The organism is Shewanella electrica (assembly GCF_022321485.1).
Taxonomy (GTDB): domain Bacteria; phylum Pseudomonadota; class Gammaproteobacteria; order Enterobacterales; family Shewanellaceae; genus Shewanella; species Shewanella electrica.
The window spans coordinates 1-57,671 of sequence record NZ_JAKOGG010000012.1 but is presented as its reverse complement, the minus strand read 5'-3'; the positions used below and the strand labels follow the sequence as shown (position 1 = coordinate 57,671).

The following is a 57,671-nucleotide window of genomic DNA, read 5'->3' as shown; positions in this document are numbered from 1 at the left end:
GTTTGTGGTCGATAAAAAAGAAGAACCAAGGGATATGCCGTGGCATATGCAGTGCCGCGTATAACTGAAACTCACCATCAGGCAGCGCCACTGACACCGGGCCAAAGTAGGCCTGATTATCGATATGAAAACTCTGAGGTTCAGTTAATTCAGACGCGTCTTGGTAGACGTGCGCTAGCGCCGATGGCTGGCGGCGAGCGTTCACCACTTTGCCGTGGCTGTCGATGGCGAAAATATAAAACGGCACCTTGGCTAAGTCGGCTCGGCGCGCGTCCATCATATTGGCGGGCGGATCTAAAAAGCTGACGTCATTATTGTTCGGTTGGTCTTTAAATGCTTCGCGCATCTCTTTACGAAAGCGATGCCGCTCCATAAAGGGGTTAAAACGTTGATACACCTTTTGCGGCTGCTGTTCGAGCTGCTTGGCATAATGAAACACCGACTCTTTGATCGGCGCGGGCATATCAAAATCTTCATGCAACTGTTGCAGTAACGGCAGTGCACCGACGCAGACGATGATCACGCTGCTACACAGCCAAAAGCCGAGTAGCAACTTGATAAATAAGCGGTTAGGGAGAAAAAATGCAGCCATTAAGGGATCCAGATATAGCCTTTGCCACGAATGGTTTTCACCCGTGGGCGACCATCGCTACGCTCTGGCAGTTTTTTACGCAAGTTTGACAGGTGCATATCCAAGCTGCGGTCAAACGGCATCAGCTTTTTGCCCAGCACGGTTTCGCTGAGTTCCTCTTTTGATACCAGTTCGCCCGCTTGTTGTGCCAAGGCGTACAACAAGCCAAACTCGGTGCCGGTCAGCACTAACAGCTGATCGCAGCAGAAGGCTTCTTGGCGGGAAGGATCGAGTTTCAGGTCGCCAAATTCCACCGCCACTGTTTGGTGCACATCTTGCGGCGTGAGGTTGGCGCGGCGAATGATGGCGCGAATGCGCGCGAGCAGTTCTCGGTCGTTAAACGGTTTTGGCAGATAATCATCGGCGCCAATTTCAAGCCCAACCACCCGGTCAATTTCATCGCCACGAGCGGTAAGCATCAGCACCGGCGTATGCTTTTTACTGCGTAGCTCTTTAAGCACGGCAAAACCGCTTAGCTTAGGCAGCATCACATCCAACAGAATAATGTCGAACTCTTGGCTTAGCGCGATATCTAGCCCGCTTTGGCCGTCGTGAGCGAGTGTTAACTCAAACCCTTCCAACTCCAATAACTGCGCTAACAGTTCAGAGAGACCCAAATCATCATCAATTAACAGGATTCGACTCATAACGACTTACTCACGGTTGAGATTAGCAATAGGCAACAGCATAGGAGTATACCCTGTTGTGGGTCAATTGCCGTTAGCCAGTGTAAGTGTAAGTAAAGAATCGTGTTTTCCTTTGATGTAGTGACTTTTACAGTGTTTTACCGAGGCGATGATTTCCCTTACGCAAACGAGACTAGACTTGATTACGAACCAACTGCACTGCCTAAGGAGACCAATTATGGCTAAGCAACTAACAGCAGGATTATTCGCACTGATGATGGGTGGTAGCTTGTGGGCCGCAGCCGCCGTAGCTGCTCCAGAAGAAGCACCAACACCACCGGCACCGCCAGCAGGCTGTGCGTGCCCGCAAATGCAAGGTGGTGGTTTCCATCACGGTATGATGGCGAAAAAAGGCTTTGATGGCCCTCGTGCTCACCGCGCTTGGGGTGGTATGGAGCATGACATGATGGGCTTTATGTCGCTACGTGGTGTGCAACTGACTGAGCAACAGCAGGAGCAGATTAAGGCGCTTAAGAAACAGCATTTCCAAGCGATGATGGAGGCTCACAAGCAAAACTTTGACGCGATGAAGAGCTTAATGGCCGCCAAAGATTTTGATGAAGCCAAAGCGAAAAAATTGGTGGCACAACGTGAACAGCAACGTGCGGCGTATCAAGTCGAAAAGCTGAAAATGCAGCATCAAATCTACCAACTGTTGACCGAAGAGCAGCAACAACAAGTGCAGCAAGGTTTTACGCGTAAACGTGGCCCACAACTGCCACAGCAACAGTAATTTTGTTAACATATCGATCATTCTGCCGATTAACGAGTGTTCGACGTGCCACAAAAAGACTATGCGTTTTGGGTAAAGCTAGCTAGCCGAGCCGCCGTAGCCACCGCCTCTGTATTGATTGTGATAAAACTGGCGGCGTGGTTATGGTCGGGTTCGGCCAGTATGTTGGCCTCAGTGACTGACTCGGTGGCGGATGTATTAGCGTCGCTGGTTAACTTCTTTGCCGTGCGTTATGCCTTAGTGCCTGCCGATAATGATCATCGTTATGGTCATGGTAAGGCGGAACATCTCGCCTCATTGGCGCAAGCCGCGTTTATTCTGGGCAGCGCCTTCTTCCTGCTGTTGCATGGCGGCGACCGCTTATTCGCACCAGAACCAGTGCAGCATGCCACTATCGGTATGGCGGTATCTGTAATTGCCATTGCACTGACCTTGGCGTTAGTCACGTTGCAAAAGAAAGCCTTGCAAGCGACCGCTAGCACTGTGGTAGAAGCCGATGCGCTGCACTATAAATCCGACCTGTTTTTAAATGCTGCGGTGCTATTGGCGCTAGTGTTGGCGGGTTATGGGCTATGGTGGGCTGATGGCCTGTTTGCCATTTTGATTGCGTTGTATATCGGCTATCAAGCGGGGGATTTGGGTTATCGCTCAATTCAAGCCTTGCTTGACCGTGAACTGGATGAGGAAACACGGTTACAGATCGTGCAGATTGCCACCGAGTGTGAGCAAGTGTACGGCGTACACGATTTGCGCACACGTCAGTCGGGGCAGACCCTGTTTATTCAACTGCACTTAGAGTTAGACGGCGATCTGCCGCTCAGAGAAGCGCATCGTATCGCGGTGGATGCCGAGTATCGTATTGCTGCGGCGTTCCCCAATGCTGAGGTGATTATTCACCAAGATCCAGAAGATGAAGTGCCTGCCACCGTGCTGCGCGAAGAGATCGCGCCTGAGTCACCATAATCCGTTAATTTATAAAATAAAAAAGGATGCATGCGCATCCTTTTTTGTACCGAACCTATCGCGTTTAGTCCATCGACAACTCTTTCAACTTACGGGTGAGCGTGTTGCGACCCCAGCCGAGGCGTTTCGCCGCTTCTTGCTTATGGCCTTGAGTATGCTCTAACGCGGTTTCCAACAAAATGCGTTCAAATGCCGGTTGGATCTCGGTCAGCAGATCGCTTTCACCTTGCGATAAACGCTGATCGAGCCACAAACGCAATGCGCTTTGCCAATCCAAACTGTTGTTGCCGCTCGCCGATGGGCTGCTGGGTTCTTTAAACAGTTCATGCGGCAGATCTTGCGGCAAAATTTCTTGGCCGGACGCCATCACCGTGAGCCAGCGGCAGGTGTTTTCTAACTGACGCACGTTGCCCGGCCACGGCAATTGCTGCAACTTAATGGCGGTTTCTTTGGTGAGCACTTTGGCTTCGACGCCGATCTCTTTGGCGGCAGCCGATAAAAAGTGCCGCGCCAATTGTGGAATATCTTCGCGGCGTTGTGACAGTGGCGGCAGGTGCACGCGAATCACGTTGAGGCGGTGGAATAAATCCTCACGGAATTGGCCTTTTTGCACCAGCGATTCTAAGTCTTGGTGGGTGGCGGCAATAATGCGCACATCGACGCGCACTGGCAGATGCCCGCCGACGCGATAAAACTGGCCATCGGCCAATACCCGCAGCAAACGGGTTTGCACATCGAGCGGCATATCGCCGATTTCATCGAGAAACAGCGTGCCGCCATTGGCTTGTTCAAAACGGCCTTGGCGCACGTTAGCGGCACCGGTAAATGCGCCTTTTTCGTGCCCAAATAACTCAGATTCAATCAGGTCTTTAGGAATGGCGGCCATGTTCAGTGCGATAAATGGCTGCTCGCTGCGCGGGCTGTGTTTATGCAGCGCGCCGGCGACCAACTCTTTACCGGTACCGGATTGGCCGTTGATCAATACACTGATGGACGAGCGCGACAAACGGCCGATGGCGCGAAACACCTCTTGCATTGCCGGCGCTTCGCCGATGATTTCTGGCGTATTGAGCTGTGAGTCATCCGGCACTGGCGAATGTTCGGTCGCATGGGTGATGGCCCGTTCAACCAAGGCAATCGCTTCATCAATATCAAACGGTTTGGGCAGGTATTCAAACGCACCCGCTTGATAGGCACTCACAGCGCTGTCTAAATCGGAATGCGCGGTCATGATGATCACGGGAATGTGCGGAAAATGGCTATTGATGCGTTCCAGCAGCGTTAAACCATCGGTACCGGGCATGCGAATATCCGACACGATCACCCGCGGCTGCGAAATCTGTAATGCGTCCCAAAGGGACTCGGCTGCCGCAAAGGTGGCGCAGCTAATTTTGGCTCCCCGTAGTGCTCGCTCCAGTACCCAACGGATAGAGCTGTCATCGTCGAGAATCCACACTTGTTCGCTCATATTGCTTCCTCTCTTATTAGCCCTGTGATGCTTCCTGCTCACGGTTGATTGGCAGGGTTAAGGTAAATTCGGTATGTCCTGGGGCGGAGTTACAGTCAATGCGTCCGCCGTGTAACCGAGTAATGTTATGGGCAATTGATAGCCCGAGACCGTTGCCATCTTTACGGCCTGTCACCATAGGATAGAACAAGGTGTCGACCAATTCTGGTGCAATGCCGGGACCGTCGTCGATGATCGACAGCACCAATGCCAGTTTATGGCGCACGGCCCCAATGGTGACTTGATAGGCGGTGCGGGTGCGGATCAGTATTTCGCCAGAACGACGCGGCTCCAGCGCTTGAATGGCGTTTTGCACGATGTTGAGAATTGCCTGCTGCATCTGATCTTCATCAATCGGCAGATCGGGAATCGATGGATCGTAGTCCTGCTTTAGCTGGATATGCGCTGGCAAGGTTAAGTTCACCAGATTCAATACCTTCTGGATCACCATATGGATGTTAAGCACCTTGTGCTGCGATGGCTTTTGCGGCCCCAGTAAACGGTCAACCAAGCCACGTAGACGGTCGGCCTGCTCAATAATCAGCGTGGTAAATTCTTTGAGGTGGGCATCCGTCAGCTCTTTGGATAGCAGCTGCGCCGCACCACGTAAGCCGCCCAACGGGTTTTTGATCTCATGGGCGAGGTTACGCACTAAAAACTGTGCCGCTTGCTGCTGAGCATCGAGTGTCAACTGCTGGTGGATACGCCGTTGTTGATCAACTTGGCGCAGTTCCAAAATGCTCAGCGACAGTTCATCTACGCCGACTTCCAACGGCACTAGCGTCAGATCCACCGTATGATGTTGACCATCTAACGTCAGCAGTTGCGTGGTGTTAACGGTTAAGCCTTGGTGGCTGTCAATGGCGCTGCGTAGCACTTTGGCGTCAATGGCTAAGTTTTGGATTAACTCGGTCAGCGGTAATTCGGTAAGCTTATGGATAGAGATGCCGAGGAGTTGCTCAGCCGCTGCATTGGCGTAGCTCGCTTGCAGGTTACTGTCGATCACTAACACGGCGGTGACCAGATGATTGAGCAGGTTATTTGTGTCCATCTGTCATTCCTGAAACAGTTGCACCACAATGGTGCACTATTCTGGTGCAACCCGCAAGCAACGAAAAGCCATTAACCTCGCAGCGAAAGAAAAATATCTATTTGATTTAGAAAGATATAGTTAGTTTTTCTTCACGCTGGGCGCCGGAAATACCGGTTGTATCAGGCCAGCTTGGTGCATAAAAAAGGTAGTAGCGGAGCTAGATGCAAGGACTTTGCCGTTTTGCAGCACTACTTTAGCTTCAATCTGGTGCTCGCCGCGGTCAATATCATGCAGCTGGAAAATACCTGCGGCTTGTAGCTCGGTTGCTGCCACACCATCAATAAACAGTTGCAGATGATGGCCGGAGGCGAGCTGTGGTTCGACATTAACTGCAACTGTGAGATCACCGGCGTTGCTGCGGATAGTGGCTTGCTGTTGCGGGGAGGTAATGGACAGTTGGTAGCGGCTTTGCTGCTCTGTGGTGGTTGGCGCAGCCACTGGGGTGATATTTAACGGTTTAGGTGCGGGAATGGTGACACTGTTTTGAGTGTTTTCGTTGAGTTGCACCACTTCAGCGTTGGGATGTGGCTCGTCGCTGTAATGGACTTTGCCATCTTTATCGACCCATTTATAGATGGCGCCGTGGGCGCTCATCGCAATCAGTGCCAACATTATCCATAAGTGACGCATGGTGGTTACTCTATCCCGCTGCCTATTCGTTGAATATAGCCCGTTTTTTCAGCAAATGGTATTAACGAGGCGCCACGCTGTTGAGCAAAATTTGGCGGCTCACATCCAAGGTAATGTCTTTATGTTCACCCAGTTGCGTCATGCCGCTACGCTCGAGATTATCGAGTACCGGTTGCAGCTCGTCGGCACTGATGCCGTAGTCTTGCAGATAGGTACCAATGCCCATCTGCTCAAAGAAGGCGCGGGTTTGAGCAATCGCCGCCGTGATTTTTTGTTCATCGTCACCATCGCAGATCTGCCACACTCGCTCGGCGTATTGCAGCAATTTGTCACGCTTCGGCTGGCGGAACATCTCCAGCAACGTTGGCAGAATAATCGCTAAGGTGACCGCGTGGTCGAGCCCAAAAATCGCTGTTAATTCATGACCAATTTTATGGGTAGCCCAATCCTGTGGCACGCCAGAACAGATTAGGCCGTTGTGGCACCAAGCACAGGCTAACATCAGATTGGCACGGATGTCGTAATCTTGTGGTGTGGCGAGGGCTTGCGGGCCGGTTTCTTTCAAGGTTTGCAACAAGCCTTCGGCAAAGCGATCTTGCACCGCGGCGTTAACCGGATACGTCAGATACTGCTCGCACACATGGATAAAAGCATCAACCACACCATTGGCGAGCTGCTTAGCAGGCAAACTGTAGGAGATTTCGGGATCGAGAATGGCAAATTGCGGGAACACATGCGGATTGCGAAACGAGCGCTTGGCTCGCATGCTATAGCGGCTGATGACGCTGCCGTTGTTGTTCTCTGAGCTGGTGGCGGGAAATGTCTGCACTACGCCCACGGGTAACGCGCGATGAATACGTTTGCCGTAGGTTTCTAAAATTTCCCACGGGTCGCCATCATAACAGGCGGCAGCAGCAAGAAACTTGGTGCCATCGATCACTGAACCACCACCAACGGCGAGCAATAAGCCAATATCGTGCTGTTTAATTAACGCCACGGCAGGCATCAGTTGATCGTAATCTGGATTCGCTTGAATGCCGCTAAATTCATGCAGTTGGCAGTGTTTAAGCGCATCACGCACTTGGGCTAAGGTGCCGTTACGTTCGGCACTTTGACCGCCGTAAAGCAGCAACACTTTGGTTGCTGGCGCCACTAACTTGGTTAATTCCGTTAAGCTGCCTTTACCAAAGACCAGCCGCGTCGGGTTATAAAACTGGAAATTAAACATACCGCTATTCCGTTGCGTGGTGGTGGGTGTCCGACTCCTTCAACAAAGCAAAAGGACGTTGCCAATTGAGCCACTGATACAGCTCGCCAATGTCTTGCATTAACCATTCATGAGGTTGATTGCTGGCCGCTAATACTTGCGGCAACAGTGACCAACGCGGGTGCATCCGTTGCTTGAATAGCGGGATCCACGCACTCAGTTGTTGTGCGGCGGCGGTCAGTTCAACATCGCGTTGCTGTCTTGCTAATACCACCAGCGTACAGTGAAGCGTTAGCCCGAGCCAGAGAAAACTCTGCCAATCCGACAGCTCTCGCTGTGACATGTTGGGCTCCAGCCGCATGTAGCCGACTTCTAACCCCAGTTGGCGCAGCGCGCGGTGAGCTTGCCAGCGCAGCATACGATCGCGTTCCCCCGCGGCAATTTTATGCAGCCACTGTTGCTCCAATTCGATGAAGTTCACCACGTAACTGTCGATCCAGCGGCGCGTCCAGCTAGGGATAAACAGGTGCATCGCAAGAAAAGCAATCAGCGCGCCGGTGAGGGTGTCGATGGTGCGATAGAGCGCAATCAAGGGATCGGACGGCAACAGCAGTGTGATGGCAAAGACCATCAACACTGTCACCCAAAACACGTGGATCTCGTAGCGCGCCTTGTAATAGGTGGCAAACGCCAAAAATACCACAATGCAAGTGGTTGGCAGCAACCACACACCGGTGCCGAAATACCACACCATGCCGAGCGATACCACCGAGCCGATCAGCGTGCCGTACAAGCGGCCCCAGATACGGGCTTGCAGTTGTCCCAGCGGTGCCACCATCAACACGATAAAAGCGGTGAGCGTGACCCAAAAGCCTTGTGGCAGTTGCAATAGCTCGACCACTAATTGGCAGATCGCCAAGGTAAACAGAATACGCAAACCGTGGTGCCACTCACGTGAGCCTTTTTTCAAGGCCAAATGCCACTGGCTGACGATACTCTCATGGTCAGACGGCCAGATCAGTGACAACAGCTGCCGCCATTCGTCGTTCAGTGGTTGCGATAAGTCTTGCGCCCGCTGGATCTGCTGGTCGACGGTGTGCAGGATCTGTTGGTGTTGCTCCAGTAATGGCACCGCAGGCAGTTCACCCGTTTTGGCAACATAGTGCGGCCATTGCTCGGCAAAGTCGGCTAAGTATTGTTGCAGTTGTTGGCGTGATTCATGGTTTGCCATCTGTTGTACGCGACTGATCTCTTCCATCGCTTCAATCAGTTGCAGCACCGAACGTAGACGTTTAGCTATCTGCTCCACATCGCTATTGTCTGGCATCTCTAACAGCCAGTGCGACAGAATGGCGATACTGTCGTCAAGTTGTTCACGCAGCGCCAGACGTTGGCCGACGTTGCTAGCCACCGAATGTTGCAGCATCTTGTTCCAATGACCAAAGGCCAGTTGTACTTTACTCAGTAGTTGCTCGCCTTGGCGCACACTGAGCCACGGCCCAGCAATCACGGCACTTAGCATGGCTAACCAGCTACCAAATGCGGCCGATAGCAACACCATTTGCCACGGCGTACCGGTGTCCAATAAATGCAGTGCGCAGATCAGTGAGAAGCCCGCGTTATAGGTCAGTAACTGGATATAGCGCCGTTGGTTGGAGCACAAACCATACAGCAAACCAATGGCGCATAACGCCGCCACGCCGATAAGATGATGATACAAGCTCAACAAAGAAAGCGCCGCAGCGACACAGCACACGACCGCTGATTTACTCAATAATTCCAGCCGCTTAGGGTAGGCCAAGTTACGACCCTGCACCCCAACTAACCACGCCGAGATCATCGAATTGACCCCCGCCGTGGTGTTACCTAAAAAGGCAAACAGCAGCAGCCCTATCATCATCGGCAAACCGATACGAAGTCCTTCGGGTAGATCAGCACGATCGGGAAGCCATTGCGTTAGGCGATGCAATTTTTGAGCAAACATGGAATAGGTTTGAACGGGAAAGGGTTAGTAGGCCGACAATGTTAAGGCTTTGCTGGAAAACGCACATTGTCACTGCGAGAAAGATTTGATGTTTATCACAGATTTTACGCGGCACCGATCATTCACTGTGCCCCAAATAGTAGAGCCCCAGACGAATCTGGGGCTCTTTTCTTTTTATTCACCGGTGGCTTGACTCACCGGAGATTGCAGGGCAATTGCTTACAGGCTGTAGTACAGTTCAAATTCCAGTGGGTGAACTGTGCGGTTGATTTTCTCAGCTTCTGCCGTTTTCAGTGCGATGTATGAATCGATGAAATCATTAGAGAACACACCGCCTTTAGTCAGGAACTCACGGTCAGCATCCAGTGCTGCCAGTGCTACGTCCAGAGACTCAGCCACTTGTGGGATTGCTGCCGCTTCTTCAGCTGGCAGATCGTACAAGTCTTTATCCATAGCATCGCCTGGGTGGATCTTGTTCTGGATACCATCCAGACCCGCCATCATCAGTGCAGAGAACGCCAGATATGGGTTAGCCATTGGATCTGGGAAGCGAGTCTCAATACGACGTGCTTTTGGTGATGGAACGACTGGGATACGGATAGAAGCACTACGGTTACGTGCTGAGTAAGCCAGCATTACTGGTGCTTCGAAGTGAGGAACCAGACGTTTGTAAGAGTTGGTGCTTGGGTTGGTGAATGCGTTCAGCGCGCGAGCGTGCTTGATGATACCACCGATGTAGTACAAACAAGTTTCAGACAGACCGCCGTATTTATCACCAGCAAACAGGTTCACACCGTCTTTTGCCAGAGATTGGTGCACGTGCATACCTGAGCCGTTGTCACCCATGATAGGTTTTGGCATAAAGGTCGCAGTTTTGCCGTAGGCGTGAGCCATGTTGTGCACAACGTATTTCAGGGTCAGGATTTCGTCTGCTTTAGCAGTCAAGGTGTTGAAACGAGTAGCGATTTCGTTTTGACCAGCGGTAGCCACTTCATGGTGGTGCGCTTCAACGACTTGACCCATCTCTTCCAATACCAGACAGGTCGCACTGCGCCAGTCTTGTGAAGAGTCAACTGGTGGCACTGGGAAGTAACCGCCTTTAACGGTAGGACGGTGGCCAGTGTTGCCATCTTCGTATTCGTTAGCTGAGCTCCAAGCGGCTTCTTTAGCGCCAACTTTGTAGAAGTTGCCTGACATGTCAGAGCCGAAGCGGACATCGTCAAACAGGAAGAATTCTGGTTCTGGGCCAATCAATACTGTGTCTGCAATACCGGTAGACTTCAGATACTCTTCTGCTTTTTTAGCGATAGAGCGTGGGTCACGTTCGTAACCTTGCATGGTAGCTGGTTCAAGAATGTCACAACGGATGATAGCTGTGGTTTCTTCGAAGAATGGATCCAGTACGAAAGTGTTGACGTCTGGCATCAGCACCATGTCTGATTCGTTAATGCCTTTCCAACCTGCAATTGAAGAGCCGTCAAACATTTTGCCATCTTCAAAGAAGTCGGCATTTACCTGGTGCGCAGGCACAGATACGTGCTGCTCTTTACCTTTGGTATCGCAAAAACGCAGATCAACAAATTTTACTTCCAACTCTTCGAGTTGTTTCAGTACCGATTCAACTGACATTCTAAAGCCTCCGGATAGGGTAGATTCGGCCCTTAGTTTACTTGGTATAAGTTTAACGCTGGCGCTATCTTCAATTTGAGGCCTATTACGAGCCAGAATCGTGCCAGAACTTTAACATCCTGAAATCAAAGGGCATGTTCAAATATGGGGCAGGCTGATTTTTGAAAATCGCACAATTTTGGTGCATTAACGCACCTATACTGTGCAAAATAATACGGATTGCGCTGTTATTTCGGCGGGTGGAAGTTCCATCAAATTGCCGATTTTCCTGCTATTCCCCCAGCGCTAGAGTAGAATGGCGTTAACAGTAAATCAACAACGATTTTCCAGTAAAACGCCCGCGGATATGAATGAAAAATCAAAAATAACATTTTGATTTTATGAGATATAGATCAACCTTTTTAGGGGAAACAGCGTTATTACCAATAACACTGTTCGCTAGATCAGCCCATCATTGATGGGGCGTAGTTATCGACTTGTCAGCAGCAATTTGTATGATGAAATTGTTGCCCCACAATGGTGATTGCTGCTCCACAAGGGATAGCCAATGGCGGCTTGCTCAGTCCGACTCATGCTGTTGCTGTAAAAAGCTGATCAGTTCAGGCCAAGGCATCGGTTTGGCGTATAGAAAGCCTTGGATCATGTGCACGCCCATCTTTTTTAAGGTGTCGGCTTGCCACTGATGCTCAACGCCTTCGGCAACGACGCGTTGTCCCAAACGTTCGGCCATGCGTATCACCGCATCAATAATGACCGCCCCTTTGGTATCTAAACTTTCAACAAACGACTTATCGATTTTGATCGCGCTGGCAGACAACTCCAGCACGGAAGCCAACGAGGAATAGCCCGTACCAAAGTCATCAATCGACACCATAAAGCCCATGCTTTGCAAGCGTTTGACTTTTTCGATGAGTAGCTGTTTTTCAAGGCTAAATGCGGACTCGGTGATCTCTAAATTGATGTACTCAGGTTGCGATTGGGTGCTAAACAGCAGTTGCTCCACAATGGTGATGAAGCGATCGTCCATAAATTGCAGCAACGAGACATTGATGCCCACCGTGGTGCCGGGAAACAGCTGGTTGATGGCCTTGGATGCTTTAAAGCCCTGCTCCAATACCCAAGTACCAATCTCCTTAATCTTGCCGTTCTGTTCGGCAATGGGGATAAATTCTGTCGGCGAGACCAGTTCATCGTTGGTACGCCAACGGAGCAAGGCTTCTAATGCAGCGGGCTTATCATTATTAGTGGCAAACAGTGGTTGAAACACGAGATATAACTCGTTGCGTTCAATCGCCAGCGATAAACGATTGCGTAGATAAAGCTCTCGGCTACGCTGTGCCGCTAACGCATTGTTATAGAAGGCACAACCACCGGGTTCACTCCTTTTACGCGCATACATGGCGATATCCGCGTGTTGGATCAGCTCTTCCGCGCTGTTGCCGTGTTGCGGGTAGAGCGCCACGCCCACCGAGGCACTGATATTAAGCTCGCCACCGTCAGCCACATGGTAGGAGCGGGCAATCAATCGCGGTAACAGTTCGGCACGTTGCTCTAAGTGGGCGAGCTGATGATAGGGTAAGGCGATTAAAAACTCATCGCCGCCCCAGCGGCATAGGCTGATGGCATCGCTGCATTCGCTTTTTAACCGCTCGGCCACCTGCGACAGAATGTCATCCCCAGTGCGGTGACCGATATTGTCGTTGATATCTTTAAAACGATCTAAGTCGATAAAAAACAGTGCGATGTGGTATTGCTGCGGCTGGGCAAATTCCGACACGGCGGCATTAAATTGCGCTAAAAAGGCGGTGCGATTCAACAGTCCGGTAAGCGGATCGATGTTGGACAACTCGTAAATACGCTGCGTGCGCTGCTGGATTTTCTGCTCCATATCGAGCACCAAACGGCGGTTTTGGTTTTTGAGTTTTATCGCTTCCATGGTGAATTGGTGTGCCCGATAACTGCCGTAAATGATGGCGCAGCAAAAGGCCAAACTGACCCATCCCGTCACTGAAAGACTGGGGTTGTCGTTGAAGATCAGCTTGCTTGAAAGAGGCAAGATCAACAGCATGGGGTAAAGAAATAGCGCCACTTTATCCGCTGCGAGGGCATTGGCGGCACCCGCGGCCATAATGAACACTATCACCATAATGCAGTTGGCTTCATAGTGACCAGCGCTATCAAAAAACAGCAGAGTATAAGCGCACCATAACAGTGCAGTGAGCAATAGGCCGCAACAAAAGACGTTACTCGGTTGAGGCGATTGTTTGACTAAATCGCCGTGATTACGGCGCCAACGCACGATATCAGCCGCCCGCAGCAATATCACGGTCACGAGTAGGGCAAACCACCATACTTTATGGGTGAAATCGGCGGGAGTGCCGAAGCCGAATACCAAACATGCCCCGGCAATCAGGTTCATCGACAAGCCTGAGTAGGTGTTGCTGTACAAAATTGCGGTAGCATCGCGTTGATACAACGACCGCTGTTGAGGACTCTCCATCAATTACCTTGGCTGAGCATCATGCCCCGAAGCTAATCGGTGCTCCGTGATTTTTCAAGCTTACTTTACCAATCGCTAAAATATAGCCGCGGCTGCGTCGGTGCCTTGCGTCGCGATACCGCTGGCAAATGCTAGGCGAAGTTTGCCGCCAATTGCTAGCTCTTGGCAATAACGGCGACGTAGCTGATGTCGCTGTATGCCCCGTCCCACGGGGATGTGTCAGCTCACGCATGGTCAACGTTTCCACGCTCCAGCATGGCAGCAGTTAACAGCCTTGAACGGCCATGGCTTACCCATCCAGTGCGCGGTGACGATTTGTCCACATCGTCTTGAAGTTGCACGGCTGTGAATACCTCTCATGACTGAGCTAACATTTTGGCAAAGGTCTAATTGCAATTATTTGCAGTAAAAGTGGTGAAGCAATGTACAAAGTCGTATGAATGCAACATATCACGGTGTATAATCGCGCACTTTCTCGCAGAGGCTCGACATCTTTGGATGTTCTTCGCTCGATATCAATGCTGCACGAACCAGTGCAACAATAGGCGTCAAAAATAAAATGTCATCTGAAATTAATAAGTTAAGAAATATCGCGATTATCGCTCACGTTGACCACGGTAAAACTACCCTGGTTGATAAATTGTTGTCTCAATCTGGCACTCTGGAAACTCGTGGCGAGTTGGATGAGCGCATCATGGATTCCAACGATTTGGAAAAAGAGCGTGGTATCACCATTCTGGCAAAAAACACTGCGATTCGTTGGAATGACTATCGCATCAACATCGTAGACACCCCAGGACACGCCGACTTCGGTGGTGAAGTGGAACGTGTTATGTCGATGGTTGACTGTGTATTGCTGTTGGTTGACGCGGTAGACGGCCCAATGCCACAAACTCGCTTTGTAACCAAAAAAGCGTTTGCTCAGGGACTGAAGCCTATTGTTGTTATCAACAAGATTGACCGTCCGGGCGCGCGCCCAGATTGGGTAATCGACCAAGTGTTTGACCTGTTCGACAACTTGGGTGCAACTGATGAACAGCTGGATTTCCCAATTGTTTACACCTCTGCACTGAACGGTTTTGCGACGTTAGATCCAGAACAATTGAGCGGTGACATGACGCCACTGTTCCAAACCATCGTTGATAAAGTGTCTGCGCCAGATGCTGACGCTGTTGGTCCATTCCAGATGCAGATCTCTCAGTTGGACTACAGCTCATACGTGGGTGTTATCGGTGTTGGCCGTATCAAACGCGGTACCGTAAAACCTAACCAACAGGTGACTGTTGTAGGTGCTGACGGTAAAACCCGTAACGGCAAAGTAGGGCAAGTACTGGGTTACTTAGGTCTGGAACGTATCGATGCTACCGAAGCTAGCGCTGGCGACATCGTAGCCATCACTGGTTTGGGTGAACTGAAAATCTCTGACACCGTGTGTGCGGTAGGTGCTGCTGAAGCATTGCCTGCGCTGACGGTTGACGAACCAACCATGACCATGACTTTCCAAGTAAACACTTCACCTTTTGCTGGTAAAGAAGGTAAGTACATTACTTCACGTAACATTTTGGAACGTCTGGAAGCGGAACTGGTACACAACGTAGCACTGCGTGTTGAAGAAACTGACAGCCCTGACCGTTTCCGCGTATCAGGCCGTGGTGAATTGCACCTGTCTATTCTGATCGAAAACATGCGTCGTGAAGGTTACGAACTGGCGGTATCTCGTCCAGAAGTGATCATCAAAGACATCGACGGTGAGAAGTGCGAACCGTACGAAACGATGACCGTGGACGTTGAAGAACAACACCAAGGTACAGTGATCGAAAAACTGGGTACTCGTAAAGCGGATATGCGCGACATGAACCCAGATGGCAAAGGCCGCGTACGTATCGACTTCATCATTCCTAGCCGTGGTTTGATCGGTTTCCAAACTGAGTTCCTGACTGCAACTTCAGGTACTGGTCTGCTGTATCATTCATTTGACCACTACGGTCCAGTGAAAGAAGGCGACATCGGCCAACGTGCTAACGGTGTGTTGATCTCTAACGCGACCGGTAAAGCACTGACTTACTCACTGTTCAGCTTGCAAGATCGTGGTCGTCTGTTTGTGGGTCACGCTGCTGAAGTTTACGAAGGCCAAATCGTCGGTATCCATAGCCGTTCAAACGACCTGACCGTAAACTGCTTGAAAGGTAAACAGCTGACCAACATGCGTGCTTCTGGTACTGACGAAGCGCAAACGTTGACGCCGCACATCCAGTTGACACTGGAACAAGCGCTGGAATTCATCGACGATGACGAATTGGTAGAAGTAACGCCTAAGAGCATCCGTCTGCGTAAGAAATTCCTCACTGAAAACGACCGTAAGCGCGCTAACCGCGGCTAATCTGTCACAGTGACAATTGTCAGTAAAAACCTCGGCTTGCCGAGGTTTTTTTATATCTCATGCAAACTCAAGCCCGTATTTGGTGTGAGAATTATTGCTTGAATTAAAAACTTACTTAAGATTCATTAGCTGGCATAGTGCGATTGTAATCACACTTTTTGATAGAGATCGCTAAAATTTTCGCCTCTTTTTTGATGTGGCGAGCAGACAATGCAGCTAACCATGAAAGCACGTTTGCTATGTGCAAGCTTGCTGGCAGTATTTATTACATGTGCCGTGTTGATTGTATTTTCAATCAACTTGTTACAGTCTCGGGCAGAAGTACAAACCCGCGCAAATATCCAAGTATTGGCAGAAACCTTTGCCAGCCTGATTGGATCTGACCTCAATAGTAAACGTATTGCGGTCACGAGCATGGCGCATACGATTGAACAATATCCGCAAGATGTGTCGGTAGACGAGTTACGTCTACTGATCTCGCATACGTTCCGTTCACATAACTTCATTCTTAGCATGTACGGTGATGAACAGGGCCTGATGGTGCGTCAAGATCCTGAGTGGGATGCGCGTTCAGCGGCCAAAGGTTACGATCCACGCCAGCGTGCGTGGTATCAAGACGGGACGCAAGTTAACGGCCTGTCGATGTCAGCGCCGTATGTCAGCGATACTACCGGTGATTTTGTGGTCACGCTGGCGCATCCGGTGAAAAACTCGAACGGTAGCTTACGTGGTATGGCGGGTTCGAACATCAACGTGTCACAAATTGCCACCCAGGTGCGCAAACTTACCGTCCCCGGTGATGGCTACACCATTATGGTGGATAACGATACTCGCATCATCAGTCACCCCGATAGCCAACTGAACAACAAGTACCTCAACAGTGTGGCGCCAGAACTGACCAAAAGCTGGCTACAGCAAGCGGTGCAACAGCAAAAGCTGCTGGAGATAACACTCAATGGTGCCACTAAGCTGGTGTACGCCGTGGATGTGCCTAATGCCGACTGGGCGATGGTGTTTGTCATGGACCGCGCCACCATTATGGCAACTTACACCGAGCTTACCTATTGGATGATGGTCATCGGTATCGGCGTGCTGCTGGTGTTCTCTATCATTCTCACCGTGGTGTTCCGCGCTCAATTTGCGGATTTGGATAAACTCAACCGCGTATTGTCAGATATCGCTGACGGTGATGGCGACCTCACTGTGCGTGTACAAAGCCGTCGTCCACACGATGAAATCGGCTTAGTGGCTGAAGCCTTTAACCGCTTTGTGACCAAACTACACCAGATCATGACCGACGTGAGTGATGCTGCCGTCGCCCTTGGTAATAATGCCCAGCAGGCTAACGAAGTTGCTCGAGCAAGCCGCCAAGAAGTCGATAAGCAGTTGGATGAAGTCACCATGGTGGCGACTGCTGTGACTGAGATGGCCTCGGCTACGCAAGAGATCGCCGGCAATGCTGAGTTGGCAGCGCATACCGCACAAGACTCAGTGCAGTTGGCGGCGGAAGGTGAACGGGCGGTCACACAAAGTCGGCGCTCTATCGAAGCCCTGTCGGCCGAAGTGACTCACACCGGCGCCATCATTGAAGAACTCAACCAACACGCGCAGCAAATTAGCACCATTTTGGCGACCATTACCGGTGTGGCGGAGCAGACCAACTTGTTGGCACTGAACGCGGCCATTGAAGCGGCGCGTGCGGGTGAACATGGCCGAGGGTTTGCTGTCGTCGCCGATGAAGTTCGCGTGTTATCACAACGCACTCATGGCTCAACGCAAGAGATCCAAACCATGATTGAAGCACTGCAAGCCACGACGAAGAAAGCGGTTCACGCGACGGCAGAAAGTTTGGAACGTGCCAATGAAAGCGTCACCGATGCGCAAGCGGCCAGTGATCGTCTCAGCCAGATTAACACTGCCATTGCCGAAATCTCGGATATGGCGCGACAGATCGCGGCGGCGGCAGAAGAGCAAACATCGGTTACGGCTGAAATTAACCGTAACACCGAATCGATTCGCGAGGTGTCAACCGCGCTGGCACAGCAAATGGTCGATACTGAAGCGGCTTCTAACACCGCAGTGAATGAAGCGAAGCAATTAGGCTCACAGGTCAATCGCTTTAAGCTGTAATTCGGCGCAGCTAATAACGAATAAGGCGCTTAACTTTCAGTTAGGCGCCTTATTTTTTGTCTCAGTGGTAGCTAGTTGGCGGGCGTGGCCGCGGCATTACGCCAGTTATTTGGTCAGCTCGCTGGTGATCAACGCTTTGCCATTGGTGAGGCAATCGACCAATTTTTTACGACCAGATTTGACCAAGTTGGCTAAGGTTTGCCGCGACACTTGCATCGCCACCGCCGCCTGTTGCTGCTGCATACCTAACAGATCGACAAGGCGCAGTGCTTCAAATTCATCAGGATCGAGCGGTACTTGCTCCAATTGCGACATTGGCGTGCCGTTGGGCTTAAAACAACTATCTGCCGGTTGACCACAAATAATGCGCGGGATTTTTGGTCGTCCCATCAATGCTCCCAATGAATTAGCATATTCAGACTTAAGCAACAAATATCATAGCCCAGCGGGTGGAGCAAGTGCCGCTGGGCATGGCGAGTTAAGGTGCCAATCAGTCTGGGCGGGCATAGCCCCTAGCTAATTTGAATGGTTTTCCACGCGAGCAGTGAACCATCACTATTGCGCTCGGTGTTAAACAAAAACTCCTCAAAGTTGTTGCCGTACACCATGTCTCGGCCACTGGAGAGCGTGGTGTCCTGTGTACCACGAGCGGCATATTCAGGATGGTTGTTACAGATATCAGCCGTTAAGCTGTCGGTGAAACAAAACTGTGATACCAACTCATCTAAGTTATTGTTACGAATTCGGAAATGGATATGAATAGTGCGGCCAGCATACCAGCCAGGGAAGCAGCTTTTGAAGTTGACCCGGCCATCGCTATCGGTGACTTGTGTACCGCGGAACCACTTAGATACCAAGGCTTCACTGCTATTCCCGGAGCAGAGCCCCACGGAAAAACGACCAGCATCGGCGCTGTCGCTGGTATCTGCGGAATAAATACCCGCGGTGTCACAATGCCAAACTTCCACCTCAAGCCCGGCCAGCGGATTACAATTACTATCAATCACCTGTAGGCACAGCTGCATCGGCAAGCCGCCTCTCTCCTCGGAAATGTCATCGAGTACCACATTCTGGAAATAGCATGGGCCTTCAATGAGTCGGCGTGTAAGTGCCAAGCTGCAAGCTGCACTTGTGGCAAATAGGCTCGTGGCAGGAAAGTCTACCACCATGGCCGCCGTGCCGCCGCTGGCCCAATTGGATGTGTTCTCGCCCCCGCCGCTATTGTCATTACCCCCCGTATCGTCATTGTTGGTGTCTGTGCTGTTGCTGGTCGCTGAGTTGTTATCACCGCCGCCACACGCGGTCATGAATAACGTTGGGCCAGCGATGGCGGTACCACCGAGCAGTTTGATTAACATTCGGCGTAACGGGCTAAGTGATTCTGAGTTACTCATCTAACTGATTCCAAAGTTATTGTGATTTTAATCAACATTTAACATTAGATATTGACGTGAGATAGAGTGGTCATCAGCTCTTTACATTAATTTACAAAGTTTCATTTAAGGTTGTGATAATGGTTGTGGAAATTTGCAATCTTTTGTGAGCAATCGGTAACACGACAACTCATTGATATGCATAGGCCGCAGCCTGAAGCGGGCATTGAAACAGCTGATGAACGTTGTAGCGGCCAGTTTGCTCAGTTGATTAAGCATCGCTGGCCGCCCCGCGTTCATCACGCGTTTAATGTGAACAAAAATTAAACACTAAAGATAAACAGCCGCTAGTGACCAATACGGTCGGCCATTTGCAATAACTGCATGCGGATCAGCTCAGGGGTTTGGCTATCCCAATAACCAGCGAGATAACTTACCAGTGGCAGTACAAATAATGCCGCAACCACGATGAGCATTACTGAGCGCGCCGACATTGTATGCGTACGGCTAAGGCCAAAACCCAGCGCCTCTTTTTTCGGGCAGGCGGCAACGCAGCGCATACAGGCTTGGCATTCGTCGGAATGCACTGTGGCTTTGGTGTGTACGATGATATTGGCTGGACAAGCGCGGGTGCACTTATCGCACTTCATGCCTTTGGCCTCAATCAAACAATGTTCACTGTTACGACGGATCTTCAGCGGGCTCAAAAAGCTGAGTAATCCCAACACCGCGCCATATGGGCAGAGGTAACGGCAAAAGCCTTGGCGACGCCAAGTAATAATGATGAAAATCAGCGCAAAGCAACACAGAGCAATCAAGCTGGGTTGCAGAAAGAACAGTGCCATTTTGACATCGGCAATCTGGTGGTAGCTGCTATTGATATAACTCGGGATTGCCATGCTCGGCATGCCAAACATAATCAAATATAAAAAGGCGGCGAGCAGCAGGTACTTGATCATCCGCAGCGGCCAGTCGAGCCAGCGTGGTGGTAGCAACTCCTCTTTAATGAAGCGCTTGCGCAACTGATACAACTTTTCGCCCAGCAACCCAATTGGACATGCCCAACCACAGAATGCCCGTTTGCAGATCAAACCGGTCAGCAACACGATGGCTAACATCACTGCCGCCGCTGGATGGTTTTGGTCCCAAATACCGGCGGTAATGCCTTTGATTTCAATACCACCGGCAATCGGTAGGAAGGCATCAACCACGTTGGGCCGCGCCAGCCAAGGTGTCATACCCGCTTTGAGCATCACGGTGTTGATAGTGTACTGCACCGCAACAATCAACAGCGCAAATAGCAGCAGATGTTGAAAGCCATCACGCAATTGGTTAATGCGCACTTGCCCTTCAACGCGCGCAGGCTGCCACCAGTGCAGTAAAGCTAACAAAATGGCACCGCAGGCAGTACCAATGAGTAAGGTGAAACTCGACGCAATAATTAACGCTGCTGCAATGGACAGCAGCGCGACGATGAAGCCGAAACGTTTGCCAGCCCACCACAGCTGGCTGGCGCCGTATAACAGTGCCAGCATTAAGGTGACTGATTCAGTAATGGTCATAACAATAGAACAAGAAAATGTGGGTATTTACTTTGAACCGCACGGCAACAAATGGTTTATTGGTACCGCTGCGTTTTGTGCAGTAGATCCAACAACTGCTGACTGACACGTTGTAAGCGTGCTGCACCTCACAAGTTGCGTACTTTGATGCTCGTGTGAATCACCGAAATAGGCGAGTTTAGCCGGGTGACAATCGCATCACGGTAGTCGAGTTGGCCTTGTTTTGGCTGCAATGACATATCGATAGTGTGGCGTTACTGCTAAGATGAATATGTCAATGATATTCTAGTAAAAATCATCGGTTGCTAATCGGTTTAATGAATCAGAATGCCAGCTTGCTGGTCTTGCACAAGGGATGAGATGAAAGGTTTTCGGCGCGCTGGGCTTGAAGCATTACTGGGATTGTGTGTCTTAGGCTATGGCACCATCAGTTTCTATTTAGTGGAATATCTACAGCACAGCTACAGCCGTGACATCACTGCTGAACGCACCCATTACTTATCACAACAGTTGGCCTTGGTGCGTTCTCGAATTGAGGCGATGCTGACTTCAGAGGTGTTTCTTGCTAATGGTCTCACCTCCTATCTGACGGTAATGCCACATTCCTCCGCCGATGAGTGGCGCCCTCTGGCCGAGCAGATAGTCGCCAATGCGCCCCATATTCGTAATATCGCCATTGCCCCCAACAATGTGGTGCAGTTTATCTATCCGTTAGCCGGTAATCAGCAAGCGCTGGGATTGGATTATCTTAAGCATCCACAGCAACTGCGCACCGTCAATATTGCCCGCCAAACCAAGAAAATCTTTGTTGCCGGACCGCTCACATTGGTCCAAGGCGGCATGGGCGTGATTGCCCGCCTGCCGATTTTTGTTAATCCACCAATGAATACCGAATATTGGGGGATCTGTAGTGTGGTGCTCGATTGGGATGCCTTGTTGGCCGACGCGGGCGTGCATGACTTTCCGCAAGGTATTCAGCTAGCGATGCGCGGGGTGGATGGCACCGGTGAACTCGGGGCTGTGTTCTATGGTCAGGCCACCACCTTTCAACAACCAATGTTGACGGAGAATGTGCATCTGATGAGCGGCACTTGGCAGCTAGCGCTTAAGGCCGATAAAGAGGCCTTTGCCGCTAGCTCTTGGCTGAAAAATCACCTGATTCGTATCTGCGGTTATTTGGTCGCCTTGGTACTGTTGTTGAGTTTGCTGATCATGTTTAAGGCGTACCGCAACGCGCAACGCTACTCATTTGAGGATGTGCTGACCAAATTATCGAACCGGCGACGGGTGAAACAAGTGCTGCTACACCTCATTCGCCGTAAGTGCCGCTTTGCCATCCTCAACATCGATTTAAACCATTTTAAGCAGGTCAATGATGGCTTTGGTCATATTGTTGGTGATGCGCTATTGCACGAAGTTGCGCAGCGCTTGCAAGGCTCGTCACGCAGTTACGACACGGTGGCCCGTATCGGTGGCGATGAGTTTTTGCTGGTATTGCCACGGGTAAGCCGCCTCACTGATCTGAGCATCATCTGCCAGAAGATCCGCCATCAGGTGGGTGATATTCCTTTTGAATACCAAGATATCAAACTGCGGATCAGCCTCAGCATCGGCTTTGCTATCTACCCTGATGACGGCGAAGATATCGAACAACTGCTGCATCACGCTGACCGCGCCATGTATGACGACAAACATCAAAGTTAGCGTCTAGCTGGATGGCGTGCGTTCGCCGCTTGCCTTATTTGGGCGAGCATACGCGCCTTGCCCAGCTAGCCGATATTGATATCTAAGTCGGTTTCAATGGTGGAACTGCACGCTAGTACATAACCTTGTTCAATCTCCGCTGGGGTCAATGGGCCTTGGCTGCTGGAGTGCACCGTGCCTTGGTTGACCTTGCATTTACAGGAGCCGCAAATCCCGCTGCGACAAGCGATCACCAGCGGCAGTTGCGCTTGTTCTAGCACATCGGCAAGCAGTTGCCCTGCAGTAACATCAAGCTGTCTGCCGAAGGCGGGAACATTAAGACTCACCTTGGCCGCAGGCGCGTTTTGAGGCGTAACCTCAGCCGTTGTCGAGGCGCTTGGGGTAAAGCTCTCGTGATAGAAATGGTTCATATCAAACGCCAGCGCGGTGAGATAGCGCTGCACATCTTGCATAAACTGATGTGGGCCACAAAGGTAGACGGTTCGCTGCTTTAGATCTGGCACCAGTTGTTGCAGCCATGCCGCATCTAACCGACCTTGATGGCAGTTGCTGTTACCACGATGTTTCAGCAATAAATGCAGCTGAAACTGCTGATAAGCGGCAGCTAACGTATGCAACTGATCATAGTAGATGGTTGCTAGCGGGCTGCGCGCAATATGCACAAAGGCAATATCGACCTCGGGCTGCTGAGTTAGCCAATGCTGCGCCATGGCAAATACCGGGGTTATGCCGCAACCGGCGCTGATGAGCAGCACTTTAGTGCCCGAGCTGCGTGGCAGTGGCGGATGATCAATACAGTTAAAGTTGCCGGTTGGCGGCAGGGCTTGCACCTCATCGCCAATGGCAAGTTTGTCGACAATGAAATTGGACACCCGTCCTTGGTTTACGCGTTTGACCGTGAGTTGCAGATAGTTTGTTTGTGGCAATGAGCTAATTGAGTAAGCACGAAACTCACGCTTATCAGCGATAGTGACTCCCAGATTGATGAATTGTCCCGGTTTAAAATCAAACCTTTGTGTGTCATCCAGCGCTGCCAGTTTGATACTCACGCTGTCATCGGTTTCGCGATATTTATCAATACAGCGTAATGTCACGGGCTGAGTGCCTTGCCATTGAAACATCATAATGACCTTCCTAAACAAGGCCTAAACGCTATTGCAGCGCTTAAGCCTGAGGGTGAGTGGAACTACGCCGCTAAAATCGCGTTGATGTCAGTTTGTGCATCGCCAATGCTGCGCATATCAAATTTTTCTTGAATGATGGCGATCAGATTTGGCGTTAAAAAAGCGGGAGCGGTTGGCCCGGTATAGATGCCTTTCACCCCTAACGCGAACAGGGTGAGCAGTATCACAATGGCTTTTTGCTCAAACCATGAAAGCACTAATGTGAGTGGTAGTTGGTTGATATCGCAGTCAAATTCTTTAGCGAGTGCCAGCGCCAACTGAATAGCTGAGTAAGCATCATTACATTGGCCGACATCAAGCAAACGCGGAATGCCGTTGATGTCACCAAAGTCATGATGATTAAAGCGATATTTGCCACAGGCCAAGGTGAGTAGCAGGGTGTCTTTCGGCGCTTTTTGGGCAAACTCGTTGTAGTAGTTGCGCTCGGCTTTATCGCCATCACAGCCACCCACAAGGAAGAAGTGCTTAATGTTGCCTAGCTTCACTTGTTCGATAACCGCCGGGGCGGCGTTCATCAAGGCATTGCGGCCAAAGCCGACTGTCACCAAGTGTTCAATCTCATCATATTTGAAGCCGGGTTGTTGTAAGGCACATGCAATCACGGCGCTGAAATCATCGCCTTCAACGTGAGATACGCCGGGCCAACCCACGATACTGCGGGTAAATAAACGGTCTGCATATTGGCCCACATGTGGGTTAATCAAACAGTTGGATGTCATCACAATCGCGCCGGGGAAATTGGCAAACTCTTTCTGTTGGTTTTGCCATGCGGTGCCATAGTTACCCACCAGATGAGGATACTTGTTGAGCGCTGGATAGCCGTGTGCAGGCAACATCTCACCGTTGGTGTAAACATTGATGCCAGTGCCTTCCGTCTGTTGCAGAATTTTTTCTAGGTCGTGCAAGTCATGTCCAGACACCAGAATACATTTGCCTTTGACCGGTTTGCGGTTGACGGCGGTGGGCTGTGGATGACCAAAGGTGGCGGTTTCACCGTGGTCGAGCATCGCCATCACTTGGTAGTTCATCAAACCAATGCGCATGGCGCAGTCGAGCAGTGCCTGTAAATCTTCTGGATCGGTACCGAGCCACGCCATGATCTCATGGTACTCGGCATAAATATCGTTATTGGTTTGTGCCAGCACGCGCGCGTGCTCCATGTAAGCTGCCGCACCTTTTAAGCCGTATAAGCACAGTAAACGTAAACCGATAACATCTTCATGCAGCTGCGTTTTACCACGATTGACCGCCACTTGTGGTGCTATTGCCAAGATCTGCTCTGGGGTTGCTGGCAGCTGGAATTGGGCAACTGCGGGTAACTCAGGCAGTGGCTGATCAGCCAAGCGCGCCGCTGCGGCGACCTGTGTTTTTAAGGTCTGGGTGTATGCCGCTGCGGCGGCGGTGAGTTCAAGGATCCGCTCGCGGTCAAAGTTGACGTTGGTGAGTGTGGCGAAAAACGCCCGCGGTGCCCATTGGTTGATTTCATCATTAACAATCCCCAACTTAACGGCGAGCGTAGCCCAAAATGACACGCCTTGGAGGGTATAAACCAACACGTCTTGCAGGTCGGATACTTCCGCGGTTTTACCGCACATCCCCTGCGCAAAAGAGCAGCCCTTAGTGGTTGGTGTTTGAATGGTTTGCTCACATTGAATGCAGAACATATTGAATCTCCAGAAAAGTTATACATTGCATAACTCCTACAGAGCAGAATGCGTGCCATAACTTAACTGGTTTATTTTCAATTGGTTATGTTGTTGATGAATGTGGCGCGTTGTATAAATGACAACGCGCGTGATGTTAAAATCACAACCTCAATGTGGTGCTAGGCGGTTAGCCCGAGTTTTTTACCCAAGCGGTACAGATTACCGCGATCGGTCTGTAAAAACGCCGCCGCTTGCGCCCAAGTGCCATTGTTCTGCGCTAATGCGTGTTCTATCAGCGCCTTTTGGTAATGCTCGACCAGCGTCCGCAGCGGCTGGCTATGCTGTGGCAATAATGCTGATGTCTTTTCGACATCGTCCGTAGCAAGCCAAGCGGCAAAATGTTGCTGAGTGATAGTTTTCTCGCCTTGTTGAATGGCGTGCAGCGCCGCGCGAGTGAGGGTGTGCTCTAGCTCGCGCACATTGCCGTACCACGGCAGCGCGGCCAGTTGCTTGAGTACGCTCGGTTTAGCATGCAGATTGGGCGCATTAAACTGCGTGCGCACTTTTTCGAGCAAATAGTCCGCCAGCAGCGGAATATCGCTGGCCCGTTCACGTAACGGCGGCACGTGAATAGGAAAGACATTTAACCGATGAAAGAGATCCGCACGGAAGTTGCCATTCGCCACCTCTTGCGCCAGTTGCCGATTGGTCGCGGCGATGATGCGAACATTCACCCATAGGTTTTGGTCGCTGCCGACACGTTGCAACTCACCTTGCTGGATTACCCGCAGCAGCTTGGCTTGCAGTGATAACGGTAACTCGCCGACTTCATCCAAAAACAGCGTGCCTTCATCCGCCAACTCAAACTTTCCCGCCCGTGCGCCGTTTGCTCCAGTGAAGGCGCCTTTCACGTGACCAAACAGCTCGCTTTCGGCCAAACCATCGGGTAGCGCGGCACAGTTAACGTAAATCATCGGCTTATCACTGCGCTGTGATTGTGCGTGTACAGCGTGGGCTACTAACTCTTTGCCCGTGCCGGTTTCGCCGGTGATCAACACGGCGTAATCCGATTGGGCCACCGTGGCAATGCTGTTGCGTAATTGGCTGATTTGCGGGCTTAAGCCGATCATCTCGTTGTGCTGTGAGCGCGCTTGTTGGATCAGCGTTTGGGTGACATTTTGCTGCTTTTGGTTCTGCGCTTTGAGCGCTTTCAATTGGGCAATATTGCGTAGGGTGGCCGCAGTTAAGGCGGCGAAGGTTTCTAGCGTCAGCGGATCGATATTATCGAATGCCCCAACCGCCAGCGCATCCATGGTCAAGGCGCCAACAAGCTGATTATTCACGTAGAGCGCGCAGCCCATACAATCATGCACATCGATGGTGGTTGATTCAGTCAATAAGGTGCCGTCAAACGGGTCGGGCAGAGGGCAATTGGCATCAAATCTGACCGGTTTGTGGCTTTGGATGATCGCCTGCAACCGCGGATGGGCGTTGGGTGCGTAGCGCCTTGCCAACACCGAACGCGCAATGCCTTTCACCGCAACTGGGGTTAGTAGGCCATCGGCATCGAGAATAAACAAGCAACTGGCATCACAAGGGAATACCTCGGTCACACCTTCAATGAGATCTTGATACTGCTGCTCGTGCGACCGATTGGAACTCAGGTTTAACGAGATATCGAGTAGGATTTGCTCTATCGATTTTGACATGGCGCGATAACCTCAACACACAACAATGTCGGCTATCCTAGCAATGTGATGTCAATAAGACATCGAGGAGTGCGCAAATCTGTGAGGCTAGCCCAACTATGGTCTAGCCTGCGGCGTTCATTTAAACGCGTCCTGAACTTTGTTGCCCCCAGCTTGCTTAGTTGACTAAGCGTCGCAGGCCGCGCCTCGTTCATAACGCGTTTAATTTGAACAAAAATCAAACAATAAAGATAAACAGCCCCTAGTTTTCCATACCGTCGATAAAGCGATTGGACTCAGCAATGGAGTTGTTCATCTCGTTAATTAGCGCGGAGATATCGGCCTGCAAACTGCTAAACTCGCCTTTGATTGAGGCGATGGTTTTGGCATTTAGATTATGCTTTAGATACAACATATTATCTTTCATGGCGGTCAAGATGGGCGGCATCTTACCTTCGGCACGGCGCATGCTTTGCAACATCTTGCGGTAGGAGCGCTCTGTTTGGTTCAACTTGGTTTGACTCTGTTGGCGCAGCGACGCTTTGCTGATCTCGCCGATCTCTTTCTGCCACTCGTCAAACAGCGCCTCGGCGACAGACTCAACTTTATCGATGCGTGAGCTGACTTCATCGGCCGCCGCTGAGGCGGATTCATATTCATCTTTAGCGCTAAAGTAGGCTTTTTCTAAATCGCCGCCATTACTATTGAGCAAGGCTTGCATCTCTTCCAGCGCTGAACTGAACTGCTTTTGCGCGTCTTGTTGTGATTCTTTCGCATCGTTAACGCGATCGACCATGATGTCGCGTTTATAAATGCCGACTTTCTCCATGGCGCTGTAATAGGCGCTTTGACAACCGCCCAGTAGCAACAGACTACTGAACAGCGCGATCTTCAGGGATGTTTTCATCATTTAGCTCCGCTTAAGCTCGGAATTTGGCTGCGTCGATAATGCTCCACAGGTGTAACACCACAGCAATAATGGCGGGAATAATTAACCACCACAGCGCATAACAGCCTGCGGTGAATACAAAAAACAGTATGGCCGCTAATAAACGCCCTTGAACTAATTGCCCTAAGCCGGGGATAAAAATATTGCAGATGGCGGCAATAACATTGCCGGATGAACCTTGTTGTGACATTGATTGCTCCTCTTTGGCCGTCACGAAAGCGACGTACCAGTATCACCTTTGTCAACAGGATGTTATTGTACGAAGATAGCGACATTCGACTTAAAGGACAATGCTGCAAAGTGCGCCAGAACATTGATTTCAGTAAATTACGACCATTTCTCATCGCCAGTTGGCGATTCTTTTCGCATCTGCGTTTACGTCTCAAGCGCGACCAAATCAACATTCGTGCCGGGCATTTAGCCTATGTGACCTTGCTGTCGTTGGTGCCGATGGTGGCGGTGACCATGTCAACGCTGTCGGCATTTCCGGTATTTAAAGGGGTGCGAACGCAGATTGAATCCTTTATTTACGAGAATTTTTTGCCGGCGGCGGGCGATACGGTGCAGGTGTATATCAATCAGTTTGTCGGCAATGCCTCTAAAGGCACGGCGATTGGTATCGGCGCGCTGATGGTGGTGGCGTTATTGCTGATCAGCGCCATTGATAAAGCGCTGAACTACATCTGGCGTAACCCGAAAAAGCGGCCAGCGGTGTTGTCGTTTTCCATGTATTGGATGATTTTGACGCTCGGCCCCATTCTAATGGGCGCGAGTTTAGCGGCAACATCGTACGTGGTTTCGCTGCAAGTGTTTCATGATGCTGACACTTACGGCATTGGCGCGTTTTTTGTGGCGCGTTTGCCGTTTATCTTCTCTGTCGCGGCGTTTTTGCTGCTCTATACCGTGGTGCCCAATCAAAAAGTGCAGCTGTTGCATGCCTTGCTCGGTGCCATGGTCGCCGCGTTGTTGTTTGAGGCGGGTAAAAAAGCGTTTGCTTTTTATGTCACTAATTTCCCTTCATATGAGGCGATTTATGGTGCGTTGGCAACGGTGCCGATTCTATTTGTGTGGGTTTATCTGTCGTGGATGATCGTACTACTTGGCGCCGAAATTACCGCAGCGTTGCCCGAGTTCTTGCGTCTGTCCTGTGCAGATGTCGAGGAAGATAATGGCGCACAATGAGCCATTTACGGAAACGTGGCTCGACACCGGCGATGGTCATCTATTGCATCTCAGCCAACACGGTAATCCTGCTGGCGTACCGATTTTATTTTTGCATGGTGGCCCAGGTGCGGGCTGCACGGCACAAGAGTTACAGCTATTTGATTTAAGCCAGTGCCACGTGATTTTGCTCGACCAGCGTGGTGCTGGCGAGTCGCTGCCTGCCGGCGAACTGCGTCATAACGACTTACTCAGTTTACTGACCGATCTGGAACGCATTCGCCACTGGCTGCAATTGGAGCAATGGTGCTTGGTCGGTGGCTCGTTCGGCGCCACTTTAGGATTGATCTATTCCGGTTTGTGTCCGCAGCGGGTGATGGCGCAGCTGTATTGGGGATTATTTATTCCCTCCGATGCTGGCCGCGATTGGCTCTATGGCAGCGGCGGCGCGGCCAAGCGGTTTCCTATCGATTACCACAGTTTTGTCAATGCGGCGCAGCCACGCGGTAGCGGTTTGTCCTTGCTGTTTGAGGCCTATCAAGGCCAACTGCACGGCGGCAGTCGTGAACGGCGCTGTGTTGAAGCATGGAACCGCTGGGAACGAGTGTTGGCACAGCCTTGGAGTGTGTTAACTCCAGTGCCATATCGCCGTGATGAAGCTACCGCCAAGATTGAACATCACTACGCCAAGCAACGTTATTTTGATGCCTACACCTTGTTGTATGAAGGGCGGCAACAATGGCCGGCTCACACCGAAATTATTCAAGGCACGCAAGATTGGGTGTGCCCCGAGCATTTATTGCGGGAGTTTTTAGCCCAAGGCAGCGCACCGCATCAACTTACGTGGGTATCTGGTGGCTTTCATGGTTTGGCGGAAGATAAAATGCAGCAGGCGGTGCAGCAAGGTTGCCGCCGCATGTTTGCTAATGTCACAGCGCAGTTTAAGGAGTAGCGGTTGATAGCGTTAATTCAGCGAGTACGTCAGGCCAGTGTCACGGTGGCCGATGAAACCGTGGGGCAGATTGGTCACGGTTTGTTGGTGTTACTGGGTGTTGAGCAGGGCGATAATCAGGAGATTGCCCAAAAGCTTGCCACCAAGGTGATGAAGTATCGTGTCTTTAGCGATGATAACGGCAAAATGAACCTCAATGTGCAGCAAGTCGGTGGTGAGCTGTTGGTGGTATCACAGTTCACGCTGGCCGCTGATACCAGCCGTGGATTACGCCCCAGCTTTTCCGATGGTGCGGCCCCAGCACTGGCCGATGAGCTGTATCGGTATTTTGTTACATTCTGCCGTGAAACAGGCATAAATACTGAGACTGGCCGTTTTGCCGCCGATATGCAGGTGGCGCTCGTTAACGATGGCCCAGTCACTTTCTGGCTACAGCAAAGCTGAAATGGGTGGCGAAGAAACAGCTATTAACTTCTAAAAAATAGAATCTATTAACCTGTTTTATCCACTTTTCATCCAATTTATCTGAAGTTAAACTGACTCCCATTCAGTGGCTAGTACCCCTGTCCCAAATTAGTAAATTGGAGCGAAGCAATTATGAGCAAAGTATTATTGTTGAAACCAAGTATCCTGGGTGAATATTCTCAATCAGGCAAGCTGTTAGATTATTTGGCAGCATCATGGAAAGAGCAGGGTGCTACCATTGCCGTTCGTGACGTTGCTGCTGAACCACTGCCTATTTTAGATGGCGAATTGGCTGGTGGCCTGCGTGGTGGTGACAACCTCAGCCCACGTCAACAAGAAGCGCTGACACTGTCAGACAAGCTGATACAAGAGCTGAAAGATAACGACACCATCGTTATCGGTGCGCCAATGTACAACTTCACCATTCCTGCCCAGTTGAAAACTTGGATCGACTTGGTTGCTCGTGCTGGCGTGACTTTCCGTTACACTGCAGCGGGTGCTGAAGGTCTGATGACTGGCAAAAAAGCGGTTATCGTGGCTACCTTTGGTGGTTTCCATAAAGAAACTGCACATGATTTCGTGGTGCCTTACCTGAAAACTTTCCTCGGCTTTATCGGTATCACTGACGTTGAAGTGGTTTACGCCGAAGGCTTGAACGTGACACCAGAGCAGCACGACAAAGCGATGGCTGAAGCTCAGCAAGCCATTGATGCGCTGACTCTCTAAGTCGCATTCGGTAGTAGGTCGTTCGTTTTATCGCTGTATGTCCATGAGCGGCAGTTGAGTCCCGTGCCGCCACTGGTTTTTGCCCCGCACTGTTGCAGTTCGGGGCTTTTTTATGCGCTTTGGGCGGGAATGGCTTTGAGTAGATCGCCCAAGGCGCCAGCGTTGATCACGCAGTCAAAACCGTTGGCTTTGAGCAACTCACAGCCTTGGCGGGCACGAATACCCGCGCCGCAATAGAGTAAGGTCACTTGCGATTTATCTTGTGTAGTCAGCCACTCGGCAAAATGCTCTAACGGCACATTTTCCGCTTGCGGCAGATGAGCAACGGCGTATTCAATCTCGGAGCGCACATCAATCACACGCGCACCTTGGGCGATCAGTTCCCAGCAGGTGTCACTATTGATTGGGCTAGAAAGTCGTGACAATAAAGGCAACAACATAAGCTCTCCATGAATATTCAGGCCATCGCCCGAGCATCATAGCGAGTTATTTATTTGTGCATAAATTAGCCATTGGTCGCAGCGGGCTTCCTGCGGTAATAAATATTATTTTTTGAATCGGGAAGAATTATTTTAAGTGGGTTTAAATGCCCTCATTTCAAAATTTATCGTATATCTCAATTCGAGAGCCTGTATTTTTCGAATGTGTGCGCAGTTAGATATTCTGTCGAAATGTAAATATTGCGGTCACAGTCATAATAACGATAGATTTCATTAGCTTTATGTATAAGGCATGTGTATATTTTTGCGGTTAAATTTGTTGAACATGTTTAAAAGGTGCGAAATGAAGGGAATCTTCTTTGTAATTGTGTGTTGTTCAGTGCTGCTGTTGAGTGGTTGTGGGGCAACTCATACTTTGATTACTAAGCGTAATCTTGAAGTGCAAACTAAAATGAGTGAAACAGTTTTTCTTGATCCTGTGGATAGCAGTAAAAAAACCGTTTTCGTTCAAATTCGTAATACTTCTGATAAACCTGGTTTGTCGGTCGAGCCTCAAATCATCGCTGCGGTTCAGCAACGTGGTTATAAAGTTGTGACCGACCCAGAACAAGCGCATTATCTGTTGCAAGCAAACGTGCTGCAAGTTGGTAAAAGTAACCTGCGTGAAGCTGAAAACATGCTGCAAAGTGGTTTTGGTAGCGCAGCAGTTGGCGCCGTTGCTGGTGCGCAGTTTGGTAGTGGCCACGGTTCTGTAGCAACAGGTTTAGCGGGTGCCGCTTTGGGATTAATTGGTGATGCATTCGTAGAAGATGTGTATTTCTCAATGGTGACTGACTTACAGATTTCAGAACGCGCGAAAGCAGGTGTTGTGGTAACTGAAGCGGTTGACTCAAAATTGAAGCAAGGTACTAGCGGCTATAAAAATGTCTCGTCAACAGAAGAGACAAATTGGAAACGTTATCAGACTCGCATCCTGTCTTCTGCTAACAAAGTGAACTTAGAGTTTGAAGAAGCTCAGCCTGTTTTAATTAAAGGTGTAGTTCAATCTATCAGTGGAATGCTGTAAGTCTAATTGATAGTTAAAGCTCATTCTGCAAATGCTCAGAATGAGCTTCTGCATAAGTAAATAAAGAACTATTTTTACCCATCTTATTTTATCTAGTTTGATTCTGGTTTATCGTAAACCAGTGCGGGACATTCCTTGTTTATTTGAAAAGTCTAATAAATACTCTTTACTAATAAGCGCTGACTCATACGTCCTCCTCGTCATTAGTCTTTGCGCCAAAACCTGCATTCACCTATTTAGAACACTAGTCTTGGGAAAATAGTTTTTCTATTTCGGCCATGGCTATTTTCCCCTGCGCTGTTTGTGGTAGTTGGGCTACATAACGCCAGCGTTTTGGTAAGGTATCCTGCTCAAATTGACTGGATAAATGCAGTTGTAAGGCTGCGTTTATCGCGGGTTTACCGTTCGCTTGTAGTTGTTGTTTGCCAGCGGCGGATAATTCTATCGCAGCCCCCAATTGCTGTTTGGTTTCGGGCCGCACCACTAAAAAGCAGTTCGCTACCCACGCATGTTGTCTAAGCAAGCTTTCCATCTGTTCCAACGATAAGCGCTTTTCCTGAATTTTTACTACCCGGTCCAGCCGTCCTTCCAAACGAAACAGACTGTCACCAAGTAAGGATATGCTGTCATCAACACGCAGAGTTTGGTTATCGGCTAAAAATGGTGAGGTTAGTATCAGTGCATTGTCAGTATCGCTTTGGGCTATTTGAATCGGTGCGAATGTTTTCCATAGCGTTTCACTACTGTGTTGACGGCGATAAGCAATAGCGCCAGTTTCGGTACTACCATAAACCTCAACGGGTAAACTGCCGAAACATTGGCGTACCCCCATTGCTGCTTCTAATTTCAAGGGAGCTCCAGAACTAAAAATAATGCTAGGACAGTTAGGCTGACGCTCACCACTCAGTACTGCTGGCATGCGTGATAGTTGGGCGGGGCTGCTAACCAAACACAGTTTTGGAAATAACGCAGTATAGTAACCTATGGTTTCTGGGGTTTCTACGGTATCGCTTAAGAAAGGACGACTTGCCGCCAGTGGCCACAATATTTTAAACAACAATCCGTAGATATGTTGATGGCTAACCGTAGCGATGACACCACAGTGGGGCAAATGTTTGGCAAAAGTTTGTTCTAAAACTGTAATTTCGTTATCTAGCTGAGTAACGTTTTTGCGGACAGCTTTTGCTTGTCCTGTTGAACCGGAAGTAAATAGAATCAATTCGCCGTATTCGCAGTCATCAGGCAAGGTCGGCCAGCCGTCACTGGCTTGGTTAATTTCTCGAGTGAGTGGTAGGTAGTTGTTTTGCTGTTTGATTGGCAACTCAGACAATACGCCGTCAAATTCCTGTTCGAGTTTGGCTAATGTGCCCGGCTGAGTATTAGCTGGCAAGATGAGTTCTTTCCCTGCCAATAACCCCGCACACAAGCCGATGGCAAACAGATCACTGGCTTCTGCGGTAAGCAGCCAACGTTGCGCTTGATGGCTAAGTAGTTGTTGGTGAAGCTGGCTTACTTGCTGGATGAAACGCCCGCCGGTGGTAATATCGTGGTGGTTAAAGCTAATCAATTGCTGGGCCAAAGGCCCTTGTGCCAACCAGTTTTTGAGTAACTGTGTCATAACCGTCTCTCACTATGCTCGCCTAGCGCGATAAGTCATTTACTGTACCTAATGCGGTAAGCTAAATGTACTGTTTTCCATTGCTTAGATTAGCGAATGATAAACGCTGGACTGGCAGTGTTTGTGATTCTGTTGGTATTTAGTGGAAGCATCGCCAGAACGTAGATGTAGATGAGCCGATAAAATAAAGGCGTTTGGTTAATTATGCCATTACATTTTGGCTACCAAACGCCTGATTTTTAGTATGTAAGATGGCGATTAGTTCAACTGCTCAGAAAGGCGGCGGATTACGCGTTTTACTTTACGGGTGTTATCTGGCCCCATGCGTACCATCAATTTTTGTGCGTTGGGCAGCGTTTCTAATTTCGGATCGACAAAGCGATAGTTAACGCTGATGGAGTACAGTTCAATCGGCTGGTCGATAACCGGCGCCGCTAAAATCTCTTTAAACGCCTGCTGCAGACGGTCATTGAATTTGGTATCTGGATAGCCCAACTCAGCAAAGGCTTGCTCTAACAGCGGCGACATACGCTGATAAGTGGCCACTAACTGCTCATCATTCAAGCCAGAGAGAAAGTCGGCATAGATATCGTAACGATGGTAACTATCGGGATTGAGATAGGTTTTATTGGTGATATCGGTTACGGTGAAGCTCTGCGCCGGTGCCTGTAATGGGCTGGTCTTACGCGCGAGCTGGCCTTGGGCAATATTATCCACAAATACCACAAACTGGCGCACCATATCGCTATTATTCAGCAGGTTTTCAATCGCCATACCGTTGGCAATCGCGACCACTTTGTCATGAACGTAACTGTCACTGTTGTTCAGATCTGGTAATGGCTCGACTTTGGCGGGTTCCGCCGTAGGCTGTTCAGGCGCTGTTGTTGTGACTGCTGGCTCTGGGGTTGATTCTGGTTCTGGCACATCGGCTTCGGTGACCAATGGCTGTTCTGGCGCAGGTGCCGGCAGTGGTACTTCTGTGCGCGCTTCTGGCTCTTCATTGGTTTCTTCTGTACTCCAGAAATAATAACCAGCGCCAGCACCAATCAAAATGACGACGACGAGGGCCCAAATCGCGTTGGTTGTGCCGCTACGTTTTTCCTGTGGTGCGATTCTGTCTTCTTCATTGACTTGCATGAGATATCCTTAACGCTTAGAGGTGGCCAGTGACGACACCAAGCCCCATTCTGCAAATATTGCCGATGTTGTCCAGCGTAGCTGCTGGCTGGCAAACGATTTATTTTATTTTTGCGAGTCGCTCTGGCCGATTATGGTTGCATGATATTTAACCATCACTGAACCACTAGCGATCACGCTTGTACATATTGCTGCCGATCACCAAGCCAACGCTCAATAATAGCGTCAACGTTTTCTGGTACTTGCGACATCACATGTACGGCTAACTTTTGAATATGTGGGATCAGTGCCTGATCGCGGACTAAATCTGCCACGCGCATATCGGCCAGACCCGTTTGGCGTGTGCCGAGGACTTCACCGGGACCACGAATTTCTAAATCTTGCTGCGCAATAACAAAGCCATCGTTACTCTCTCGCAAAACCCCCAAACGTTTAGTGGCTGTCTTTGACAATGGGGGCTGATACAGCAAAACACAATGGCTGGCGATGGCTCCACGGCCAACGCGGCCGCGTAACTGATGCAACTGCGCCAAACCTAAACGTTCAGGGTTTTCAATAATCATCAAGCTGGCGTTGGGCACGTCCACACCCACTTCAATCACAGTGGTTGCTACCAACAGCTTGAGTTCGCCCTGCTTAAAACTATCCATCACGGCTTGTTTATCGGCGCTTTTCATGCGGCCGTGTACCAAGCCGATGCTCAATTCGGGCAGTGCTTGCTGTAACTCTTGAAAGGTATCTTCCGCCGCTTGGCATTGCAGCACTTCTGATTCATCAATCAAGGTGCACACCCAATATGCCTGACGGCCATCTTCGAGCGCGGCGCGTCTGACTCTGTCGATAATATCTTGCCGCCGCGAGTTGGCAATTGCCACCGTGGTCACTGGTGTACGGCCCGGCGGTAGTTCATCAATAATTGAGGTATCTAAGTCGGCATAAGCGGTCATCGCCAAAGTCCGTGGGATCGGCGTGGCAGTCATGATCAACTGGTGTGGATAAAACCCTTGTTGAATGCCTTTTTCCCGCAAGCCCAAGCGCTGATGCACACCAAAACGGTGTTGTTCGTCGATGATGATTAGCGCCAAACGCTGAAATTGCACCTGCTCTTGGAAGATGGCATGTGTGCCAATCACCATCTGGGCATGGCCGTCGCGAATATCACTCAGTTGTTGCTCACGCGCTTTGCCTTTGAGCTTGCCTGCCAGCCAGCCGACTTTCAGCCCGAGCGGGGTAAACCAGTTGCTGAAGTTAAGTGCGTGCTGCTCGGCTAACAGTTCTGTTGGCGCCATCATCGCTACTTGGTAGCCGTTTTCAATGGCCTGCAATGTTGCCATCGCCGCCACTAAGGTTTTACCGGAGCCAACATCACCCTGCACAAGGCGCATCATCGGATGTGGCTGGCTAAGATCTTGGGTGATATCGGCCACCACCCGTTGTTGGGCACCCGTCGGGGCAAAGGGCAACAATGCTAAAAATGGCGTGAGCAATTGACCTGTGCCCTTGAGGCTCACCGCCTTATCGCGTTCGCTGCGTTGCCGCAGTTTGAGCATGCTGAGGTTGTGCGCTAGCAACTCTTCTTGTACCAAGCGCTGCTGCGCCGGATGCGTGCCTTGCAATAATTGGAACTGATCAACGCTCACCGGTGGCCGATGCATCACGCGGATCGCTTCAGCCAGACTCAGATGATTGGGTTGTAGCGCTGCTGGCAGTAACTCGGTCAGCGCACCTTCTTGCAATAAGCCGAGTGCTTGCTCGGTGAGTTTCATCCAACTGGCTTGGCGCAAACCCTCGGTGGTGGGATATACCGGCGTTAGCGAATCACTCAGCTTAGCTGGTTCATCAGCTTTGAGGATTTTATATTCGGGGTGAATTATCTCAGCGTGCTGGTTGCCGCGGCGGATCTCGCCATACGCGCGAATGCGCGCGCCATTTTGCATACTGTTGCGTTGCGCCGCAGAAAAGTTGAAAAACCGCAGCGATAACGCACCAGTATCATCGCGCACATTGCATACCAACATGCGGCGCCGGCCGTTAACAATTTGCGTGGATTGAATCTCTGCTTCTATGGTGCCGTAATTGCCCAGCTGCAATTCGGCGATAGGATAAATGCGGGTGCGGTCTTCATAGCGCAGCGGCAAATGGAACAGCAGATCCTGTACTGTGTGGATCCCCAACTTTTCGAGTTTCTCTGCCATTTTGGCAGCGACCCCTTTGAGTTGGTTGATGGGAAATTGATCCAGCCGTTGCAAGGTTTGATTACCGAATTACTGTGGATTTATACATATAGTATCAAACCCGACAGCTTTGACAATGGCGTGTTTTTCAACCACTGTCAAAGCGTTAGCCGAAAATACGCTTATGCCGCAGCGTGAGTGACCAGATAAGCCATATAACCCAAGTAAGCCGCCAGCAACGCAAAGCCTTCTTTGCGGCCAATACGCATATTGCTCATGGCAAATGGCAGTACCAAAATCGACAGCACTAACATCACGGCAAAATCTAACAAACTAAAGCCGGCTGACGAGATGGGATGCACCAGTGCAGTCACACCCAAAATACATAAGATGTTGAAAATGTTTGAGCCAACCACGTTACCAATGGCGATATCACTTTGACCTTTGAGGGCGGCGACCACCGAGGTGACCAACTCTGGCATACTGGTGCCGATGGCGATAATGGTCAAACCGATCACCGCCTCGCTAATGCCAAACATACGGGCTAAGTCTACCGCGCCATCAACAAATAAAATCCCGCCGCCAACGAGACAGCCAATGCCAACCACAATCAATAGCGTGGATAACCACGGATTGCGCGGGCCCGCTTCAATCTCTTCGGCATCTTCATCGCTAGAGATACGGTAGCTGTGCCACAAGAACGCCAGCAGCAGCGCAAACAACACCGCACCATCAATCCAGCCCAGTTGGCCATCCAGCAGTAGCAGTAATAATGCTACTGAGGCTCCAATCATGATCGGAATATCGCGTTTCACCGTTTGCGACTGCACGCCGATAGGACGGATGATAGCGGTTAAGGCCAAGATCAAACCGACGTTGGCAATGTTGGAACCGATAACGTTACCCAGCGCAATGCCGGAGTTACCAGACAACGCGGATTTAACGCTTACGGCTAATTCCGGGGCACTGGTACCAAAGGCGACGATGGTTAACCCAATCACTAATGGGGTAACACCTAAACGCAGTGCAATGGCACTGGCGCCACGTACTAAGGCTTCCGCACCAGCGGTAAGAATCACAAAACCACCAATAATGGCGAGAACAATAAAGGTCATAACGTGTTCCACAAGTCTGACTAGGCTTGATGAGTCCAACGATGTCGTTATGCAAACAACATGTTAGGCATTTTAAGTGGGCTATTGTGACATATACTGTCAAAAAGATCCCAACTGTGTTGGGATCTTTTTACTTGGTAGGGCAGCTATATGAGGCGAAGGCACTAAAACACCTCCGCGGGTCATTAAGGTTAGAGTTCATCCTCCCAAACCACGCGGTTACCGCGCAGGCCATCGAGCCGGTCGATATAGGCTTTCTCTAGCACGTGACGTTTGATTTTTAGGGTCGGTGTCAGCACATCGTTTTCAATGGTCCAAGGCTCCGTCACCACCACAATGGCATCCACGGTGGCGTGTGATTCGAGATGCGGGTTAACGCTATCAAGCGTTTCTTTGAGCGACAATCGCACCTCTTCACGTGCTTGTAGCGCTGCGCCTTCAGCGAGCTGCACTAAGGCAATCGGATGCGGTAAGCCCGTACCAATGACACAAATTAACTCGGCGTGTGGATCTTGCGCTAACTTGCGCTCAATCGGCACCGGTGCCACATACTTGCCTTTGGCGGTTTTAAAATTGTCTTTTACGCGGCCGGTGATGCTGACGTAGCCTTCATCATCGACGCTGCATAAGTCGCCGGTTTTAAAATAACCTTCGGCATCAAAGGCGGCGGCGGTCGCTTCGGGCGCTTGATAATACTCGCGCATCAGGCTGGGGCTTTTGACCAGCAACTCTCCTTCTGGCGATTGCTTAATTTGACAACCGACAATCGGTTTGCCGACGGTGCCAATTTTATCGGGGTTGAATGGATGGTTGATGATCGAATAGGCGCAGTTTTCGGTCATGCCCCACGCTTCGCAAATATTGAGGCCGATGCTGTGATACCAATGCACCAACGATGGTGGGATGGGTGCCGAACCGGACCCGAGTAGCCGCGCTTTATCTAATCCTAAGCCTTTATGAATCTTGCGTTTCACCAGCCAGCCGAGCAATGGAATACTCAGCAAGGTTTGCAGCTTTTTGTAACTGCCCACTTTGTCGATAATATTTTTCTGGAACAGCGTCCACAGCCGTGGCACGGAGAAAAATACCGTCGGCTGCATGCGCTGCACATCGGCAACAAAGGTCTCTAAGCTTTCGACAAACGCCACCGCGCAACCGGCATAAAATGAGGAGCCTTCAATCGCCACCCGTTCGGTAATGTGTGCCAGCGGTAGGTAGGATAGCAGTCGGTCATGGCCATCGGCCTTAAGATCGCGCACTACCGCATTACACGTCCAACTGTAGGCACCAAAGGTTTGTACCGCGCCTTTAGGTTTGCCAGTGGAGCCAGAGGTGTAGATCAAGGTCATCACCTGATCTTCGGTCGGCGACACAGGCTCTAACAGCGGTTGACCGAGATTGAGTAGTTGCAACCATTGATATTGCGCCGGCATGGTGTCGTAAGGCAAAGCTAGCCGCAGAATATCGCCGCCCACGCCGGGTTCTTGATCGGGCCAATGGTCGAGTTTGCCGACAAAAATCGCTTTGGCACCGCTGTGTTCAATCACGTAGCGAATGGTGTCGATATTGGCGGTAGGGTAAATAGGCACGCTGATATAGCCGCCGTACATTAAGGCCAAATCCGTGATAAACCATTCGGCGCAGTTTTTTGACAGCAGCGCAATTTTATCCCCAGGCACAAAGCCTAGATGCCGCAGCGCGCCAGTAATTTGCTGCACCGCCTGTTGCACCTGTCGCCAAGTGTAATCTTGGTAGTGCCCTTTAATGGGTTGTCGCAGGTAGATCTCGTCACCCTGTGTGGTGGCCCATTGATTCAACATATCAACCGGACTGCGGTAGCTCGTTGTCATCGGGGTTCCCCTTATAGTCTAGTTATCATGAGTGTTATCGAGTCACTGCCGTGGTCCCCCAAAATCACCCAGCAGGCCAAGAACTTTCTGTTTTTTATCGACAAAAAGTCACCATTAAGTATGGAGTGGGGCTGATAGTGCTGCAAATTATTTACCGTGTTGCGCTCTAGTAAATTAGTGGAATATGCGGTACTAGGCTTTTAGGAAAGAGAGGAAAATTAGCAATAAAAAAGAGCGCCTTAGCGCTCTTAAATGAAGTTTGTGTGTTGTGTATTACAGAGCAGCAATCGCGTCCATTTCCACTTGCACATCTTTGGGCAGTTGTTTCACACCAATGGCGGCACGGGCAGGATAAGGCGCGGTGAAATAGCGGCCCATCACTTCGTTCACTTTGGCAAAGTTGGCCAAATCCGTCATGTAGATATTGAGTTTGACGATGTCTGACAGTTGACCGCCAGCGGCTTCACATACCGATTTCAAGTTCTCAAACACTTGCACCACTTGGGTTTCAAAATCTTCGCCAGCAACTTCCATGGTGGCAGGAACCAACGGGATTTGACCTGACAAATACAAGGTTGAATCTACCTGCACTGCTTGTGAGTAAGTGCCGATAGCGGCTGGTGCTTTGTCAGTTGCGATAATCTTTTTTGTTGCCATTACGCCAATTTCCTTATGTTTAGCGGTTACGCGAGGTACGCAGCACTTCAGGCAGTACCCGAATACGGCGCATCACGTTAGCCAAATGTACCCGATCGCGTACGGTGATGCGCAGGTGGATCAAATACACTCTGCCATCGCGCTCTTCGGTACTGATGTTAGAAATATTGGAACCTTCCGCCGCAATAATGCTGGTGATCTTCGCCAGTGCGCCTTGGTGGTTAACAATCTCAATACGCAGGTTGGCTTGGTATTCGGCACCTTCGACTGCATCCCATTGCACGGGGATATACTTGTCTGGCTCGGACTGGTAACCGCGAATGTTAGCGCAGTTTTCCATATGTACCACGAGGCCTTTACCTGGGCTGACGTAGGCGACTACCGCATCGCCCGGAATTGGACGGCAGCAGTTACCAAAGGTGACCAACATGCCTTCAGCGCCGCGAATAGGCATCAGTTTACTGTCATCATCGCCACCACCACGATTCGGATCGATGCTTTCACCTTTCAGGCGCTGTGCAATCAACAAGCCCATGGCGTTGCCGAGGCCGATATCGGTCAGCAACTCATTAAAGTTGTTGTGTTTGGTGTCTTTCACCACTTTGGCTATTTGCGCTTCGGTAAAGCTTTCCAGCTTAGTATCACCCAGCGCGTGGTTGAGCAGGCGTTTACCCAGTGCAATCGCTTCATCCTGCTTGAGGAATTTCAGCACTTGGCGGATTTTGGCGCGGGCTTTACCGGTCACGACAAAGTTGAGCCACGCGGCATTCGGCTTGGCGCCTTTGGCGGTGATGATCTCCACGGTTTGACCGGAGATCAACGGTTGGCTCAGTGGGTAGGCTTGGCGGTTAACGCGGGCACCGACACAGGTATTGCCGACATCGGTGTGCACTTCGTAAGCAAAGTCCACTGGCGTAGCGCCTACTGGCAATTCAAGAATGCGGCCATCTGGGGTGAAGACGTAGATTTCGTCAGGGAACAGTTCGGTTTTAACGTTCTCGACGAATTCAAATGAAGAAGATGCGCTTTGTTGCAACTCCATCAAGCTTTGCATCCACTTACGGGCGCGCACTTGTGAAGTGGTGGTGCCGCTGGCGGCATCGCCGTTTTTATACATCCAGTGCGCCGCAACCCCTTTGTCGGCCATCTGATCCATATCTTCGGTACGGATCTGCACTTCGACCGGTAAACCGCGCGGGCCAATCAGTGAAGTATGCAGTGATTGATAACCGTTAGTTTTGGGGATAGCGATATAATCTTTAAAACGCAGCGGCCGCGGTTTATACAGGCCGTGCATAATGCCGAGCACGCGATAGCAGGTATCTACCGTGTCGACGATGACGCGAAAGGCATAAATGTCCATCACGTCTTCAAATTTCACCTCTTTAGTACGCATCTTGTTGTAGATGGAGTAGAGGTTTTTCTCACGGCCTTTGACTTTGCAGCCAACGTGATTTTCTTCCAACCGGCCACGAATGGCATTTTCAATCGCTTGGATCAGCTCTTTGCGGTTACCGCTGGCGGTACGTACTACCTCTTTTAACACGCGATAGCGCATCGGATAGTAAGCTTGAAAACCAAGATCTTCCAATTCAGTCTTGATGTTATGGATACCAAGACGGTTAGCAATTGGGGCATAGATTTCGAGGGTTTCGCGGGCGATACGACGACGTTTGTCGGGACGCAGAGCACCAAGGGTGCGCATGTTGTGGGTGCGGTCGGCCAGCTTGATGAGAATGACGCGAATATCTTGCGTCATCGCCAGCATCATTTTGCGAAAGTTTTCCGCTTGCGCTTCTTTCTTGTCGCGGAATTTGAGCTTATCAAGCTTAGAGACACCTTCAACCAGCAAGGCCACCGATTCACCAAACAGGTTGGCGAGGTCTTCTTGGGTGACATGGGTGTCTTCAATGGTATCGTGCAGCAGCGCCGCCATTAGCGTCTCATGGTCGAGACGCATATCAGCTAAAATATGCGCTACTGCTACCGGATGGGTAATATAGGGTTCGCCACTAGTTCGCATCTGCCCTTCATGAGCGTCACGCGCTATCTGATAGGCCTGCTTGAGTAGTTCAACCTGTTCCGGCGCTAGATAGGCGGTAGCGGCTTCTCTCAGACCTTCAAATAGATACAACTGGTGGTACTCCCGATATTGTTAACCTTACAGAGAAGAAGAGTTGTGGCCTTCAGCGATCGCAGCAACTGCAGCAATTTCAGCAGCTTCGCGTTCACGTACGCTTTGGCGCTCGTCAGCTTCTAATGTTTGGGCGTTAACCAAGCCTTGTTCAATTTCACGCAGAGCAATCACAGTAGGCTTGTCGTTTTCTTCTTCAACCAGCGGGTCTTTGCCTTGAACAGCAATTTGACGTGCACGACGTGCCGCAACCATGATCATGTCAAAACGGTTGCCGATCTGCTTTACGGCGTCTTCTACAGTTACGCGAGCCATGTGTTGGAACTCCAGTGTGTTCGATGAAAAAATGACGCAAAAGTGTACACGATGACTGTCACTCTGCCAATAGACCCTTAAGCATATCACTGTGGGTGATTGTTTGACTAGCTTGAGTCAGTCGTTGGCTGCGAATAATCGCGAGTAGATCAGCTTGTGCTTGTGCAAAATCGTCATTAACGATGATGAAATCATATTCATGATAGTGCGACATTTCAGAAACTGCTTTGGCCATGCGCCCTGCAATCACCTCGTCGCTATCTTGTCCGCGGCCGGTGAGGCGGCGTTGCAGCTCGTCGCGCGATGGCGGCAGAATAAATACGCCAATCGCTTCCGGCATCTGCTGCTTAATCTGTTGTGCGCCTTGCCAATCGATATCAAGGAACACATCAATCCCTTGTGCCAAAGTCTGTTCTATCACAGTACGTGACGTGCCGTAGTAATTACCGAACACTTCTGCCCATTCAAAAAAGGCCTGTTCAGCTATGAGCTGTTTAAATTGCTCTACCGAGACAAAGTGATAGTGTTGGCCGTCAACTTCTCCCGGACGTGGTTGCCGCGTGGTGTGCGATACCGACACCTGCATGTCTGCGGGTTTATCTGCTAATAATGCGGCGATCAGCGATGATTTACCTGCGCCACTAGGCGCGGAGACAATAAACAGATTTCCACGGGTTGTCATAGTTACTCAATCTACTGTGACGGCCAAGTTCGGCCAAGGACTAAAAATAGGGGCGATATTATAGAGCGCTGTGCAATAGTGCGCCAGTACCGCTGACAATTGTGTGCAAATTCGATAGGCTTGCGCCAGTAAATTATCGATTCGGGGCGTCACAGAGAGGATATTGTGTTACTGAGATCACTTATCTGCTTGCGAGGATACGACCAAGGGCTACGCCATTTGGCGATCAGCATGGCGGTTTATCTATTGATTCTGCTGCTGTGGGGGCTAACAACCAGTGGCGGTTTTGCTGCGATAGTGGCATTAGCACTGTTGCCGATTTTGTTGGCAACCGCATGGCGCCGCGTGCGTGATGCTGGGCGCCCACCGTTGATGGCCTTGGTCGCCTTGCTGCCTTGGCTACTCATTTTGTCGGCCACATTAACGATGTCGACTGGCCCAGTGCTTTATTGCGCATTGGTTTTAGCGCTGGTGCTGCATTTAGGTTTTGCGTTTTTGCCAAATGTGCAGGCCAAAGGTGCGCGGGTGCAACGGCGTTATGTGCAGGGCTACAGCGGCCCGGTGCCATTAACCGTGGCGAAAACTACCCAAAGGGTGGAACCCACCATCGGCGGCGCGGCGGCGGTCAGTCATGATGACTCTGCGTTGGATGACGATGATGCGCCAGCATTTGAGCGGCTCAATAGCGCTTATCAAAGTGATAACAGCGTGGCCGAATTACGGCAGAATCTCAGTGCACTGTGGCAGTGGTTAGTACGCCACTACCGCTTGGTAGCGATTGCTGCTGTCGTGGTACTGCTGTGCATTGGTATCAGCAGTTGGTGGTTATCCGCCGACAGCGATGAGCCAGCGGTGGCAACTGAGGACGTTGCAGCAACGACGGATAACAATCAAACCGCGCGAGAAATAGTCAAATTGCCGGATCATTTCAGTCTGATATTGCAAGGCGATCAGCTCATCATGCAGTGGCTGGGCGACACGATGACGCCGGGCAATATGTGGGATCTCGCCAGCGCCAGTGGCGATAAACGTTGCGCCAATATGGCATTTAACGACGGCAGCCGCTATCGGCCGATGCAGGTCAACATTGTGGCTAACGGTGCCGTTGAAGCCAATTTTAGCCCGCTTGATACCCGTCAAATCGTTAATGATGTGGCGATGCGCGGCAGTTTTTCGCTGTGTGGCTATGATTTTAGCCTCAAAGGTAGCCAAGCAGCATTACAAGCGAATAGCCAATTTAGTCGCTTGCTCAATTAGGATAAAAATCATCAATGCAGATGGATGTTAATGGCATCAAACAGCATGTTTTGCCGCACTATTTGACGGCAGCAGAGCTGGACCATGTCAGTTTAACTGTGGCTCCGTTGGGGAACGGCCACATCAATAGCACTTGGTTAGTGAGTAGTAACCAGCGCCGCTTTGTCCTGCAACAGCTCAACACTCAAGTGTTTACCGCGCCGTGGTCGGTGGTGGAAAACGCGATGGTGATTGCCAATTTTTTGCAGCAACAAACGGATAACTATGCACTGTTGCTCACCTATCCAGTATTAACGTTAACTGGGCAGTTGGCCGTGGACGACCGCCAACATGGCTTCTGGCGCGCCATCTCATTTGTGGAAAACAGCCACAGCATTGAGAAGATGCACACCACGGCACAAGCGCAGCAAACTGCTTATGCGTTTGGCAGTTTTGCCGCGGCGCTGGGGCAGTTAGATGCCACCTTATTGCAGCAAACCATTACTGATTTTCGCCATTTAGCGGCGCGGATGACGCGGTTGCAGCAACTGGCAGCAGAAGATCCATTACAGCGGCGACAACACTGTCAGCCGTGGTTGGACTTTGCCGTTAGCCAACGCGCGTTGCTCGATGACGTAGCGCAGATGGAAGCGCAGTTGCCGCTACGGATCTGCCACAACGACACCAAAATTAATAACCTGCTGTTTGACGATGATAACCAACCAATGGCGGTGGTCGATCTCGATACCTGCATGCCGGGCTATTTGATGTATGACTTTGGCGACATGGTGCGCAGCTGTTGTGCGTCCGTTGCCGAAGATGCGACACAACTGGCCGACATTGACGTGCTGCCGGAGTATTTCGCCGCCATCAGCCAAGGTTGGTTGCAAGCGTTAGCGCCAGTGATGACGCCACTAGAGCGCGAAAGTTTGTGGCTGGGGGTGAAGGTCGTCACGCTAATGCTCGCTATTCGCTTCTTAACCGATTACCTCGACGGCGACCGTTATTTCCGCATTCATCATGCCGGCCATAACTTAGAGCGGGCGATTAATCAGTTCACCTTGTATCAACGTTTTGTGGAACATGAAGCGCAACTCAAGCCACTACTGCAGAGTCAGTGACAGTGCGTATGAGTCGGTGGAGCTGCGGTGCGTATTCACCGCAGACTCGCCGACACATGCTTTATGCCAGAGCTATTTGCCGAGTTTTGACTGGTTGAGCGCTGAATAAATATGCACTTGGTGTGCAAATAGATTGAATAACTCCGTGTGCTTGTTACTCTATGACGAGATTTAACACGGAGTTAACAGTATGACTTTTGCTGAAGCAACCTCAGCTTTTGCTTCTTATGCTTGGGGCCCCCATATGCTGGTGCTATTGGTGGGCGGCGGGCTTTTCTTTCTGCTCTATTCAGGTTTTGCCCCTTTTCGTTACCTCAAACATGCCATCAATATTTTGCGCGGCAAATATGATGAGCCCAACGCCGAAGGGCAGATCAGCCACTTAGGCGCGTTGTCGAGCGCCATGGCCGGCACCGTCGGCATGGGCAATATCGGCGGTGTCGCGTTGGCGATGGTAGCGGGTGGCCCTGGTGCCATCTTTTGGATGTGGATCAGCGCCATCATCGGTATGGCAACCAAGTTTTTCACCTGTACCTTGGCAATTATGTATCGCGGCCATGATGATCGTGGTGAAGTGCGCGGTGGGCCGATGTATATCATCACCGAAGGGCTGGGCCCCAAGTGGAAACCATTGGCCATCTTCTTTGCGGTGGTCGGCATGATGGGCAACTTTCCACTGTTCAATACCAATCAACTGGTCACCATCGTTAAAGAGTGGTTGGTACTTGGCCCCGAGAAAACCGTGGGCGCAGTTGCGGGCGACCATTTTTGGCTGCAACTCGGCTTAGGCGCCGTCATTATGCTGGTGGTGGGCACGGTTGTGCTGGGCGGAATTACCCGTATCGCGGCGGTGGCCACCAAAGCGGTACCAACGATGATCCTAATCTACGTGAGCTGCGCCATCTATGTGATTGGCTCGCACATCGAACAAGTGCCGTATTATCTAACGCAGATTGTCACCGAAGCTTTCTCGATGCAGTCGGTTGCTGGCGGGGTGTTAGGCACCCTAGTGATCGGGGTAAAACGCGCAGCATTTTCTAATGAGGCGGGTATCGGTACAGAAGTGATGGCGCACGGCAGCGCCAAAACTGCTGAGCCGGTGAAAGAGGGGTTAGTAGCGATGCTCGGTCCAGCGATTGATACGCTGATAGTCTGTACTGCCACGGCGCTGATTATTTTGATTTCTGGCGTGTGGCAGCAAGGCGGCGCCGATGGTATCAGTTTATCTGCCCGTGCGTTTGAAGTGACCATGCCTGGCGTCGGGCCATATCTGTTGCTGCTGTGTGTGGTGTTTTTTGCGATTACCACCATCATCACCCAAGCATTTTATGGCAGTCAGTGTTTTCGATTTCTGTGTGGCAGCCGTTATCTGCCGACTTATCAGTGCTTTTATCTGCTCACTATTCTGTTTGCGGCGACCACGAGCTTAGACAATGTGGTCAATCTGATTGACGGTGCTTATGCGCTGATGGCGATTCCAACCATGGTGTCGGCCGTGTTGCTGGCACCGCGGGTTAAGCAGGCGGCCAAGCGCTATTTCGCCTCATTGGAACATCACCAATAACCGCTGACATCATAACGAAAAAAGCCCCAAACGGGGCTTTTTTAGCATGAAGCGACGCAGTATTAACCGCCCGCTTTTTGCTCTTCGGTATACATCATTTTTTGATGATCTTTACCCATGGCTTCAGCCACTTCAGGTGGCATGTAGTTTTCATCGTGTTTTGCCAGTACTTCAGTCGCTTCCAATTGGCCGGGGCCAGTCAGTACGCCTTGGGCAACCACGCCTTGGCCTTCGCGGAACAGATCTGGCAGCAGGTCGTCATAAGTTACCGTGACTTGACCACCGGCGGCATCATGTACCGCAAAGCTTACGTGCAAACTTTTTGGATCGCGCACTAATGAGCCTTCGGTCACCATGCCGCCGATACGGATACGATCACCCACACTCGGTTTAACGCCAGTATCCACTTTGCCATTCACAATCTCAGATGGGGTGTAGAACAGGTTCAGGTTAGAGTTCAATGCATACAGCAGCAATGAAGCAACTGCGGCAACGCCTACTACGAGGCTGCTGGCTAACACTAATCTTTTCTTGCGTCTTGGGTTCATTCTTTTGCGCTCCGGTGTTGCGCCAAACGTTCTTCACGCTTAGCTTTCGCTGCTATCTCTTTGAGAACTCGCCCTTTGCGAGTCAAAGTCACGCCAATCAAAATCGCCAATGACGCATAAGCCACGCCATAGGACAGCCATACATAGAAGCCGTAGCCTCCCATATGGAAAAAATCAGCCAGTGAGTGAAATTGTGCCTGCATTATTTTGCTCCTTGCGCCAACGCCAATTCTCGCACCCAAGGACGCATGCCATTACGGGCCAACACCTCTGAGCGGAAACGGATCAAACTTAGCGCCGCAATCATCACGCCAAAACCAAGAATATTGATCACCAGTGGAATTAACATGTCTGGTGGCATCGCGGTTTTACCGGTCATTTTGATTGAGCTCTGGTGCAACGAATTCCACCAATCAACCGAATATTTGATAATTGGAATATTAATTACACCTACTATAGATAAAATACCAGCCGCACGTGCCGCTAACACCTTATCTTCGAACGAAGCGTAGAGCGAGATCACACCTAGATAGAGAAACAGCAACACTAACTCAGAAGTTAAGCGTGCATCCCATACCCACCAAGTGCCCCACATAGGTTTGCCCCAAGTAGAACCAGTCACCAAAGCGATGAAAGTGATCACCGCACCGACTGGCGCAATTGAAGCGGCCATCCAATCGGCCATTTTCAACTGCCACACTAAACCGATAAATGCCGCAATTGCCATGGAAACGTATGCCATCATTGACATCGAAGCCGCTGGCACATGGACAAAGATGATGCGATAGCTATCACCTTGCTGATAATCGGTTGGTGAAAATACCATGCCCCAAATCGTGCCGGTTAACAGCATTAGGATGGCAATAACTGAAAGCCAAGGAACAAATTTCCCGGCTAGCCGATAAGCGCGTTGCGGCTCGGCGTAAGGATGCAACCATTTCCACATATTAGTTAGTACTCACACGTAAAGAGGCACCAATAGCAAACGGTGCCAAAACCAAAGAACCGACCAGCAAGGCAGCAATGATTGCTAGCTGACCATCATAAGGTTGATTAGAAGCGGCAAACTCAATTGCCCCAGTAGCAAAAATCAGCACTGGAATATATAGCGGCAAAATCAGCAAACTCAGCAGCACGCCGCCTTTTCTTAAGCCCACAGTGAGTGCTACACCAATAGCACCCAACAAACTCAACACCGGAGTGCCAAGTAATAAGGTCGCAATCAACGCGGGGTAGGCGTTGTCTTCCATATGCAGCAACACGGCCAGCAATGGTGCGATGATGATCAGTGGCAGACCGGTCAGCAGCCAGTGTGCCAGCACTTTTGCTAGCACCAGCAACTGCAACGGCTGCGGGCTTAGCAGCATCTGCTCTAAGCTGCCATCGTTGTAATCTGCTTTGAATAGCCGCTCCAATGACAACATTGATGCCAATAGCGCGGCTACCCAGATCACCCCTGGCGCAATGCGGCTGAGAATTTTGGCTTCAGAGCCAATCCCCAGCGGGAATAGGGTGACCACAATAATAAAGAACAATAATGGGTTAAAAATATCGCCACGGTGGCGTACGGCAATTTTCAAATCCCGCATCAGCAGGGTGAAGAATGCTTGTGTAAAACTAATGCCTCGTTTCATTCGTTCCCTGCTCTATACAAACCGATATTCCAAACGGATTTTGCGTAACCGCTCGTTGGAGATAATGCCCATATCTTGGTGAGTGGTCACTATCACGCAGCCACCGTTATCGGCATGCTGTATAAATAACGCTTCGAGTTCTGCCACGCCGCGTTTATCTATGGCGGTAAATGGTTCGTCAAGAATCCAGATACGGCTATTGGTGTGCCACAAACGCGCTAGTGCGGTGCGACGATGTTGCCCCGCAGACAAATGTCCCGCCAATGCGTCTTCAAAACCAGTCAGATTCACCTTGCTGAGGATGTCGCGCTGATCGAACTCGTTATAACCACTTACGCGCAGATTAAAATAGAGGTTCTCTTCGGCGGTGAGTTCACTTTTTACCCCAGCCAAATGGCCGAGATAGAGTAAATCTTCATTGAACTCGTCGCGGTTACGGCTGATGGAATCGTTGAGATAGCACACATCACCCGCATAAGGACGAGATAACCCCGCTAAAATGCGCAACAGGCTGGTTTTCCCTGCACCGTTAGGGCCTTCGATTTGCACAATATCACCACTGCAAATGTCGAAACTTAGCTCATCAAATAGAATTCGCTCTTCACGAATACAGGTGAGATTTTTTGCCGACAGCAATGTTTCTGAGTCTGGTTTAGTCACTTAACCCTCGATAAAACACGCACTTTAGGAGACGCGATTATCCTAACATAAAGCACCATGGTGGTTTACCAATATGGCTGACGAAGTTTCAGCAATGCGATGTGCTTCCAATAAAATGTAACTTTTGGGAACTTATTATTAAGCCAATAATACATTAGCGCTTTATTAACTTTAAAAGCCTGTGGAACTTGAATAAGTTAAGGTGAGACGTGGGTCACAAAAAGATGAGTTATTAGGCAAATTGTTGTAGCCTGTGCGGGCAATGGAATCGTGCTGCGCTATATCGGCGCCAGCTAAGCAACTCATTTTTAGCTAGGATTTTCCCATGATGAAAAGAACGCTGTTGATGGCTGCAACCGCAGCTAGTCTGTTTACCCTAGGTGCACAAGCGGCTGATGGCGAGGCGGTTTACAACAAGTCTTGCATGTTTTGCCACGCGAGCGGTGTAGGTGGTGCGCCACGCGCTCACGATGAAGCAGCATGGAAATCGCTGATGGATAAAGGTATGCCTGCGATGTTGAAAGCTGTGAAAGAGGGCAAGGGCAATATGCCACCGAACGCCATGTGCGGTTCATGTACTGATGAAGAATTCAAAGAATCCATCGAGTTTATGGCTAAGAAAAAACAAAAATAGGCCAAGGTGTCACGGTGCTGGTTGGGTGCGAATCCTTCCCGAACACATAGTGAGCACCGCTCTACACATAAAAAAACCGGCCGCGGCCGGTTTTTTGTTAGCAACTCAGTTGTTATTGCACTTCATTATCCAACACTAAGTCCGCAGCGGCGCCGACATCAACACTGGCAAGTTTACCTTGCAAGTCACCAGCTTGTGGTTTGAGGTTGCCATGTTTAGACAGTACGGCAATCACTTCCACATTTTTGCTGTCGCTCAATTTCACGCTGCCGCCCATGTTAGTGCTGTCATCTAACACTACCGTCACTGGCAGGGTTTTGGCGCTGATCTTGGTGGCCGCCACTGGCACACTTGGGCCTTCAGTCGGGCGGGCAAACACAAAGATGATATCGTTAGTGTTTACTTTGTCTGCCAGCTCAGGCGATACCGATAGATTGATGGTTACGGTGTTGGCCGTTGCGGTCGCTGCAGCGCCATCTTTTTTGAACTTGGCGTGAGTCGAGTCATTCGGCATGGTGCCGTTGGTCGCTTGCAGACGCATCTTGGCGGAATCGATAGCGTTGATGATGGCGCTGCGGTCTAAATCGTTACGGTCACTTTCGAGAATTTTCTGCCAAGCATCGATCGCTTTCTGATAATCGGCAGTGTAGAACGCATCCATACCAATCAACAGTAAGGTGGATGGATCGTGTGGATCTAACTCTAACGCGCGGTCAATCAGCTGTTGCACGATAGGGATCATCTTTTGACCCGCTTTATAATAGAGTGCGGTGGCTTTAGGACCGAGCAATTCAGCGTGTTCACCTACCAGCGCAATCACTTTATCAAAAGCCGCAATGGCTTGATCGAACTGACCCGCTTGGGTGTAGGCTTGGCCTAAGCTGTACCATGCTTGGCTGTTGTCAGGCTCAGCTTGGGTTTGTTGTTCAAATTTCTGCACCCATAGCATTTGTAGCTGTTCAGGCGACATTCCCGCATGTGGGTTTGAAGGATCAACCGCTGCGGTTGGGTGTTGCATCTCTTGATAAGCACCCAAACGTTGATACATAAAACCGGCAACCACAATGACGGCAACTGACATCAGGCTCGGCCACAATATACTCTTGCGTTTCCCTTCAACATTCAGAGACTCATCTTGGCCCTGTTTAATGTCTTGCAGCAGGCTGATCTCTAACTCTTTCTTCATGGCTTCAAACTCCTGCTGATCGAGCAGGTTTTCGTTGAAGTCTTTTTCTAACGACGCGAGACGTTCGTTGAAGAGTTCGAGGTTAGTTTGTTGACGAACGCCTGATTCGCCGGCTTCTAGCAGTTTTTTCTGCCGAAAATGGGGGATCCAAATCAGTGCTAGGCTGACCAGCACTACAATCGCTATGAAAATCCAGAAGGTAGTCATTGTACACACTTCACTTGGTTGGTGATTGGGCGGACGATTGGATATCGCTTGTTATTGGGCTGGAATTATTACTTAAAGATGTTTCATTGAACAGTAATATAACTCGGGGTCATAAATCCAATCGCCATGTTTGGGCACTGGTTCACAGTTCCTTATTTAAGTTAATAAACGGATGAAACTTCTCCGGGGGCACTCGGTCACAGCCATGAGTTCTGCCCCGCTAAAACCCCTTTGTATATAGGGGTTTCCAGAATGAGAGCCGCGACCCATATTTGACTCAAAGGGGCAGACATGAACAATAGCAAATACTAAAATGAGCAGAAGCTCAATTAAGTTAAGCTAGTTATAAAAGATTTTTACTTTAAAAATTAAAGTGTTGTGTGAGCTATTTAGTCGAGTCGTCAGGAGCCTATTACCTCAATAGCGCTGAAGACTAAACCTGAGGAATAACCATGATCCCAGAACTTGGACATTTTGCACTAATCATCGGATTAGCTTTTGCGGTCTTGCTCGCAATTGTCCCGCTCGTTGGTGTTGCCAAAAAGGACCAGTACTTAGTGCGCTATGCGTGGCCACTTTGCTACGGGATGACCTTCTTTATTACGCTGTCGGTACTGTCGTTAGCTTATAGCTTCGCGGTGGATGACTTCTCTGTTGCCTATGTGGCATCCCACTCTAACTCTGAACTGCCAATCTTCTTCAAAATTGCCGCAGTTTGGGGCGGACACGAAGGTTCTTTGCTGTTCTGGGTGTTCTCTGTTTCTGTATGGAGTGCCGCTGTCGCCTTCTTCAGTAAAGGCTTAGAAGAGGTGATGACCGCTCGGGTGTTGGCGATTCTTGCCATTATCACTATCGGCTTCTCGCTATTCATGTTGCTGACGTCAAGCCCGTTTGAACGCTTGATTCCTGCACCGATGGAAGGCCGTGACCTTAACCCAATGCTGCAAGATGTAGGTTTGATTTTCCATCCGCCGATGTTGTACCTCGGCTATGTGGGTTTCTCTGTACCGTTTGCGTTTGCGATTGCAGCACTGATGAGTGGTCGCTTAGACGCCGCGTGGGCTCGCTGGACTCGTCCTTGGACGCTGGCAGCTTGGATCTTCCTGACTGGCGGTATCGCGCTGGGTTCATGGTGGGCATACTACGAACTGGGCTGGGGCGGCTGGTGGTTCTGGGACCCAGTAGAAAACGCTTCCTTTATGCCATGGTTAGTGGGTACGGCACTGCTGCACTCTTTGATTGTGACTGAAAAACGTAGCGCGTTCCGCAACTGGACCGTACTGCTATCAATCTTCGCCTTCTCATTGAGTCTGCTAGGAACCTTTATTGTACGTTCAGGTGTACTGACCTCAGTGCACTCATTTGCTGCTGACCCAAGCCGTGGTCTGTTTATTCTGCTGCTGTTAGGCATCTCGATTGGCGGCTCATTGGTGCTGTTTGCATTCCGCGCCAGCGACATGAGCAGCCCTGCGCGTTTTGAGCTGTGGTCAAAAGAAACCATGCTGCTTATCTGTAACGTGTTGCTGACCGTTGCCTGCGCCACGGTATTGTTGGGCACCTTATATCCACTGCTGATCGATGCGCTCGGCATGGGGAAAATCTCTGTTGGCCCACCATACTTCAACGCGGTATTTGTGCCGTTAGCGATTACTGCGTTTATTTTCATGGGGATTGGTCCAATCATCCGTTGGAAAAAAGCTAAAGCGGGTGAGCTGAAACGTAAACTGCTGGTACCTGCTATTATCTCTGTTGTGTTTGGTTTAGCGGTACCGTTTATTGCTGGTGGTGAACTGAATCTGTGGGTCGTCTTTGGCATGGGTACCGCAATGTGGGTGTTCTTGTCCACCATTCAAGCGGTACGCACCATTGTTAAAGGTAGCGATGGCACGGTTAAGATGAGCCGCCTTGGCCGTTCACAACTCGGTATGGTGATTGCGCACTTAGGTATTGCTGTTTCTGTGGTTGGCGGCACTATGGTGTCCAATTACTCAGTAGAGAAAAGTGTGCGTATGGGCCCAGGCATTAGCCATGAGCTAGCGGGTTACACCTTTAACTACTTAGAGACCAAAAACATTGCCGGTCCTAACTACACCGCCAAACAAGGGCAAGTGAGTGTGACCAAAGACGGTAAAGAGATTGCGTTGCTGAAACCTGATCGCCGTCAGTACAATGTGCGCACTATGGATATGACCGAAGCTGGCATCGATTGGGGTGTGTTCCGCGATCTGTACGTGACCATGGGCGACCCAGTGAGTAATACCGAGTTTGCGGTACGCCTCAACTACAAACCATTTGTACGCTGGTTGTGGTTTGGTGGTGTGTTTATGATGATTGGCGGGTTGTTTGCTGCCTCAGATAAACGCTACCGTGTAAAAGTCAAAGACGCAGTGGCAGATAAAACCACCGCTGATAAAAAGGCAGACCTTGCTTCTGCATGATTGAATAAAGAGTGAAATATGAAAAAGCTGGTACTTTTTATTCCATTAGTATTGTTCGTGGTGCTGGGGGTCTTTCTCTATAAAGGGTTATATCTTAATCCCAAAGAGTTAGATTCCGCCTTGGAAGGCCGTCCAGTACCAGACTTTAAGTTGGAAAAACTGGAAGACTCGAGTGTTGTCATTACCAACCATGATCTTAAAGGTCAGGTGTATATGATGAATGTATGGGGCACTTGGTGCCCATCATGCAAATACGAACATCCGTACCTGATGAAGATCTCGCGTCAGAATGTGATTCCGATTTATGGCATCAACTATCGTGACGATAGAGATTTGGCCGTACAGGAACTGAATCGCCAAGGCGATCCTTACTCGCTCAATATCTTCGATCACGATGGCCGGCTAGGATTGGACCTTGGCGTGTATGGTGCGCCAGAAAGTTTCTTGGTAGACCATAACGGTATCATCCGCTTCCGTTACGCCGGGCCGATCGATATGCGCGTATGGCAAGAAACCTTGTTTCCGATGATCCAACAGCTCAAACAAGAAGCCATAGAAGGTAAAGCATCATGAAATCACGTCTGATGACGCTGTTGATGAGTGTGGCACTGGTATTTGGTGTTAGCTTGCTGGCTAATGCCACACCAGTGGATACCTATCAATTCAAAAACGAAGCTAACCAAAAGCATGCTATGGAATTAGCTCGCAGCTTGCGTTGTCCACAATGTCAGAACCAAGATATTGTGGATTCCAACTCGCCAGTAGCTAAAGACTTGCGCATGGAAGTCTACCAAATGGTTGATGCAGGCAAGAGCGATAAAGAAATTATCGCATTTATGACCAGCCGCTATGGTGACTTTGTATTGTATAAGCCGCGTCTAGATAGCAAGACCTACATTCTCTGGTTGGGGCCAGTGTTGTTATTGTTATTTGGTGGTCTTATTGCCTTCATCTTTATCCGTAGACAACGTACCAGCGTGGCTGCGGAGGAGATCTCTGCTGAAGATCAGCAGAAGCTGGCCGAACTGTTGAAACGTCAATAATGAAGTGGCCGTGTCTAATTGCAGTCCTCACTGTTGCCTTGTTGCCACTTGTGGCGCAGGCAACAGATGATGTGGCACCATCTTCACACTCGGCGGCCAGTTCCACCGCCGACCGAATTAATGTACTACCTCATGGTTTTCCCCTAAAAACTGTACCGTTCAACGATGCCCAAGGTAATAGCCACGACTTCAACCAATATAAAGGTAAAGTGGTTATCGTTAATATGTGGGCCACTTGGTGTCCTCCTTGCGTACGTGAGTTACCCTCGTTAGACCGTTTTAGCCAAAAGCTAGCGGATGACAATGTGGTGTTAGTTCCCATCTCCATCGATCAAACAGAACAACAGCAAGTGCGCAGTTTCCTCAACGAACAGGGCATGCAGCACTTTAATAGTTTCTACGACCCCCACATGCAACTCAGTGAAATCTTCCCGCTTGATACTATCCCTGCCACTTTCATACTTAGCCCAGAAGGCACACTCGTCGCTTTTGTGCGTAGCTTTGTTGATTGGGATGATCCAAAGGTGGAACAAAAGATCCGTAAACTGATTACGCAACACCAAAAAAGCAGTAATTCAGCGGTGGGAGCGGCTAAATAAGCGCGAAATAACGCCAATTTGACTGAAAAGATCGCTTATTGCTGAAAAGATCAGCAAGCGATCTTTTTTCTTTAAAAAAGGGGTTGCGGAGTTTTTTAAGGTCCCTATAATGCGCACCCACTGACACGGC

51 protein-coding genes (1 of these 51 running past the window's edge) are annotated in these 57,671 nt (G+C 50.2%); 18 read left to right on the top strand and 33 right to left on the bottom strand.

All coding sequences use genetic code 11. The annotated features are described in order from the left end of the window. Positions 1-592, bottom strand: partial view of an ATP-binding protein gene (locus L9G74_RS14950; RefSeq protein WP_238897223.1) — the 5' end (the start) only. 887 nt of this gene lie to the left of the window's left edge; 592 of the gene's 1,479 nt are visible here — the first part of the coding sequence; its start codon is at positions 590-592; its stop codon lies beyond the left edge, outside the window. Beyond that, positions 592-1,278, bottom strand: coding sequence for a response regulator (locus L9G74_RS14945; RefSeq protein WP_238897222.1), 687 nt, complete (start codon positions 1,276-1,278; stop codon positions 592-594). The genes L9G74_RS14950 and L9G74_RS14945 overlap by 1 nt, the downstream gene beginning before the upstream one ends. A gap of 217 nt (positions 1,279-1,495) precedes the next feature. On the opposite strand from L9G74_RS14945, the gene L9G74_RS14940 reads away from it, so the two are divergent. Both L9G74_RS14940 and fieF read left to right on the top strand, forming a co-directional pair. Next, entirely contained in the window at positions 1,496-2,050 is a 555-nt protein-coding gene (locus L9G74_RS14940; protein ID WP_238897221.1) for a Spy/CpxP family protein refolding chaperone, read from the top strand. Between the two features lie 45 nt (positions 2,051-2,095). Then, entirely contained in the window at positions 2,096-3,013 is a 918-nt protein-coding gene (fieF, locus tag L9G74_RS14935) for a cation efflux pump FieF (RefSeq protein WP_238897220.1), read from the top strand. A 64-nt stretch (positions 3,014-3,077) separates the two neighbouring features. On the opposite strand, the gene glnG is transcribed toward fieF, so the two are convergent. The 7 genes from glnG to L9G74_RS14900 form a co-directional block, all read right to left on the bottom strand. Then, a complete protein-coding gene (gene glnG, locus L9G74_RS14930; protein ID WP_238897219.1) occupies positions 3,078-4,481 on the bottom strand; it encodes a nitrogen regulation protein NR(I) in 1,404 nt (467 codons plus the stop codon). Between the two features lie 16 nt (positions 4,482-4,497). After that, positions 4,498-5,571, bottom strand: a complete 1,074-nt coding sequence (gene glnL, locus L9G74_RS14925) for a nitrogen regulation protein NR(II) (RefSeq protein ID WP_238897218.1) — start codon at positions 5,569-5,571, stop codon at positions 4,498-4,500. Positions 5,572-5,691: 120 nt separating this feature from the next. Beyond that, a complete protein-coding gene (locus L9G74_RS14920; protein ID WP_238897217.1) occupies positions 5,692-6,243 on the bottom strand; it encodes a DUF4124 domain-containing protein in 552 nt (183 codons plus the stop codon). Between the two features lie 61 nt (positions 6,244-6,304). Next, complete coding sequence (locus tag L9G74_RS14915; protein WP_238897216.1) at positions 6,305-7,471, bottom strand: iron-containing alcohol dehydrogenase; 1,167 nt, start codon at positions 7,469-7,471, stop codon at positions 6,305-6,307. A 4-nt stretch (positions 7,472-7,475) separates the two neighbouring features. After that, positions 7,476-9,350, bottom strand: a complete 1,875-nt coding sequence (locus L9G74_RS14910) for an FUSC family protein (RefSeq protein WP_238897215.1) — start codon at positions 9,348-9,350, stop codon at positions 7,476-7,478. Between the two features lie 303 nt (positions 9,351-9,653). Beyond that, a complete protein-coding gene (glnA, locus tag L9G74_RS14905; protein WP_238897214.1) occupies positions 9,654-11,063 on the bottom strand; it encodes a glutamate--ammonia ligase in 1,410 nt (469 codons plus the stop codon). A 559-nt stretch (positions 11,064-11,622) separates the two neighbouring features. After that, positions 11,623-13,563 (bottom strand): putative bifunctional diguanylate cyclase/phosphodiesterase, encoded by a 1,941-nt coding sequence (locus L9G74_RS14900; RefSeq protein WP_238897213.1) that lies wholly within the window; start codon positions 13,561-13,563, stop codon positions 11,623-11,625. A gap of 559 nt (positions 13,564-14,122) precedes the next feature. On the opposite strand from L9G74_RS14900, the gene typA reads away from it, so the two are divergent. Then, complete coding sequence (gene typA, locus L9G74_RS14895; protein WP_238897212.1) at positions 14,123-15,943, top strand: translational GTPase TypA; 1,821 nt, start codon at positions 14,123-14,125, stop codon at positions 15,941-15,943. Between the two features lie 222 nt (positions 15,944-16,165). Continuing rightward, positions 16,166-18,073, top strand: coding sequence for a methyl-accepting chemotaxis protein (locus tag L9G74_RS14890; protein WP_238897211.1), 1,908 nt, complete (start codon positions 16,166-16,168; stop codon positions 18,071-18,073). Positions 18,074-18,178: 105 nt separating this feature from the next. On the opposite strand, the gene L9G74_RS14885 is transcribed toward L9G74_RS14890, so the two are convergent. From L9G74_RS14885 to L9G74_RS14875, 3 genes are all read right to left on the bottom strand, one after another. Further along, positions 18,179-18,463 carry a DUF134 domain-containing protein gene (locus L9G74_RS14885; protein WP_238897210.1) on the bottom strand — a complete coding sequence of 95 codons (285 nt, stop codon included), beginning with the start codon at positions 18,461-18,463 and terminating at the stop codon, positions 18,179-18,181. 122 nt (positions 18,464-18,585) lie between these two features. Continuing rightward, a complete protein-coding gene (locus tag L9G74_RS14880) occupies positions 18,586-19,467 on the bottom strand; it encodes a dioxygenase family protein (protein ID WP_238897209.1) in 882 nt (293 codons plus the stop codon). Positions 19,468-19,793: 326 nt separating this feature from the next. Further along, a complete protein-coding gene (locus L9G74_RS14875) occupies positions 19,794-21,008 on the bottom strand; it encodes a 4Fe-4S binding protein (protein ID WP_238897208.1) in 1,215 nt (404 codons plus the stop codon). Positions 21,009-21,368: 360 nt separating this feature from the next. Here L9G74_RS14875 and L9G74_RS14870 point away from each other — a divergent pair, with 360 nt between their 5' ends. Next, on the top strand, positions 21,369-22,712 hold the full coding sequence (locus L9G74_RS14870) for a diguanylate cyclase domain-containing protein (RefSeq protein WP_238897207.1): 1,344 nt from the start codon (positions 21,369-21,371) through the stop codon (positions 22,710-22,712). A 65-nt stretch (positions 22,713-22,777) separates the two neighbouring features. Here L9G74_RS14870 and L9G74_RS14865 read toward each other — a convergent pair whose 3' ends face one another. From L9G74_RS14865 to L9G74_RS14845, 5 genes are all read right to left on the bottom strand, one after another. Beyond that, entirely contained in the window at positions 22,778-23,836 is a 1,059-nt protein-coding gene (locus L9G74_RS14865) for an FAD-binding oxidoreductase (protein WP_238897206.1), read from the bottom strand. 62 nt (positions 23,837-23,898) lie between these two features. Next, the gene (gene hcp, locus L9G74_RS14860; RefSeq protein WP_238897205.1) at positions 23,899-25,560 is read right to left on the bottom strand and encodes a hydroxylamine reductase; all 1,662 of its coding nucleotides are present in this window, start codon (positions 25,558-25,560) and stop codon (positions 23,899-23,901) included. Between the two features lie 161 nt (positions 25,561-25,721). Next, positions 25,722-27,251, bottom strand: coding sequence for a nitric oxide reductase transcriptional regulator NorR (norR, locus tag L9G74_RS14855; RefSeq protein WP_238897204.1), 1,530 nt, complete (start codon positions 27,249-27,251; stop codon positions 25,722-25,724). A gap of 241 nt (positions 27,252-27,492) precedes the next feature. Next, positions 27,493-28,137 carry a DUF2959 domain-containing protein gene (locus tag L9G74_RS14850; RefSeq protein ID WP_238897270.1) on the bottom strand — a complete coding sequence of 215 codons (645 nt, stop codon included), beginning with the start codon at positions 28,135-28,137 and terminating at the stop codon, positions 27,493-27,495. A 13-nt stretch (positions 28,138-28,150) separates the two neighbouring features. Then, complete coding sequence (locus L9G74_RS14845; protein WP_238897203.1) at positions 28,151-28,369, bottom strand: hypothetical protein; 219 nt, start codon at positions 28,367-28,369, stop codon at positions 28,151-28,153. Positions 28,370-28,479: 110 nt separating this feature from the next. Between L9G74_RS14845 and L9G74_RS14840 the strand changes: the two genes are divergently transcribed. The 4 genes from L9G74_RS14840 (at position 28,480) to L9G74_RS14825 (ending at position 31,483) form a co-directional block, all read left to right on the top strand. Further along, a complete protein-coding gene (locus L9G74_RS14840) occupies positions 28,480-29,361 on the top strand; it encodes a virulence factor BrkB family protein (RefSeq protein ID WP_238897269.1) in 882 nt (293 codons plus the stop codon). Further along, positions 29,348-30,292: an alpha/beta fold hydrolase gene (locus L9G74_RS14835; protein ID WP_238897202.1), complete on the top strand. Its 945-nt coding sequence runs from the start codon at positions 29,348-29,350 to the stop codon at positions 30,290-30,292. Before L9G74_RS14840 ends, L9G74_RS14835 begins: the two co-directional genes overlap by 14 nt. A gap of 3 nt (positions 30,293-30,295) precedes the next feature. Then, positions 30,296-30,736, top strand: a complete 441-nt coding sequence (dtd, locus tag L9G74_RS14830; protein ID WP_238897201.1) for a D-aminoacyl-tRNA deacylase — start codon at positions 30,296-30,298, stop codon at positions 30,734-30,736. A 153-nt stretch (positions 30,737-30,889) separates the two neighbouring features. Continuing rightward, positions 30,890-31,483: an FMN-dependent NADH-azoreductase gene (locus L9G74_RS14825; protein WP_238897200.1), complete on the top strand. Its 594-nt coding sequence runs from the start codon at positions 30,890-30,892 to the stop codon at positions 31,481-31,483. 110 nt (positions 31,484-31,593) lie between these two features. Here the strand turns inward: L9G74_RS14825 and L9G74_RS14820 are convergent, their stop codons facing one another. Further along, entirely contained in the window at positions 31,594-31,923 is a 330-nt protein-coding gene (locus L9G74_RS14820; protein ID WP_238897199.1) for a rhodanese-like domain-containing protein, read from the bottom strand. Between the two features lie 343 nt (positions 31,924-32,266). On the opposite strand from L9G74_RS14820, the gene L9G74_RS14815 reads away from it, so the two are divergent. Continuing rightward, positions 32,267-32,989 carry a complement resistance protein TraT gene (locus L9G74_RS14815; RefSeq protein WP_238897198.1) on the top strand — a complete coding sequence of 241 codons (723 nt, stop codon included), beginning with the start codon at positions 32,267-32,269 and terminating at the stop codon, positions 32,987-32,989. Positions 32,990-33,233: 244 nt separating this feature from the next. Here L9G74_RS14815 and L9G74_RS14810 read toward each other — a convergent pair whose 3' ends face one another. The 9 genes from L9G74_RS14810 to gmk form a co-directional block, all read right to left on the bottom strand. Further along, entirely contained in the window at positions 33,234-34,607 is a 1,374-nt protein-coding gene (locus L9G74_RS14810) for an AMP-binding protein (RefSeq protein WP_238897197.1), read from the bottom strand. Positions 34,608-34,865: 258 nt separating this feature from the next. Beyond that, positions 34,866-35,744, bottom strand: a complete 879-nt coding sequence (locus tag L9G74_RS14805) for a DUF3014 domain-containing protein (protein ID WP_238897196.1) — start codon at positions 35,742-35,744, stop codon at positions 34,866-34,868. A gap of 173 nt (positions 35,745-35,917) precedes the next feature. After that, positions 35,918-37,993: an ATP-dependent DNA helicase RecG gene (gene recG / locus L9G74_RS14800; protein ID WP_238897195.1), complete on the bottom strand. Its 2,076-nt coding sequence runs from the start codon at positions 37,991-37,993 to the stop codon at positions 35,918-35,920. 107 nt (positions 37,994-38,100) lie between these two features. Then, positions 38,101-39,033 (bottom strand): calcium/sodium antiporter, encoded by a 933-nt coding sequence (locus L9G74_RS14795; RefSeq protein WP_238897194.1) that lies wholly within the window; start codon positions 39,031-39,033, stop codon positions 38,101-38,103. 191 nt (positions 39,034-39,224) lie between these two features. After that, the gene (locus L9G74_RS14790; protein ID WP_238897193.1) at positions 39,225-40,883 is read right to left on the bottom strand and encodes an AMP-binding protein; all 1,659 of its coding nucleotides are present in this window, start codon (positions 40,881-40,883) and stop codon (positions 39,225-39,227) included. 273 nt (positions 40,884-41,156) lie between these two features. After that, positions 41,157-41,540: a RidA family protein gene (locus L9G74_RS14785; RefSeq protein ID WP_238897192.1), complete on the bottom strand. Its 384-nt coding sequence runs from the start codon at positions 41,538-41,540 to the stop codon at positions 41,157-41,159. Positions 41,541-41,559: 19 nt separating this feature from the next. Beyond that, complete coding sequence (gene spoT / locus L9G74_RS14780) at positions 41,560-43,674, bottom strand: bifunctional GTP diphosphokinase/guanosine-3',5'-bis pyrophosphate 3'-pyrophosphohydrolase (protein ID WP_238897191.1); 2,115 nt, start codon at positions 43,672-43,674, stop codon at positions 41,560-41,562. Positions 43,675-43,701: 27 nt separating this feature from the next. After that, the gene (gene rpoZ, locus L9G74_RS14775; RefSeq protein ID WP_238897190.1) at positions 43,702-43,989 is read right to left on the bottom strand and encodes a DNA-directed RNA polymerase subunit omega; all 288 of its coding nucleotides are present in this window, start codon (positions 43,987-43,989) and stop codon (positions 43,702-43,704) included. A 58-nt stretch (positions 43,990-44,047) separates the two neighbouring features. Beyond that, entirely contained in the window at positions 44,048-44,671 is a 624-nt protein-coding gene (gene gmk / locus L9G74_RS14770; RefSeq protein ID WP_238897189.1) for a guanylate kinase, read from the bottom strand. A gap of 165 nt (positions 44,672-44,836) precedes the next feature. On the opposite strand from gmk, the gene L9G74_RS14765 reads away from it, so the two are divergent. From L9G74_RS14765 to L9G74_RS14755, 3 genes are all read left to right on the top strand, one after another. Next, positions 44,837-45,928, top strand: a complete 1,092-nt coding sequence (locus tag L9G74_RS14765) for a hypothetical protein (RefSeq protein ID WP_238897188.1) — start codon at positions 44,837-44,839, stop codon at positions 45,926-45,928. Positions 45,929-45,942: 14 nt separating this feature from the next. Then, positions 45,943-47,028 (top strand): phosphotransferase enzyme family protein, encoded by a 1,086-nt coding sequence (locus L9G74_RS14760; RefSeq protein ID WP_238897187.1) that lies wholly within the window; start codon positions 45,943-45,945, stop codon positions 47,026-47,028. Between the two features lie 190 nt (positions 47,029-47,218). Continuing rightward, complete coding sequence (locus L9G74_RS14755) at positions 47,219-48,592, top strand: alanine/glycine:cation symporter family protein (protein WP_238897186.1); 1,374 nt, start codon at positions 47,219-47,221, stop codon at positions 48,590-48,592. Positions 48,593-48,654: 62 nt separating this feature from the next. Here L9G74_RS14755 and ccmE read toward each other — a convergent pair whose 3' ends face one another. From ccmE to ccmA, 5 genes are read right to left on the bottom strand one after another with little or no spacing between them, the layout of a single operon-like run. Beyond that, the gene (gene ccmE / locus L9G74_RS14750) at positions 48,655-49,140 is read right to left on the bottom strand and encodes a cytochrome c maturation protein CcmE (RefSeq protein ID WP_238897185.1); all 486 of its coding nucleotides are present in this window, start codon (positions 49,138-49,140) and stop codon (positions 48,655-48,657) included. Further along, entirely contained in the window at positions 49,137-49,343 is a 207-nt protein-coding gene (gene ccmD, locus L9G74_RS14745) for a heme exporter protein CcmD (RefSeq protein WP_238897184.1), read from the bottom strand. The genes ccmE and ccmD overlap by 4 nt, the downstream gene beginning before the upstream one ends. Beyond that, entirely contained in the window at positions 49,343-50,086 is a 744-nt protein-coding gene (locus L9G74_RS14740; RefSeq protein ID WP_238897183.1) for a heme ABC transporter permease, read from the bottom strand. The genes ccmD and L9G74_RS14740 overlap by 1 nt, the downstream gene beginning before the upstream one ends. Before the next feature lies 1 nt (position 50,087). Then, on the bottom strand, positions 50,088-50,774 hold the full coding sequence (gene ccmB, locus L9G74_RS14735) for a heme exporter protein CcmB (protein ID WP_238897182.1): 687 nt from the start codon (positions 50,772-50,774) through the stop codon (positions 50,088-50,090). Positions 50,775-50,786: 12 nt separating this feature from the next. After that, positions 50,787-51,434 (bottom strand): cytochrome c biogenesis heme-transporting ATPase CcmA, encoded by a 648-nt coding sequence (gene ccmA, locus L9G74_RS14730; protein ID WP_238897181.1) that lies wholly within the window; start codon positions 51,432-51,434, stop codon positions 50,787-50,789. A 325-nt stretch (positions 51,435-51,759) separates the two neighbouring features. Here ccmA and L9G74_RS14725 point away from each other — a divergent pair, with 325 nt between their 5' ends. Next, complete coding sequence (locus L9G74_RS14725) at positions 51,760-52,068, top strand: c-type cytochrome (protein ID WP_238897180.1); 309 nt, start codon at positions 51,760-51,762, stop codon at positions 52,066-52,068. A gap of 112 nt (positions 52,069-52,180) precedes the next feature. Here the strand turns inward: L9G74_RS14725 and ccmI are convergent, their stop codons facing one another. Next, positions 52,181-53,461, bottom strand: coding sequence for a c-type cytochrome biogenesis protein CcmI (gene ccmI / locus L9G74_RS14720; RefSeq protein WP_238897179.1), 1,281 nt, complete (start codon positions 53,459-53,461; stop codon positions 52,181-52,183). Between the two features lie 452 nt (positions 53,462-53,913). Between ccmI and L9G74_RS14715 the strand changes: the two genes are divergently transcribed. The 4 genes from L9G74_RS14715 to L9G74_RS14700 are packed head-to-tail and all read left to right on the top strand — an operon-like array spanning position 53,914 to position 57,541. Then, entirely contained in the window at positions 53,914-55,899 is a 1,986-nt protein-coding gene (locus tag L9G74_RS14715) for a heme lyase CcmF/NrfE family subunit (RefSeq protein WP_238897178.1), read from the top strand. An 18-nt stretch (positions 55,900-55,917) separates the two neighbouring features. Then, entirely contained in the window at positions 55,918-56,472 is a 555-nt protein-coding gene (locus tag L9G74_RS14710) for a DsbE family thiol:disulfide interchange protein (protein WP_238897177.1), read from the top strand. 11 nt (positions 56,473-56,483) lie between these two features. After that, positions 56,484-56,942 (top strand): heme lyase NrfEFG subunit NrfF, encoded by a 459-nt coding sequence (gene nrfF / locus L9G74_RS14705; protein ID WP_438944578.1) that lies wholly within the window; start codon positions 56,484-56,486, stop codon positions 56,940-56,942. Beyond that, positions 56,942-57,541, top strand: a complete 600-nt coding sequence (locus L9G74_RS14700; protein WP_238897175.1) for a TlpA family protein disulfide reductase — start codon at positions 56,942-56,944, stop codon at positions 57,539-57,541. Before nrfF ends, L9G74_RS14700 begins: the two co-directional genes overlap by 1 nt. The last annotated feature ends 130 nt before the right edge of the window (positions 57,542-57,671 follow it).

Excerpts from the sequence above, each read along its gene's own strand:
- glnL (WP_238897218.1), bottom strand. The coding sequence starts at position 5,571 with ATGGACACAAATAACCTGCTCAATCATCTGGTCACCGCCGTGTTAGTG.
- L9G74_RS14920 (WP_238897217.1), bottom strand. The coding sequence starts at position 6,243 with ATGCGTCACTTATGGATAATGTTGGCACTGATTGCGATGAGCGCCCAC.
- glnA (WP_238897214.1), bottom strand. The coding sequence starts at position 11,063 with ATGTCAGTTGAATCGGTACTGAAACAACTCGAAGAGTTGGAAGTAAAA.
- L9G74_RS14940 (WP_238897221.1), top strand. The coding sequence starts at position 1,496 with ATGGCTAAGCAACTAACAGCAGGATTATTCGCACTGATGATGGGTGGT.
- L9G74_RS14815 (WP_238897198.1), top strand. The coding sequence starts at position 32,267 with ATGAAGGGAATCTTCTTTGTAATTGTGTGTTGTTCAGTGCTGCTGTTG.
- L9G74_RS14825 (WP_238897200.1), top strand. The coding sequence starts at position 30,890 with ATGAGCAAAGTATTATTGTTGAAACCAAGTATCCTGGGTGAATATTCT.
- L9G74_RS14845 (WP_238897203.1), bottom strand. The coding sequence starts at position 28,369 with ATGTCACAACAAGGTTCATCCGGCAATGTTATTGCCGCCATCTGCAAT.
- L9G74_RS14805 (WP_238897196.1), bottom strand. The coding sequence starts at position 35,744 with ATGCAAGTCAATGAAGAAGACAGAATCGCACCACAGGAAAAACGTAGC.
- L9G74_RS14915 (WP_238897216.1), bottom strand. The coding sequence starts at position 7,471 with ATGTTTAATTTCCAGTTTTATAACCCGACGCGGCTGGTCTTTGGTAAA.
- L9G74_RS14820 (WP_238897199.1), bottom strand. The coding sequence starts at position 31,923 with ATGTTGTTGCCTTTATTGTCACGACTTTCTAGCCCAATCAATAGTGAC.
- typA (WP_238897212.1), top strand. The coding sequence starts at position 14,123 with ATGTCATCTGAAATTAATAAGTTAAGAAATATCGCGATTATCGCTCAC.
- L9G74_RS14790 (WP_238897193.1), bottom strand. The coding sequence starts at position 40,883 with ATGACAACGAGCTACCGCAGTCCGGTTGATATGTTGAATCAATGGGCC.
- L9G74_RS14910 (WP_238897215.1), bottom strand. The coding sequence starts at position 9,350 with ATGATGATAGGGCTGCTGCTGTTTGCCTTTTTAGGTAACACCACGGCG.
- ccmI (WP_238897179.1), bottom strand. The coding sequence starts at position 53,461 with ATGACTACCTTCTGGATTTTCATAGCGATTGTAGTGCTGGTCAGCCTA.
- L9G74_RS14785 (WP_238897192.1), bottom strand. The coding sequence starts at position 41,540 with ATGGCAACAAAAAAGATTATCGCAACTGACAAAGCACCAGCCGCTATC.
- L9G74_RS14875 (WP_238897208.1), bottom strand. The coding sequence starts at position 21,008 with ATGACCATTACTGAATCAGTCACCTTAATGCTGGCACTGTTATACGGC.
- L9G74_RS14835 (WP_238897202.1), top strand. The coding sequence starts at position 29,348 with ATGGCGCACAATGAGCCATTTACGGAAACGTGGCTCGACACCGGCGAT.
- L9G74_RS14870 (WP_238897207.1), top strand. The coding sequence starts at position 21,369 with ATGAAAGGTTTTCGGCGCGCTGGGCTTGAAGCATTACTGGGATTGTGT.
- L9G74_RS14715 (WP_238897178.1), top strand. The coding sequence starts at position 53,914 with ATGATCCCAGAACTTGGACATTTTGCACTAATCATCGGATTAGCTTTT.
- L9G74_RS14755 (WP_238897186.1), top strand. The coding sequence starts at position 47,219 with ATGACTTTTGCTGAAGCAACCTCAGCTTTTGCTTCTTATGCTTGGGGC.
- L9G74_RS14725 (WP_238897180.1), top strand. The coding sequence starts at position 51,760 with ATGATGAAAAGAACGCTGTTGATGGCTGCAACCGCAGCTAGTCTGTTT.
- L9G74_RS14710 (WP_238897177.1), top strand. The coding sequence starts at position 55,918 with ATGAAAAAGCTGGTACTTTTTATTCCATTAGTATTGTTCGTGGTGCTG.
- L9G74_RS14760 (WP_238897187.1), top strand. The coding sequence starts at position 45,943 with ATGCAGATGGATGTTAATGGCATCAAACAGCATGTTTTGCCGCACTAT.
- L9G74_RS14795 (WP_238897194.1), bottom strand. The coding sequence starts at position 39,033 with ATGACCTTTATTGTTCTCGCCATTATTGGTGGTTTTGTGATTCTTACC.
- L9G74_RS14740 (WP_238897183.1), bottom strand. The coding sequence starts at position 50,086 with ATGTGGAAATGGTTGCATCCTTACGCCGAGCCGCAACGCGCTTATCGG.
- L9G74_RS14880 (WP_238897209.1), bottom strand. The coding sequence starts at position 19,467 with ATGAGTAACTCAGAATCACTTAGCCCGTTACGCCGAATGTTAATCAAA.
- ccmB (WP_238897182.1), bottom strand. The coding sequence starts at position 50,774 with ATGAAACGAGGCATTAGTTTTACACAAGCATTCTTCACCCTGCTGATG.
- gmk (WP_238897189.1), bottom strand. The coding sequence starts at position 44,671 with ATGACAACCCGTGGAAATCTGTTTATTGTCTCCGCGCCTAGTGGCGCA.
- ccmE (WP_238897185.1), bottom strand. The coding sequence starts at position 49,140 with ATGAACCCAAGACGCAAGAAAAGATTAGTGTTAGCCAGCAGCCTCGTA.
- L9G74_RS14890 (WP_238897211.1), top strand. The coding sequence starts at position 16,166 with ATGAAAGCACGTTTGCTATGTGCAAGCTTGCTGGCAGTATTTATTACA.
- nrfF (WP_438944578.1), top strand. The coding sequence starts at position 56,484 with ATGACGCTGTTGATGAGTGTGGCACTGGTATTTGGTGTTAGCTTGCTG.
- L9G74_RS14885 (WP_238897210.1), bottom strand. The coding sequence starts at position 18,463 with ATGGGACGACCAAAAATCCCGCGCATTATTTGTGGTCAACCGGCAGAT.
- L9G74_RS14945 (WP_238897222.1), bottom strand. The coding sequence starts at position 1,278 with ATGAGTCGAATCCTGTTAATTGATGATGATTTGGGTCTCTCTGAACTG.
- ccmD (WP_238897184.1), bottom strand. The coding sequence starts at position 49,343 with ATGCAGGCACAATTTCACTCACTGGCTGATTTTTTCCATATGGGAGGC.
- L9G74_RS14810 (WP_238897197.1), bottom strand. The coding sequence starts at position 34,607 with ATGACACAGTTACTCAAAAACTGGTTGGCACAAGGGCCTTTGGCCCAG.
- glnG (WP_238897219.1), bottom strand. The coding sequence starts at position 4,481 with ATGAGCGAACAAGTGTGGATTCTCGACGATGACAGCTCTATCCGTTGG.
- hcp (WP_238897205.1), bottom strand. The coding sequence starts at position 25,560 with ATGTTCTGCATTCAATGTGAGCAAACCATTCAAACACCAACCACTAAG.
- L9G74_RS14700 (WP_238897175.1), top strand. The coding sequence starts at position 56,942 with ATGAAGTGGCCGTGTCTAATTGCAGTCCTCACTGTTGCCTTGTTGCCA.
- norR (WP_238897204.1), bottom strand. The coding sequence starts at position 27,251 with ATGTCAAAATCGATAGAGCAAATCCTACTCGATATCTCGTTAAACCTG.
- L9G74_RS14865 (WP_238897206.1), bottom strand. The coding sequence starts at position 23,836 with ATGATGTTTCAATGGCAAGGCACTCAGCCCGTGACATTACGCTGTATT.
- L9G74_RS14900 (WP_238897213.1), bottom strand. The coding sequence starts at position 13,563 with ATGGAGAGTCCTCAACAGCGGTCGTTGTATCAACGCGATGCTACCGCA.
- L9G74_RS14850 (WP_238897270.1), bottom strand. The coding sequence starts at position 28,137 with ATGAAAACATCCCTGAAGATCGCGCTGTTCAGTAGTCTGTTGCTACTG.
- rpoZ (WP_238897190.1), bottom strand. The coding sequence starts at position 43,989 with ATGGCTCGCGTAACTGTAGAAGACGCCGTAAAGCAGATCGGCAACCGT.